52 protein-coding genes, 3 pseudogenes and 1 riboswitch (1 of these 56 running past the window's edge) are annotated in these 57476 nt (G+C 62.4%); of the genes and pseudogenes, 33 read left to right on the forward strand and 22 right to left on the reverse strand.

Annotation, left to right across the window (positions count from 1 at the left end; all coding sequences use genetic code 11):
- From M3484_RS10450 to M3484_RS10460, 4 genes and pseudogenes are all read right to left on the reverse strand, one after another.
- Positions 1–1349: hypothetical protein (locus M3484_RS10450; protein ID WP_249496815.1), on the reverse strand; the 1349-nt coding region annotated here is incomplete at its 3' end.
- Entirely contained in the window at positions 1349–2206 is an 858-nt protein-coding gene (locus M3484_RS10455; RefSeq protein WP_249496816.1) for a hypothetical protein, read from the reverse strand. The genes M3484_RS10450 and M3484_RS10455, both read right to left, overlap by 1 nt.
- Positions 2207–2393: 187 nt before the next feature.
- Positions 2394–2528 (reverse strand): hypothetical protein, encoded by a 135-nt coding sequence (locus M3484_RS23640; protein WP_283258394.1) that lies wholly within the window; start codon positions 2526–2528, stop codon positions 2394–2396.
- 101 nt (positions 2529–2629) lie between these two features.
- Positions 2630–3061 (reverse strand): annotated as a pseudogene (locus tag M3484_RS10460) (transposase); the annotation flags it as partial.
- 658 nt (positions 3062–3719) lie between these two features.
- Between M3484_RS10460 and M3484_RS10465 the strand changes: the two are divergent.
- Complete coding sequence (locus M3484_RS10465; RefSeq protein WP_249496817.1) at positions 3720–3944, forward strand: hypothetical protein; 225 nt, start codon at positions 3720–3722, stop codon at positions 3942–3944.
- Between the two features lie 22 nt (positions 3945–3966).
- Positions 3967–4833, forward strand: coding sequence for an aldose epimerase family protein (locus tag M3484_RS10470; protein ID WP_249496818.1), 867 nt, complete (start codon positions 3967–3969; stop codon positions 4831–4833).
- Positions 4834–4841: 8 nt separating this feature from the next.
- Here M3484_RS10470 and M3484_RS10475 read toward each other — a convergent pair whose 3' ends face one another.
- From M3484_RS10475 to M3484_RS10490, 4 genes are all read right to left on the reverse strand, one after another.
- Complete coding sequence (locus tag M3484_RS10475; RefSeq protein ID WP_249496819.1) at positions 4842–5768, reverse strand: putative B6 ABC transporter permease subunit 1; 927 nt, start codon at positions 5766–5768, stop codon at positions 4842–4844.
- A 7-nt stretch (positions 5769–5775) separates the two neighbouring features.
- Positions 5776–6846, reverse strand: coding sequence for a putative B6 ABC transporter permease subunit 2 (locus M3484_RS10480; RefSeq protein WP_249496820.1), 1071 nt, complete (start codon positions 6844–6846; stop codon positions 5776–5778).
- Complete coding sequence (locus M3484_RS10485) at positions 6843–8411, reverse strand: putative B6 ABC transporter ATP-binding protein (RefSeq protein ID WP_249496821.1); 1569 nt, start codon at positions 8409–8411, stop codon at positions 6843–6845. The genes M3484_RS10480 and M3484_RS10485 overlap by 4 nt, the downstream gene beginning before the upstream one ends.
- Before the next feature lie 98 nt (positions 8412–8509).
- On the reverse strand, positions 8510–9544 hold the full coding sequence (locus M3484_RS10490; protein WP_249496822.1) for a putative B6 ABC transporter substrate-binding protein: 1035 nt from the start codon (positions 9542–9544) through the stop codon (positions 8510–8512).
- A 159-nt stretch (positions 9545–9703) separates the two neighbouring features.
- Here M3484_RS10490 and M3484_RS10495 point away from each other — a divergent pair, with 159 nt between their 5' ends.
- Positions 9704–10072 carry a hypothetical protein gene (locus M3484_RS10495; RefSeq protein WP_249496823.1) on the forward strand — a complete coding sequence of 123 codons (369 nt, stop codon included), beginning with the start codon at positions 9704–9706 and terminating at the stop codon, positions 10070–10072.
- Positions 10073–10392: 320 nt separating this feature from the next.
- Entirely contained in the window at positions 10393–11160 is a 768-nt protein-coding gene (locus M3484_RS10500) for an SDR family oxidoreductase (protein WP_249496824.1), read from the forward strand.
- Between the two features lie 20 nt (positions 11161–11180).
- On the opposite strand, the gene M3484_RS10505 is transcribed toward M3484_RS10500, so the two are convergent.
- From M3484_RS10505 to M3484_RS10530, 6 genes are all read right to left on the reverse strand, one after another.
- Positions 11181–11888 carry a GntR family transcriptional regulator gene (locus M3484_RS10505; RefSeq protein ID WP_249496825.1) on the reverse strand — a complete coding sequence of 236 codons (708 nt, stop codon included), beginning with the start codon at positions 11886–11888 and terminating at the stop codon, positions 11181–11183.
- A 61-nt stretch (positions 11889–11949) separates the two neighbouring features.
- Positions 11950–13164 (reverse strand): pyridoxamine--pyruvate transaminase, encoded by a 1215-nt coding sequence (gene ppaT, locus M3484_RS10510; protein ID WP_249496826.1) that lies wholly within the window; start codon positions 13162–13164, stop codon positions 11950–11952.
- A gap of 1 nt (position 13165) precedes the next feature.
- Positions 13166–14512 carry an MmgE/PrpD family protein gene (locus tag M3484_RS10515; protein ID WP_249496827.1) on the reverse strand — a complete coding sequence of 449 codons (1347 nt, stop codon included), beginning with the start codon at positions 14510–14512 and terminating at the stop codon, positions 13166–13168.
- Positions 14512–15420: an NAD(P)-dependent oxidoreductase gene (locus M3484_RS10520; protein ID WP_249496828.1), complete on the reverse strand. Its 909-nt coding sequence runs from the start codon at positions 15418–15420 to the stop codon at positions 14512–14514. Before M3484_RS10520 ends, M3484_RS10515 begins: the two co-directional genes overlap by 1 nt.
- Positions 15421–15447: 27 nt before the next feature.
- Positions 15448–16200, reverse strand: coding sequence for an SDR family oxidoreductase (locus M3484_RS10525; protein ID WP_249496829.1), 753 nt, complete (start codon positions 16198–16200; stop codon positions 15448–15450).
- The gene (locus M3484_RS10530; protein WP_249496830.1) at positions 16197–17057 is read right to left on the reverse strand and encodes an N-acyl homoserine lactonase family protein; all 861 of its coding nucleotides are present in this window, start codon (positions 17055–17057) and stop codon (positions 16197–16199) included. Before M3484_RS10530 ends, M3484_RS10525 begins: the two co-directional genes overlap by 4 nt.
- A gap of 188 nt (positions 17058–17245) precedes the next feature.
- Here M3484_RS10530 and M3484_RS10535 point away from each other — a divergent pair, with 188 nt between their 5' ends.
- From M3484_RS10535 to M3484_RS10570, 8 genes are all read left to right on the forward strand, one after another.
- Positions 17246–17662 carry a carboxymuconolactone decarboxylase family protein gene (locus tag M3484_RS10535; protein ID WP_092902376.1) on the forward strand — a complete coding sequence of 139 codons (417 nt, stop codon included), beginning with the start codon at positions 17246–17248 and terminating at the stop codon, positions 17660–17662.
- Positions 17663–17727: 65 nt separating this feature from the next.
- Positions 17728–19215, forward strand: coding sequence for a 4-hydroxyphenylacetate 3-hydroxylase N-terminal domain-containing protein (locus M3484_RS10540; protein ID WP_249496831.1), 1488 nt, complete (start codon positions 17728–17730; stop codon positions 19213–19215).
- 65 nt (positions 19216–19280) lie between these two features.
- Positions 19281–19664, forward strand: a complete 384-nt coding sequence (locus M3484_RS10545) for a nuclear transport factor 2 family protein (protein ID WP_249496832.1) — start codon at positions 19281–19283, stop codon at positions 19662–19664.
- 4 nt (positions 19665–19668) lie between these two features.
- Positions 19669–21102 (forward strand): amidase, encoded by a 1434-nt coding sequence (locus M3484_RS10550; RefSeq protein ID WP_249496833.1) that lies wholly within the window; start codon positions 19669–19671, stop codon positions 21100–21102.
- Positions 21103–21107: 5 nt separating this feature from the next.
- Positions 21108–22397, forward strand: coding sequence for an amidase (locus M3484_RS10555; RefSeq protein WP_249496834.1), 1290 nt, complete (start codon positions 21108–21110; stop codon positions 22395–22397).
- Positions 22394–22924, forward strand: coding sequence for a flavin reductase family protein (locus M3484_RS10560; protein WP_249496835.1), 531 nt, complete (start codon positions 22394–22396; stop codon positions 22922–22924). Before M3484_RS10555 ends, M3484_RS10560 begins: the two co-directional genes overlap by 4 nt.
- Before the next feature lie 27 nt (positions 22925–22951).
- Complete coding sequence (locus tag M3484_RS10565; RefSeq protein ID WP_249496836.1) at positions 22952–23995, forward strand: 2,5-dihydroxypyridine 5,6-dioxygenase NicX family protein; 1044 nt, start codon at positions 22952–22954, stop codon at positions 23993–23995.
- Between the two features lie 16 nt (positions 23996–24011).
- On the forward strand, positions 24012–25523 hold the full coding sequence (locus tag M3484_RS10570) for a GMC family oxidoreductase (protein WP_249496837.1): 1512 nt from the start codon (positions 24012–24014) through the stop codon (positions 25521–25523).
- Positions 25524–26444: 921 nt separating this feature from the next.
- Here M3484_RS10570 and M3484_RS10575 read toward each other — a convergent pair.
- Genes M3484_RS10575 through aldA form a run of 3 tightly spaced genes read right to left on the reverse strand, consistent with a single transcriptional unit; the run spans position 26445 to position 30731 of the window.
- Positions 26445–28052 (reverse strand): GMC family oxidoreductase, encoded by a 1608-nt coding sequence (locus M3484_RS10575; protein ID WP_249496838.1) that lies wholly within the window; start codon positions 28050–28052, stop codon positions 26445–26447.
- Positions 28053–28057: 5 nt separating this feature from the next.
- Entirely contained in the window at positions 28058–29296 is a 1239-nt protein-coding gene (locus M3484_RS10580; protein ID WP_092902356.1) for a mandelate racemase/muconate lactonizing enzyme family protein, read from the reverse strand.
- Positions 29297–29306: 10 nt separating this feature from the next.
- Positions 29307–30731, reverse strand: a complete 1425-nt coding sequence (aldA, locus tag M3484_RS10585) for an aldehyde dehydrogenase (RefSeq protein WP_249496986.1) — start codon at positions 30729–30731, stop codon at positions 29307–29309.
- A 137-nt stretch (positions 30732–30868) separates the two neighbouring features.
- On the opposite strand from aldA, the gene M3484_RS10590 reads away from it, so the two are divergent.
- The 9 genes from M3484_RS10590 to M3484_RS10630 all read left to right on the forward strand — a co-directional run bounded on the left by M3484_RS10590 (position 30869) and on the right by M3484_RS10630 (position 41906).
- Complete coding sequence (locus M3484_RS10590) at positions 30869–31645, forward strand: IclR family transcriptional regulator (protein WP_249496839.1); 777 nt, start codon at positions 30869–30871, stop codon at positions 31643–31645.
- Between the two features lie 120 nt (positions 31646–31765).
- On the forward strand, positions 31766–33136 hold the full coding sequence (locus M3484_RS10595; protein ID WP_249496840.1) for a lyase family protein: 1371 nt from the start codon (positions 31766–31768) through the stop codon (positions 33134–33136).
- A 57-nt stretch (positions 33137–33193) separates the two neighbouring features.
- The gene (locus M3484_RS10600; protein ID WP_249496841.1) at positions 33194–34699 is read left to right on the forward strand and encodes an aldehyde dehydrogenase family protein; all 1506 of its coding nucleotides are present in this window, start codon (positions 33194–33196) and stop codon (positions 34697–34699) included.
- A 41-nt stretch (positions 34700–34740) separates the two neighbouring features.
- On the forward strand, positions 34741–35772 hold the full coding sequence (locus M3484_RS10605; protein WP_249496842.1) for an aldo/keto reductase: 1032 nt from the start codon (positions 34741–34743) through the stop codon (positions 35770–35772).
- A 70-nt stretch (positions 35773–35842) separates the two neighbouring features.
- Positions 35843–37444 carry an ABC transporter substrate-binding protein gene (locus tag M3484_RS10610; RefSeq protein ID WP_249496843.1) on the forward strand — a complete coding sequence of 534 codons (1602 nt, stop codon included), beginning with the start codon at positions 35843–35845 and terminating at the stop codon, positions 37442–37444.
- An 89-nt stretch (positions 37445–37533) separates the two neighbouring features.
- A complete protein-coding gene (locus M3484_RS10615) occupies positions 37534–38475 on the forward strand; it encodes an ABC transporter permease (RefSeq protein ID WP_283258401.1) in 942 nt (313 codons plus the stop codon).
- Positions 38472–39314: an ABC transporter permease gene (locus M3484_RS10620; RefSeq protein ID WP_092902342.1), complete on the forward strand. Its 843-nt coding sequence runs from the start codon at positions 38472–38474 to the stop codon at positions 39312–39314. The genes M3484_RS10615 and M3484_RS10620 overlap by 4 nt, the downstream gene beginning before the upstream one ends.
- Positions 39311–40885, forward strand: a complete 1575-nt coding sequence (locus M3484_RS10625) for a dipeptide ABC transporter ATP-binding protein (protein WP_249496845.1) — start codon at positions 39311–39313, stop codon at positions 40883–40885. Before M3484_RS10620 ends, M3484_RS10625 begins: the two co-directional genes overlap by 4 nt.
- A 130-nt stretch (positions 40886–41015) precedes the next feature.
- Positions 41016–41906, forward strand: coding sequence for a LysR substrate-binding domain-containing protein (locus tag M3484_RS10630; protein ID WP_171909619.1), 891 nt, complete (start codon positions 41016–41018; stop codon positions 41904–41906).
- A 696-nt stretch (positions 41907–42602) separates the two neighbouring features.
- On the opposite strand, the gene M3484_RS10635 is transcribed toward M3484_RS10630, so the two are convergent.
- Positions 42603–44210 (reverse strand): isocitrate lyase, encoded by a 1608-nt coding sequence (locus tag M3484_RS10635; protein WP_249496846.1) that lies wholly within the window; start codon positions 44208–44210, stop codon positions 42603–42605.
- Between the two features lie 77 nt (positions 44211–44287).
- Positions 44288–45910, reverse strand: coding sequence for a malate synthase A (aceB, locus tag M3484_RS10640; RefSeq protein ID WP_249496847.1), 1623 nt, complete (start codon positions 45908–45910; stop codon positions 44288–44290).
- A gap of 157 nt (positions 45911–46067) precedes the next feature.
- On the opposite strand from aceB, the gene M3484_RS10645 reads away from it, so the two are divergent.
- A complete protein-coding gene (locus M3484_RS10645) occupies positions 46068–47513 on the forward strand; it encodes a helix-turn-helix domain-containing protein (RefSeq protein ID WP_249496848.1) in 1446 nt (481 codons plus the stop codon).
- 43 nt (positions 47514–47556) lie between these two features.
- On the opposite strand, the gene M3484_RS10650 is transcribed toward M3484_RS10645, so the two are convergent.
- Complete coding sequence (locus M3484_RS10650; RefSeq protein WP_249496849.1) at positions 47557–48585, reverse strand: methionine synthase; 1029 nt, start codon at positions 48583–48585, stop codon at positions 47557–47559.
- A 23-nt stretch (positions 48586–48608) separates the two neighbouring features.
- On the reverse strand, positions 48609–49592 hold the full coding sequence (locus M3484_RS10655; RefSeq protein WP_249496850.1) for a DUF1852 domain-containing protein: 984 nt from the start codon (positions 49590–49592) through the stop codon (positions 48609–48611).
- 157 nt (positions 49593–49749) lie between these two features.
- A riboswitch (cobalamin riboswitch) is annotated at positions 49750–49949 on the reverse strand.
- 560 nt (positions 49950–50509) lie between these two features.
- Between M3484_RS10655 and M3484_RS10660 the strand changes: the two genes are divergently transcribed.
- Together M3484_RS10660 and M3484_RS10665 are read left to right on the forward strand one after the other, a co-directional pair.
- Complete coding sequence (locus tag M3484_RS10660) at positions 50510–52297, forward strand: monovalent cation:proton antiporter-2 (CPA2) family protein (protein WP_249496851.1); 1788 nt, start codon at positions 50510–50512, stop codon at positions 52295–52297.
- A 120-nt stretch (positions 52298–52417) separates the two neighbouring features.
- Positions 52418–52708 (forward strand): hypothetical protein, encoded by a 291-nt coding sequence (locus M3484_RS10665; RefSeq protein ID WP_092902324.1) that lies wholly within the window; start codon positions 52418–52420, stop codon positions 52706–52708.
- Positions 52709–52712: 4 nt separating this feature from the next.
- On the opposite strand, the pseudogene M3484_RS10670 reads toward M3484_RS10665, so the two are convergent.
- A pseudogene (locus M3484_RS10670) lies at positions 52713–53617 on the reverse strand (LysR family transcriptional regulator).
- A 123-nt stretch (positions 53618–53740) separates the two neighbouring features.
- On the opposite strand from M3484_RS10670, the gene M3484_RS10675 reads away from it, so the two are divergent.
- From M3484_RS10675 to M3484_RS10715, 9 genes and pseudogenes are all read left to right on the forward strand, one after another.
- Positions 53741–53992: a LamB/YcsF family protein gene (locus M3484_RS10675; protein WP_249496852.1), complete on the forward strand. Its 252-nt coding sequence runs from the start codon at positions 53741–53743 to the stop codon at positions 53990–53992.
- Positions 53993–54235, forward strand: coding sequence for an acetyl-CoA carboxylase (locus M3484_RS10680; RefSeq protein WP_249496853.1), 243 nt, complete (start codon positions 53993–53995; stop codon positions 54233–54235). It abuts the gene before it with no gap.
- Positions 54235–54461 (forward strand): annotated as a pseudogene (locus M3484_RS10685) (biotin carboxylase N-terminal domain-containing protein); the annotation flags it as partial. The gene M3484_RS10680 and the pseudogene M3484_RS10685, both read left to right, overlap by 1 nt.
- Before the next feature lie 15 nt (positions 54462–54476).
- Positions 54477–54635 carry a hypothetical protein gene (locus tag M3484_RS10690; protein WP_249496989.1) on the forward strand — a complete coding sequence of 53 codons (159 nt, stop codon included), beginning with the start codon at positions 54477–54479 and terminating at the stop codon, positions 54633–54635.
- A gap of 13 nt (positions 54636–54648) precedes the next feature.
- The gene (locus tag M3484_RS10695) at positions 54649–55719 is read left to right on the forward strand and encodes a hydantoinase/oxoprolinase N-terminal domain-containing protein (RefSeq protein WP_249496854.1); all 1071 of its coding nucleotides are present in this window, start codon (positions 54649–54651) and stop codon (positions 55717–55719) included.
- A 26-nt stretch (positions 55720–55745) separates the two neighbouring features.
- Positions 55746–55997 carry a hydantoinase/oxoprolinase family protein gene (locus M3484_RS10700; RefSeq protein WP_249496855.1) on the forward strand — a complete coding sequence of 84 codons (252 nt, stop codon included), beginning with the start codon at positions 55746–55748 and terminating at the stop codon, positions 55995–55997.
- A complete protein-coding gene (locus M3484_RS10705) occupies positions 55998–56531 on the forward strand; it encodes a hydantoinase/oxoprolinase family protein (protein WP_249496856.1) in 534 nt (177 codons plus the stop codon). It abuts the gene before it with no gap.
- Positions 56532–56687: 156 nt separating this feature from the next.
- The gene (locus M3484_RS10710; protein WP_502942454.1) at positions 56688–57350 is read left to right on the forward strand and encodes an ABC transporter ATP-binding protein; all 663 of its coding nucleotides are present in this window, start codon (positions 56688–56690) and stop codon (positions 57348–57350) included.
- Positions 57347–57476, forward strand: partial view of an ABC transporter ATP-binding protein gene (locus tag M3484_RS10715; protein ID WP_249496858.1) — the 5' portion only. The gene runs 608 nt beyond the window's last position; only the first 130 of its 738 coding nucleotides appear in the window; it begins with the start codon at positions 57347–57349; the stop codon falls past the right edge of the window. Before M3484_RS10710 ends, M3484_RS10715 begins: the two co-directional genes overlap by 4 nt.

Below are 57476 nucleotides of genomic sequence, written 5' to 3' on the forward strand. Positions count from 1 at the left end.
CGCTGCACATCGCGCAGCGGGTTAGGAAGGTGGTCAACAGAGGTTGCCAACATCCATTCGTCGGACATGCGCTCGTCAATACGCTCCGGAAGAACCTCCACAGTGATAATAATGACGCCCGAAACGTCCTGTTTCGGGACGTTAAGAGCGACCACCGCCGAGGCGCGACCCCGCGTCAGAGACGCTTCGAGATTGCCGCTGTCAGTGGCGAACCGTTCGGCCATGCCGAACGCTACGCGCTTGCTATCAAGCAGCCACGGGCGCGAGAACGCCTCGTCAGGGACGTTAAGGCCCTGCATAAGGTGCGCAACGATTGTATTGTCGTTACGCATCCCCGTACTGTCATTGCCAGCGTAAGCCGTACGAAGCTTGGCAAATGCCTGGGTGGTGCGGGCCTTGTCGATATCCGCAAGGGTGACAGAGATACTGTCACCCGCGAAGTTGCCCTGAACACCGGCAATGAGCGCATGAAGCGACGTGCCGGGGTCAAGGTAAAGGTTCTGCGCCGTAGCCCCAACAGCATGAAGATTGCCCGGGTTGCCTTGAGCAGCCGGGGCGCTAACCTCATTTGAACCAAGGGCCTTGGACGACGAACCCGGAAGTGCCGCACCAGTTGACGCTTGCTTAATACGTTGCGAAGCCCGGTCAACCGTCGTGGTTTTCGCTTCCACGGGAATATTGCCGGAAAAATTGATTGTCCCGGCGATAACGTCGAGGTCGAAGGATCCGACAACAAGAGCGCGCTCATAGTCGGGAACGACCCGAGAAAAGCGCGAAGAGGGCCAGAAGGCCGGAGGCAGCTTTGTCGCTTCCGTCATATTTTCGACCGCATACTTGCGGAGCGGAAGCTTGGAGGAATGCGCGGCGAGCCTGAAATTGTAGATCAGATTGAACGCGTCAATCAGATCACCATTGATTGGCGTATTGGGATTAACATGGATACCGAGCGCTTTAAACAACTCGGAATTGATCGCCGCTGTCAGATTTGCCCCGCTGATCGTCTGAAAGAACCCCGGCGGGGTGCGCTGTTGAACGCCAGAAGCACCGAGCGATTTGATCGGTTCACCGGTACGAGCGTGAAGCAATTCGTCCATTCCGGAGAATTGCGGGTGAGCCGACTTAGGCACGAACCACGCCTGAACGTTGGCAGTAACGCCATTAAGGAGCGGTTTCGGCATTTCACGCAGTTCGAGGTCAATACCGGCCTGACCGCCGCAGCTGTCACCAGCAAGCAGCGGGATATAGCCGACAGGAACGACCTTACCGGCACGGCCGGAGGTCATAGTAACCGATTGATCCGGGCGGACAGTACGATTGAAGGTAACGGGAGTTGTCGATTGACGTGCCATCAGGGCGCCTTTCGTTTATTTGGGGGAGTTGTAGAAATGCCGTTTCCGACTTTCCAGAAGGGGCGGTTATCATCAGTGTAACCATCAGGCGCGGCACCGAATTCTTGCCGCAGCCTATGAGCAGACCACTCGCGCGGATTGTCGGATGCATTATCCGCAACGCCAATAGCGCGACCAAGACCTCCCCACGTTTTACGAGGAACGCCCGCCGCCTCAGATTTAAGCGCCCGACGTTCAGCGTGAGTTGCAAACGTGTTCCATGCATCAGCACCTATGACGCCGAGGCCATAAACCCACGAAGCAACATCGCCGCCGCGCTTTTCGATCTCTTCCGCATCAGACCAACCGGTATCCGGAATTGAATCAATTCCGGCAATGCGCACCGACGTTCTTTCGGGATTGCTGGAAATGCGCGGTGGAGCAGATGCAACATTTGATTGCACCTGCATAGAGGCGTTTCTACCAAGTGGTGAAACGCCGCCAACAGCGTCCGCAGCCTTACCGGCCTTGAGACGCTCGATTTCAAGCTTTGCGAGATCAAGCTTGAGATTTTCTTGCTGGCGGCGACGATCAGCGTCACCCGAGGTAATGTCTCCGATTTCCCGGAAGCCATCAGAGAGCATGTCGAAGGACGCAAGCGGAGGGCCACTTGCACCAAGGCCAGTACCGGCGGTTTGACCATGCTGCAGAAGAGTAAGACGGTTGTAACCGTACTTTTCTGCGCCCTCCTCAATGCCTTGTAGCTGAGAGAGGAGATTATCGCGAGGCGTCGGGTTCTTGGGCTTCTTACCGAAAAGGCCCTTGAGGCCCCCAAGAACCTCAACGACGCCAGAGGCAATCGAAAAGGGATCAGCCATCAGGCAGGCCCCCTTGTGATCAGTTCCAGAAGAACGTCAAAAACCTCCGCATCCGAGACTTCGGGCGGGTAGATTTCATTGCGCAACTTGCGCCATGTAGAGGTTTGTTTCAGGCGGCGAGGATCGAATACGATCGTCGCACTGTAGGTATCAATCGATACCACAACGCCCGGAGGCCTGACGCCCATTAGACAGAGGCGACCGAGAAGGGCAGCACCGCGCCAAGACCACAGGCGATGGGCTTGGCATCGGGGAAGATATAGAGGATACCGGCGATCAGAACGCCGAAGGCGTAAGGCAACAAGGGTTGCAGTTTCTGCATGACAGAAGCCTATTTGTGATAGGTTGTCGCATAAGCCTAATTATGTAACAAAACTGCCAAAGGCCGTCCCGCGTTCGCTAGGGTCAGGCCTCGTTCTCGGTTCATAACCGGAAGATGACGGTTGCGGCGAGAGCTATGGCGGACAGGAAGACCTTCGGACATCTGTCGTAGCGTGTTGCAACGTATGAGGACGATCAGAAAACAGTCCGGTGGACTGCTTTCCCGACGATTGCCAATCTTTGAGCCTGCTGAAACATGGCCTCGATGCGGTTACGGCGCGTGTCGTCCCTGATCGGCTTGCCACGTGACTTACGGCCGGGAATGCAGGGCTTTATGCCCTTATTTTTCAGTGCATCCCTGAGCCAGTCGGCATCATAACCCCTGTCGCCGAGCAGCCATTCCGCCTGCGGCAAACTACCGGGGAGCGCAGCTGCCCCCGTATAATCACTGACCTGACCAGCAGTCAGGAAGAGGCAGACCGGGAGTCCATCCGCATCGGCAACGGCGTGCAGTTTGGTGGCAGCGCATCCTCGAAGGCTGTTTCCACTGAAAATACGCCGAAAGCACCGATCTCTGCGAGAAGTTTTATGCGATTGGCAGCCTTGTGCTCCTTAACGGGGCAAAGGTGCTGATCGGCACGCACTGTCTGTCACTGCAACTGTCGGTGTCTCTACTATGCGCCACCCGCCGGATGCGGAATGCGCAACAAGGAGTTTAAATACACGCATCTGATCACGACCAATGGCAACGTCTGGATCGGGGCCGGTGCCACCCTTGTATCGCTCATAATGAGTGCTGCGGGTTCTTTGGTGCGGAGGCGCTACCGGTAGATGTGATCTGTGGAGGCAGTACCACTCAGGTGATGAAGGCGATTGCCGCGGCCGCTCCCCTTGGTTTTGTGCCGTGACCAACCTCACTGAGGCTGCTTTCGGGAAGGGATGCGGTCCGCCTGAGCGGGCGGGCGGCTTTTGTCGCCGGGGCCCGGCCCGTCACCTGACCGGCGCGCGACCGTTACAAGGCCTTTCGCCGACAGCGCGGACTGAGGCCTCTGTTCACCTTTCGCGAAGTTCGCGAACGCGGCCCGCTCGCTCATCTTCCCCGACCAGCATAGCGCGCTGCCCCCCCGGCGCCGCGGATATCGGGCTGAGCCGCCGATTGGGTGCGGTATTGGCCCGGAGCGGGGCGGAGGGTATGATCCGTTGCAGTGGCGTTAAATCCTTTTGCGAGGCGCAGTTGCATGGCGCAGCCATTCTGATCGTGTGCTGGTGCCGGGACGGTCACGACGATGCGCGCCGCGCGGCCGATATTGGCTGCAAGGTGACGATGCATCCCCGTGATTTTGCGCCGGCGATGCTGGCCGAAGTGACAAAGGGCGGCTGGAACATACGCCAATGCAGGCGGCATAAGCGGTCATGACCGCTGATCGGGAGAATACAGAATGACTGAGAGGATCAGGCTTGAAAATGGATCTCTGACGGCGGAAATCGCTGTTATGGGGGCAGAGTTGCGGTCATTGAAACACGGCCCGCGCGAGGTCCTGTGGCTGGCCGACCCGGCGTTCTGGGGCCAGTCGAGCCCGCTTCTCTTCCCGATCTGTGGCCGGGCCATCGACAACCGCGTCAGCGTTGACGGGGTCGATTATCCGATGACCATCCATGGCTTCGCGATGGCAAGCCGGTTCACGCTGGTGGAAACCACTCCTGACAGCTGCATTTTCAGGCTTGAGGCCGATGAAACCAGCCGCCGCCTGTATCCTTTCGCATTCCGGCTGGAACAGATCTACCGGCTGGAAGCTGACCAGCTTGACTGCCGGACACGGGTTGAAAATACCGGCACCCGGCCGATGCCCTTCAGCTTTGGCTATCACCCGGGCTTTGCCCTGCCCTTGCCGGGTGTGACTGGCGCGCATGAGGTGCGGCTCCTGAACGGTGCCGCACCTGCGCCTGCGGAACAGCGCGAGAATTTCCTGACCGGCGGGCAGATCCCATCACCATTTGACGCCGGGCGGCTCGCGATCCGGGACGAGACCTTCTTCCCGTCATCTTCGATCATCCTCGCCGAAGGCGCGGGGGACGGACTGTTTTACGGATCGGGCAACCGGGGTCTGGTGATCCGCTGGCAGGGGCTGGAAAACCTGGTCCTCTGGCGCCCGCAGCAGGCCGGGTTCCTGTGTGTCGAACCCTGGCAGGGCCTGCCTGGACTGATCGGCGCCGGGCCAGAACTGGCGGCACGCCCCTACAGCCTGACCCTCGCCCCGGGTGAGGCGCGGGAATTCGGGCTTTCGGTCGATATGGCGGCGCTTTAACCCCGGTCTTACCTGGAGCCCCGCTCGAAGCTTTCGCCAAGGGCTGCAGGCAGGCTCGCCTTGCGGCCGGCGACCAGCAGAACCAGCATGACCATGGCGAAGGGCAGCATCTGGATCACATCGACCGGCACATTGACGCCCGCGACCTGAAGCGCGGTTGTCATCGAAAGGCTTGCACCAAACAAAAGCGCGCCGCCCAGCACCCAGAGCGGGCGGCCCCGCGCCAGCATCGCAAGCACGATGGCGATGAACCCGTTACCATGGCTCATAAAGGGGATGAAGACACCCGCCACCGCGACCGACATGAAGGCGCCGCCAAGACCGGCGAGCGCGCCGGTGGTCAGCACCGCCAGGGCGCGGGTGCGGATCACATCGACGCCAGCCGCATCCAGCGCGGCCGGCTTGTCGCCCGCCGCCTGCAGGGCCGATCCGAGATGGGTCATGCGGTAGATCCAGGCAAAGATCGCCACCAGGATCACCGCAAGATAGACCACCGGATTATGATTGAAAAACATCGGCCCGAGGATCGGGATATCGGCGAGGCCCGAGATGCGCCAACTCTGCATCCCGTCAAGCCTCGGATAGGATCTCGAGAATTGCACGAAATGGAGCAAAGCCGTGAGGCCCTGGACCAGCAGCGTCAGCGCGATGCCGATCACGATCTGGTTCAGCCCCAGGATGACGCAGAACACCACCATCAGGCTTGCCACCAGCGCCCCCGCCCCCGCGCCTCCGACAAAGCCGAGGGCGGAACTGCCGCTTGCCCAGGCGGTCAGGAAACCGGCATAGGCCCCGGCGAGGATCATGCCCTCAAGGCCGATATTCAGCACCCCCGCCTTTTCCGAAAGCTGCTCGCCCAGACCCGCCAGCAAAAGCGGAATTCCCGCCATGACGGCGCCAAGGAAGAGCGTGATGAGGAAGGTTTCCGTGAACATCGGGGCCTCAGTCTCTGGCGCGCGCGCGGCGGCGCTTGTCGGCATATTCGGCAAGGCCGAGGGTGATCAGCAACAGCGCCACGATGACAAGCGAGAAGAAGCTCGGAACACCGAGGCGGCGCGCGGCACTTTCGCCACCGATGGTCAGGGCGGAAAACAGGAAGACATAGGCGATGGATCCGAACCCGTTCAGCCGCGCCAGAAACACCAGCGGCACCACGGTCAGGCTATAGGCCGGGTTCCAGTCGGCGCGCACATTGCCCTGAGTGCCGAGAATATCGACCGCACCCGACAGCCCCGCAAGGGCCGCCGAGATCGCAAAGACCGCGATGGTCAGCTTCGGCACCGACAGCCCGGCATGGATTGCCGCGCGTGGGTTCGCCCCCACGACCCGCAACCGCATACCGAATGCCGTCCGCGTCATCATCAGATGCACAAGGATCACCACCACGAGCCCGATGATCAGCCCCGAAGAAACCGTCGTGTCGAAAAGACGCGGCAGCCGTGCCTCGACCGGCAGTGTCCTGGTCTGCGGCGTCGTGGTGGCGGGGTCGAGGAATGCGAGCTTTACCAGCACATTGGCGAAGGAAACGCCGAGAAAACTCATCATCAGCGTGGTGATGATTTCATTGATGCCCTGATACGCCTTGAGGATCGCAGGCAAGACCGACCAGACCGCACCCAGCACCGCTCCGATCACCAGACCCAGCACCAGCACCAGCCAGACCGGCATCCCGGCCGCATAGATCAGCGGCGTCAGCGCAGCGACCAGCACGGCGGCCAAAAGAAACTGCCCGTCGCCGCCGAGGTTCCAGATCCCGGCACGAAACGCCACGATCAGGCTCGCCGCAATCAGAAGCAGCGGCCCCATTCGGGTCAGCGTCGCCTCGAGGCCCGAGGGCCTCAGGATCGAGCGTTCGACCACGAAAGCGTAATAATCCAGTGGGTTGACCCTCATCGCAATCAGGATCAGCCCGCCAAGCGCCAGCGCCGCAAACAAAGGCCCGATCAAAAGCGCCAGCATCCGGAGCCAGTCGCGGCCCGCGCGCGGCGGCGCAGTCACACTCGTGTCACTCATAGGCTGTCTCCCGCGCTCATCAGCCGGCCAATGGCGTCGCGCGCGCCGGGTCCGTTCTCCACTATGCCGCAGATCCGGCCCCGGTCGATCACCGCGATACGGTCGGCAAGTTCCAGCAGTTCATCCAGATCGGTCGAGATCAGCAGCACGGCCTTCCCCGCCGATGCCGCCTCGCGGATGCGGGCCCGGGTCGCGCGGATATTCTGCACGTCAAGGCCATAGGTCGGCTTGGCGAAGATCACCGCCTCGGCCGCACCGGTCAGTTCGCGCGCCAGAAGAACTTTCTGGATATTGCCGCCCGAAAGCTTGCCGACCGGGGTCTGCACCCCCGGGGTGCGGATGTCGAATTTCGTCACATGATCTTCGGCCTGGGCTCGGATCGCCTGCGGGTTCTCGACCCCTTTCTGCCAGAAAGGCGAAGACCCGATCTCTTTCAGAAGGAAATTCACCGAAACCGGGAAAGTGCCAACCGTGCCCTCGCCCAGCCGGTCATCGGTCACATAGCGCAGCCCTGCCGCGCGGCGCCCGCCGACAGTCAGCGCGCCGATCTCGCGCCCGTTCAGCCGCACAGATCCCCCCGACGGCACCTGCCCCGAAAGCGCCTCGGCCAGTTCCTTCTGGCCGTTGCCATCGATGCCGGCAAAACCGAGGATCTCGCCCTGATGCACTGCGAAAGTCGCGTCCTGCAGCGGGACACGGCCAGAGCCCGCGGTCAGGCCCCGGACTTCCAGCACCACCGGCCCCAGGGCGCGCGGCTCGCGTGCCGCCGCCTCGCTTTGCCCCGCGCCGCTGCCGAACATCAGCGCGATGATCCGGGCCGTGTTTTCCGCATCGGTATGGGCGCGCAATTCCTCCGGCCCGATCTCGCCCGCATTCTTGCCGAGGCGCAGCACCGAAATCCGGTCACCATAAGCCAGCGCTTCGTTGAGCTTATGGGTGATGAAGATGATCGCCAGCCCCTCCCCCACCAGGCGCCGCATGAGTTCCCCCAGCGAGACCGCCTCCTGCGGCGTCAGCATTGCCGTCGCCTCATCCAGGATCAGACAGCGCGACCCCCGCATCAGCGCGCGCAGGATCTCGACCTGCTGGCGCTCGCCCAGCGACAGCGTCGCGACCAGCGCGAAAGGATCGACCCGGAGGCCAAGCCGCGCGGCGGTCTCAAGGATGCGCGCCGCCTGGCCCTCGCGGTCGGGGCGTTTCCACCAGCGGCCGCCAAGGGTGAAATTATCGACGACCGACAGCGACGGCACCAGCATCGAATGCTGAAACACCGTGCCGATGCCCAAAGACAATGCATGACGCGGCGAGGTCACGGTAACGCGCTTCGCCCCGATCTCGATATGCCCCTCATCGGGCTGTTGCAGCCCGGAAAGCATCCCCACCAGGGTCGATTTCCCTGCCCCGTTTTCGCCCAGGAGAACATGGACCTCGCCCGCGTAAATCCCGGCACTGACATTGTTATTTGCGATCACGCCCGGATATCTTTTCGTCACGCCTTTCAGCGCAACAACCGGGCCGGGGGTTGCGGATGGCGCATCCGCCATCGCCCCGACAGGTGCCTGCATGGAGTGGTCCTTATGGAATACCCGCAGCTCTTTCGGCCTTGCGGGGCGCATGTCACTGGCGGGCGGGGCCTGATCGACCCCGCCCCTGCAGTCGCAGCTTACTCGACAGTTTTCACCAGGGCATGCACGCTTTCGGCGTCATATTTGGCCTCGACCCTGATCGCGCCGGAAATCACCTCGCCTTTCAGCGCCTCGATCTCGGCCCAGACATCATCGGGGATATTCGCGGTCTTCAGAAGACGCAGACTGTTATCCGAGAGTTTGATGTCATAGTTCTTCTCGCCATAGGTGCCCGCCTTCAGATCGGCGATCATCGCGGAATAGACCGGGGTCAGATCCCAGACCACGGAAGACAAGAGATGACCCTTGTCGATCGAAGTCTTGTCGCCGATCACGTCGATGAAATAGGCTTTGCCGCCATCGGTTGCGGGTGTGGTTTCCACGGCCTGGAGCATCCCGAAAGACGATCCGTTGCCCTGGCCGAAGATAATATCCGCGCCCGAGGCGATCACGGTTTCCGTCACGCGCTTGCCGCCTGCCGCATCGGCATATGCTGCCGGGCCGATCACCGCATAGCGGACCTCGACCCCGGGCTTCTCGGCCTTGACGCCTTCGGCGAAGGCGATGGACATATTGTTCCAGGACGGCGGCTCACCTGATACCACGATACCGACCACGCCGGTGCGGGTCATCTTGGCGGCCAGACGGCCCGCAAGATAGGCGCCATCCGAGCCGGTCGCGGTGTAATCGGCAACTTTGCCCTTCGAGAGCTTGTCGGGCATATCGACAATGGCCACCGGCACGCCCAGCTCTTCGCCGATCTCGGGCGCAGAGGTGTTATAGCCCGAAGCATGGCCGATCAGGAGACCGGCACCGTCTTCGGCCAGTTCACGCAACGTAGGGCGCACATCGCCATAGCCGAGGTTTTCGGCCACGATGACCTCGATCCCCGCCGCAGCAGCCGCGGCTTTGGCCGCATCGACGCCTTGCTGATTCCAGCCCATGTCGGTGCCCATCTCGGGCGCCAGAATTGCAATGGAATCAATCTCATCCGCGGAAGCAACAGCCCCCCAGCCCACAAGGGCGAGTGTAAGAACTGCGCGGCTGACACTGCCGGTAATCGTCTTTTTCATCTCATCTTTCCTTGTTGTCGTTTTACAGTTGACAGTCAGCCGCCGCCCGGATGCCATCCGGTCAGTTGAAACCCGAACACACGGCTTATGATGCAGTTGACCCGCATACGCTCTGTTACGACCCCTGCTCTGGCGTTCGTCACCAGTCTGGCCGGAGCGATGACTGCACCGGCATTTGCCGCGCAGCATAGTGTGGAAATCGCAATAACCAATACCGGAGATGCGGGCCTCGCCTGTGGTGCCGCGATTGCGCATTGGTTCTCGGAAGACCTGGGCCATGCGGCGCCGGGCGAGACCCTGGAATTCAGGTTTGGATATGACCTTGCAACCGGAACGGTGTTTCGGCTGAATGATGTTGGCGATGAAATGGCGGTGCAACGGGTCTGGTGCGGTCTTGCGGGCAATGCCTGGCCCACCCGCGCCGAGATCCCGCTGGAGCGGCGGGCGGGCGAGGCCCCTGCGCCGGTCGCGCTGGATTGCGCGGCGGCGGAAGGCACCACCCGCTGCACGGCCAAAGCGGCTGAATGACCGCCCGAACCTGCATCTCTCGCCGCAAAGCTGAACATCAGACCCCTTCCGTTTGAGGGACATCATGGCAGGTATCGTTCGGGAAAACCCCTCTGCCGCCTGCCTGACTTCAGGGAACTTCCCCTGCGGCGGCATAAGAAACCAGGTCCCCGATTGACAGCACAAGAATACGATAACATTATCATACCGTAATACAATGTGAAAAAATCCTTCACCCGCAGCCTGGCTGAAATTTCCGTCACATGGCTGAAATTTCATCATATTTCCGGGGCGAGTGCCGGAATTTTATCCGGCCATGCCGGAAGAAACAGGAGAATATCATGCGCAGCGCCATCGTCACCGGGGCAAGCCGCGGCCTCGGAAAAGCCTTCGCCATTGGCCTCGCCCGGGATGGATTCGCGCTCTCCCTCGCGGCGCGCGACGCGAATGCGCTTGAGGAAACGGCGCGCGAGGCACGTGCCGCCGGGGCGCCGCAGGTGATCATCACCGCGACCGACCTCTCACGGCCCGAGGCAGCGGGCGAGGTCGTGCAGGCCACGCTTGATCAGCTGGGCCGGATCGACGCGCTGATCAACAATGCCGGCGCCACCAAACGCGGCGATTTCCTCGCGCTGACGGATGAAGATTTCCTCGAAGGCTTCGCGCTGAAATATCACGCAACCGTCCGGTTCTGCCGCGCCGCATGGGAGGCACTGGCCGTCTCAAAAGGCGTGATCGTCAATATTTCCGGCGTCGGCGCCCATACGCCCGAACCCGATTTCACCATCGGCGGATCGGTCAATTCGGCGCTGATCAATTTCACCAAGGCGATCTCGAAACGGGCGCAGGGCTCGGGCATCCGCATCAACACGCTCTGCCCCGGCCATATCGTCACCGACCGTCTCGCCCGCCGGATCGAAACCCGGGCGGCGGAACGCGGCATCAGTTTCGCTGCCGCGCAGGAAGAGATGCGTCTCGAACATGGCATTGCCACTTACGGCCAGCCGGACGAGGTCACCAATGTGCTGCGCTTTCTGTGCAGCCCGGCGGCAAGTTATGTCCACGGCACCGTGATCAATGTCGATGGTGGGGCGACGCCCGGACTCTGACCGGGCGGGCTGATGGGCATTCAGCCCTCAGCGGCTTCCTCGGCGATGCGCTTCTTCAGGATCCCGATCGCAACCTTGCCGGCATTCATCACGTGGCGCGCCGCGAGTTTACGCGCCTCTTTCCCGCGTCGCGCCGCAAGATGGTCGACCAGCTCTGCCAGTTCCAACAGGCTTTCTGCGGTGCGGCCGGGAGCCGCCAGAGAGGTCGCGCGCAAGACCATCACCCGCGCGTTCAGCGCAGAGAGGGTATGTCCAAGCGCCTCATTATGGGCTCCGAAAATAAGGCTCTCGTAAAAGGCGTTTTTCGCGGTCAGCCGCTCCAGCGGGTCGGTCATATTGCCGATGCCCTTGAGGACCTCGAACGAGGCTTTCAGCGCGGCGATATCTGCATCGGTCGCATTGCGGGTGAAAAGCTCGCAGGCGAGCCCCTCCAGTTCGATCCGGACCTGGTAGATGCCCTCGGCCTGTTCCGGCGTCAGGACCGCCACAATCGGCCCGCGATGCGGCACGACCTGAACAAGGCCTTCGCTTTCCAGCTGGCGCAGGGCTTCACGCACGGCGGTCCTGGACACGCCGGTCATCTCGCAGAGGTCGCGCTCGGTGATACGCTGCCCGGCGGTGAAATAGCCAAGCGCGATCGAATTACGGATGCTCTCGGTTACCGAATGGCGCACCGGCGCGGCGGCCTTGGTCACACGAAATTCCAGCGGAAGGGCTTTGCCGTTCATTCCATACCATCATGATCGGGGCAGCAGCGCAGTGGGCACTGGCGGCCATATGACAATGTTACTATACGACAATCGCCCCTGGTGAAAGGACCGTCTCTCCGGCGGCGTCGATCACCGAAAGCGCGGCCGCAACTCCGGCGCCCGGGTCGATGCCTTTGACCCCCATCGCGCGCATCCCCCCGGCCATCGCGGCCACCGCGACCAGCGCATAGGTCGGCTTCGCGGTCGGCCCCATATGGCCGATCCGGGTCAGCCGGCCCAGCGTCTCGCCGCGCCCCGAAGACAGCATCACCCCGTAACGCGCCCGGATCAGCGCGCGCAGCGCCGCTTCATCGACGCCCTCAGGCGTGGCCACGGCGGTGCAGGTTGGCGAGGCGATCTCTTCGCGCGCCGGCCAGAGCCGCATACCGGCGGCGATAATCCCGGCGCGACAGGCTTTCGCGGTCAGCGCATGGCGGGCCCAGACGGCCTCTTCGCCCTCGGCCAGATAGACATTCAGCGCGGCATCCAGCGCGTTGATCTCGGAGACGGACGGCGTGAAGGGAAAGCCCTGCCCCGCCAGATGCGCCTGCCGCCAGTCGGCAATCGAGAGGATCGAGTCTTTCGGTGCATCGGGATTGGCAGCGATCTTCGCCCAGCCGCGATCTGACACATGCAAAAGCGACAGGCCCGGCGGGCAGCCGAGGCATTTATTCGGCCCGGTGATGAAAATATCCGCGCCGCAATCTTCGGGCAGCACCTTAACGCCGCCAAAGGCCGAAACCGAATCGACGATAAAGATCTTGCCCCCCGCCCGCACCACCGCGCCGATCTCATCAACCGGGTTCAGCGTGCCCGACGGCGTGTCGTGATGGCACAGTGACACCACCGCCACGTCGGGCCTGGCCGCCAGGGCATCCGCCACGGCCCCCGCCGTCAACGCCTCGTTATAAGGCACCTCCAGCTCGATCACCTCACCGGCATAGCGCGCCGCCCAATAGCCAAAGCCCTTGCCATAGACCCCTGAGACCAGGTTCAGCACCACATCGCCCCTGGCGATGACCGAGGCAGCGGCAGCCTCCAGCCCCAGCACCGGCTCGCCCTGCAGGATCACCGGCGGCGTGTCGGTATGGAAGGCGCGCTGAACCTTCGCATTGACGCTTTCATAGAAGTCCAGAAACGCCGGATCGTAATCATAAAGCACCGGGCGCGAGAGCGCGCGCAGCACCTCGGGATAGGCATCGACCGGGCCGGTGGTCAGGGTCATAACCGGCGGGGCAATCGGTTTTCTGGTCATTTCAGGCTCCTTTCGGCGGGCGCGTCATGGCGAGGAAGGCCGCGGCATTGTCAGTCTCTTCGATCCCGGTCAGCGCAGCGACCAGCGCGCCGGCATCCGGCACGGCTCCGTTATGGCGAATCTGACCGGCGAGTTTCGCGGCAAGATCTTCGTCGGACAACGGATATTCAAGCCCGCCTTTCGCAGCATCGACGCGGCGGGTGAGACTGCTGCCATCCGCAAGGTCCAGTCTGACCTCCGCCGTCTCCAGTGAAAAGCCCGGATCATCACAAAAGGCCAGCTTCGCGCCAAAGGCACGCAAGACCGGGTCCGCGGCTGCCGCATCGGAAAAGGCTGAAAGCCCGGCCTCGCCGCGGATAAGGCTTACCGCCACCGCATGTTGCGCCGAGACCTGGGCGAGCCGCCCCGAAGTCACGCCGGGCCGATCGGTGCGCTGTCTGAGCAGCGGGTGGCCGGTCAGGATGACACGCGTGATCTGCGCCGCTTTCAGCTCGTGATGCAGCGCCAGACAGGTCTCGATCACCGGGTTCAGCACCACACCACAGGGATAGGGTTTAAACGTGTTGTGCAAAACCTCCCACCGCTGGCCCAGATCTTCAAAAGCGGTCAGATCGGGGGCATCTGAATGCAGCTCCAAAAACCCCCGCCTGCCCTCCAGCGGCGCCTCCGGGCCGGTAAACCCCCGCTGCGCCAGCAGCGCCCCCATCAGCCCCGCCCGCGCCGCCTGGCCGACCGACAGGCTTTTCGACATCGTTCCCAGCGTTTCCACCGAGCCGGCATTCTGCGCCAGCGCGTGCCCCATGGCATCGACCATCTGCGCCCCGGTCAGCCCGAGGATCTGCCCCGCAGCCAGCGCCGCCCCAAAGGTCCCGCAGGTCGATGTGATATGCCAGCCACGCGCGTAATGCACAGGATGCAGCGCAAGGCCGAGGCGACAGGTCACCTCCATCCCCGTCACAAAGGCCCCGATCAGCGCCTTGCCCGAAACCGGACGCCCCTGCCCCGCCAGGGTTTCCGCCAGCGCCAGCACTGCCGGGCCGACCGGCGCGGCAGGATGGATCACGGTCGGGATATGGGTGTCGTCATAGTCGAAAATATTCGCAGCCGCCGCGTTGATATACGCAGCCCAGAGCATATCGGCGCGCTCCTCCCGCCCGATCAGGCTGGCGGTGGTGGGGCCGGAAAATGCCGGCAGCAGCGCGGCCAGCCGGTCAATCGCGCCCTCGCGCGCGCCGCCGATTGCGCAACCGGTCATGTTCAGGAAAGCCCGCCGTCCCGCCACCCGTACCGTAACTGGCAGCGGGCCGGGATCAGTGGCAAAGGCAGCGATCCGGCGGCTGAGGGACATCAGCCGGCGGCCTTGCCGCGCAGCTCGGTGCCGGCCCAGGCCTCCAGCGGGCGGATGATCTCGGTCATATCGGCATCGGGGCCAAGCTGGGCTCTGGTGATGGAAAACAGCGTCCTGACCGCATTCCCCACCAGCATCTGACAGCCAAGGCGCTCCGCTTCCTCCAGCGCGAGCCGGATATCCTTCAGCGACAGCGCAATCGCAAAACCGAAATCAAACCCGCGCGACAGCACGAAACGCGGGATCTTGTCCGTACTGGCCGAGGTCCGCCCCGATCCCGCATTCAGCACCTCGATCATCACATCGGCATCGAGCCCCGCCCTGGCGCCCATCACCATCGCCTCGGAGGTGATCGCAAGCGAAGCGGCCGAGCAGATATTGTTGATCAGCTTCATCACCTGGGCCTTACCGGGCTCATTGGCCACGCGAATGACCTTGCCCAAAGCCAGCAGCAGGGGTTCGACCCGTTCGAAATGCGGCGACGGCCCGGCGGCCATCAGCGCGAGCGTCCCTTTCTTCGCGCCCGCCACGCCGCCCGAAACCGGGCTGTCGATCAGCGCGATGCCGGACGCCGCCAGCACATCGGCCAGATCCATCTCGGCCTTGGGGCCAGTGGTGGAAAGATCAACCACCCGCGCGACCATGCCGGGATGCGAAGCGATCTCGCGGCCGACCGCCAGCACCACTTCGGGCGTCGGGAGCGAGAGGAAGACCGTCTCTGCGCGGGCGCAAAGTGCCTTCAGGGAACCGGCATCCTCTGCGCCCTGCGCAACCAGCGCAGCCACCGCGCCTGCATCGCGGTCATTCACCAGCAGCGATGCACCGGCGGCGATGATATTCGCGGCCATTGGCCGCCCCATATTGCCCAGACCTACAAATCCAAGGCCCGCAAAACACGTCTCAGCCATCTCGCTCTCCTGTTGCCGCCCCGCCCCTCAGGCAAAGGACCAGCCATTATCCACCGGGATCGCCGCCCCGTTGATCCCCGCGCTCGCCTCACCGCACAGGAAGACCGCCAGCGCCGTCACCGTCTCCATCGGGATGAATTTACCCCCCGGCTGGCGGGTCGCGAGAAACGCGCGTTCCGCCTCCGCCGTGCTGATACCACGCGCCTCGGCCAGTGCCCTGATCCGTGCCAGCGCCGAATCCGTCGCCATCAGCCCGGGGCAGATCGCGTTGCAGGTGATCCGGGTCTCTGCAAGCTCCAGGGCGACAGTCCGGGTCAGCCCGGTGATCGCATGTTTCGTGGTGACGTAATCGGCCCGGCCCGCCAGCGCGATCAGGCTATAGACCGACCCCATATTGATGATCCGCCCCCAGCCCTTCGCCTTCATTCCCGGCAGGCAGGCTTTGATCAGCCGGAAGGGTGCCGAAAGATTGACCTCCAGCGCGCAGTCCCAGTCTGCATCGGGCAGATCCTCGACCGCAGCCATCCGTCGGATCACGGCATTATTGATCAGGATATCTACCCCGCCGAGATGATCTGCGGCCCGCGCGGCCAGGTCCGCCGCTGCCCCGGTACGCGCCAGATCCGTGACGAGACTGCCAGACCCCAGCTCTGCCGCCGCCCCGGCAACCACAGGCGAAACATCGGACAGAAACACCCGGTCGCCCGCAGCGGCAAAGGCCTTCGCCAGCCCCAGCCCAAGGCCTGACGCCGCGCCGGTGATCAGCACACCCCGGCTCATGCGCAAAGCTCCGCGAAGGGGATCAGCGGCGCCACATCAAGGCGCACTGCAACGCCCTCGGGCAGCTCTGGCACGGGGGGATAGACCCGCATCACCAGGGGATCATGGCCCGGTATGATGTGATCCATCGAGGGCGCGAGCGTCGCCAGCCGCTCAAACCCCACGCGCAGCTGCGCCTCATCCCAGAGGATAGGGAAAGGATTGCGCCGCGCGAGATTGGCATAGAGATGCGTCGCATCCGAGGCGATCAGCACCCGCCCCCGCGCGGTCGGGACCGACACCGCCTGCAGCCCGGCGCTGTGGCCCGGAATTTCGTGCAGGGTGATGCCATTGCCGAGATCGTGATCACCACGATAAAACCGGATGCGCCCTGCGTAAAGGCTGCGGATGTAATCGACGATGTTTTCCACATCGAACACGCCCCGCGCGGCCGGATCACAGATACAGGGGCCGGTGGCATAGGCCGCTTCGGCCTCTTGCAGATGGAAGGTCGCGGCCGGGAAATCGCCAAAGCCGCCCGCGTGATCGTAATGCAGATGCGTCAGGATCACCGTCTTCACCTGATGCGAATCGATACCTGTCAGCGCCAGCGCCTCGCGCGCGGTCCGGTGCAGCTGCCGCCCCCGCCGGAGTGCGGCATCCGGCCCGAATCCGGTATCGATCACGACGACCTCATGCCCGCGCCGCGCCAGCCAGATGAAGTAATCCAGGTTCGATCCCGCCTCATGCGGATCGGCGGAAACAGCGGCGGCATCCAGGAAATTCTCGCCCGCCTGGCGGCCCGCATGTTCGGCATATCGCAGTGCAAAAAGCTCGAAAACCGCCGCCTCGGCCGGAGGTAAGTGCTGATCCTGCATCGCGGCCCCGCCTCCTCTTTGCGGCTGCCTCATTTGCGGGCAGCGGTGTTTTGTCTATCAGTATGACCGTAATCCTGTCATACAATCTGTTGACAGGTCAAGCACGCCATGCCTAACCTGAGCGCAGTTCAGCAGGCCCGTCCAACCCGACTGTTTTGGCCCGCGCCCCATCCCCAGCGGAGAATGACATGACCCGTCCCGAATTCGAGGGTGAGCAGTTTCAAAAAGGGCTGCAGGTCCGCCGTGAGGTGCTGGGCGACGCCTATGTCGCGCCCTCCCTTGCCAATGCCGATGAGCTGACCGCGCCCTTGCAGAAACTCGTGACCGAATGGTGCTGGGGAGAAATCTGGACCCGTCCGGGGCTGGAGCGCAAGACCAGATCCTTTCTGAACCTTGGAATGCTGATCGCGCTGAACCGCCCGCATGAGGTCAGGCTGCATGTCCGCGGCGCGCTGAACAATGGCGTGACGGAAGCCGAGATCATCGAAGTGATCCTGCAGGCCGCGATCTATTGCGGCGTGCCGGCGGCGCTCGATGCGATGCGGTCGGCAACCGAGGTGATCCGCCAGATGCGCGATGAGAAATCCGCCGCCGAAAAGACCTGACCTGCTTTCGCCACAGCCCCCGGCACGAGGGGCGCGGCATGTCATCCCAACAGGAGAACACCCCCGTGACACAGGGAAAACCAGATACGATCAACGGCAGGCCGCATCGGCTGAAGACCGGTGCGGAATATAAGGACTCGCTGAAAGACAACCGGCAGATCTGGGTCGGCGGTCGCAAGCTGGCCTCGGTCTATGACGAACCGGCGCTGGCGAAAGGCATCGATACGCTGGCCTCGATGTTCGACGATCAGTTCGACCCGGAATACCAGGACGCGACCACCTATTATGACGACAGGATCGGCGCCGTGATTTCCCGCGCCTGGCAGGTGCCGCGCTCGAAAGAAGACCTCGCCGCGCGGCGCAGGATGATCGAATATACCTCGCTGAAAACCGCTGGCACCTTTGGCCGCCCGCCGGATCTGTCGCCGGCGATTGTGGCCGGGCTTTACGCTTACCTCCCGACCTTCCGGCAGAAGAAGTCGATGATCGATGGCATCGACCCCGATTTCGGCGCCAATATCGAATCCTATATGGAATATGGTCAGAACAACAATCTGACCGCCTCGGAAAGCCTTGCCGGGCCACAGGCCGACCGCTCCTCGCCGAAAGCGTCCGAAGCCTCGATGCTCAAGGTGAAAAAGGTCACGAAAGACGGCGTCTATATCTACGGCGCCAAGACCGTGGGCTCGATCGCCGCCCAGGCCAATGACATCTTCTTCACCAATCTCGGCGGGCTGATGGAGACGCCACCTGAGGCCTGTATCTGGGGGTCCGTCCCGATTGACACGGATGGGATCAAGATGATCTCGCGCGAGATGGTCTCGCAGCCGGAGGCGTCGAAATTCGACCATCCGGTGTCATCCCTGGGCGAAGAAGCCGACCAGTTCATCGTCTTCGACAATGTGTTCGTGCCGAAAGAGCGTCTTTTCAACCTTGGCGACCCGACCGGCATGTCATGGTATGGCCCGGTCTGCGTCTACGCCCATTGGCATGTGCTGACCCGCCTCGCCGTTAAGGCCGAGCTCTTCGTCGGCGCAGGGCAGATGGTGCTCGACTATCTCGGCACCGGCAAGATCCCGGCAGTGCAGATGATGCTCGGGCAGCTGATCGAATACGCCCAGACCCTGCGGGCATTCGTGACCGCAGCCGAGGCGCTGGCGGTGGAGTTGGAAGGAGGCGTCGTGCGCCCCGATGTCGGAATGCTGACCGCAGGGCGGCTTTATTCCATCGAAAACTACCCCAAGATCATCCATATCCTGCAGGAGATGTGCGGCCAGGGTCTCGTCATGCGCTTTGGCAAGAACGCGTTTGATAATCCCGATGTAGGCCATTTCCTGCATGAGCTGCTGCCCGGCCATGGTGTCTCTGCCATGGTCAAGGAACAGCTGATGAACTTCATCTGGGATATGACCTCCGGCTCGCTGGCCGGCCGCGTGGCGCTGTTTGAGAACGTCAATGCGACACCGGCACCGGCGCTGCGCGCCCGCCTCTATAACGAAGTCAAGCGCGATGCCTATGTCGCCCAGGTGAAGAAGATCGCCGGGATCGAATGACCCCCGCCTTCCCCGCCCGGTTCAGTCTCGGGCGGGCCATTGCGGATTCTGGCCCGGGTGCTGCCATGGAATATGAAGACCTGATCAACCGTTTCTACGCCGCCTATGTCGCGCGCGACGCGCAGGGTGCTGCCGCGCTTTATGCGGCTGATGGCCGCCATGACGAGATCGCCATGGGCAAATCACGGCTGGGGCGCGAGGCGCTGGCCGAGGGGCTGGAAGGCTTCTGGCGCATGCTCCCCGATGTCACCTGGTCCCGCCAGGGCTATATCCGCGCAGGGGATCACGTCGCGGTGCCCTATCATATGACCGGCACCTTCACCCGCAAGGATGGCAGCAAACGCCCCATTGCGCTGGACGGGCTGCATCTGTTTGAAATCCGGGATGGGGTGTTCGCGGTCACCAGGGACCTCTGGGATCTCGACCTTTTCAAAGCGCAGATGGGCTGAGACAATGCAGGAACTCGCCACACTTGACGGCATTGCCACCACAAAGCTGCTTGATGATTTCGAGATCACCCCCTCCGAGGTGCTGGAGGCCGCGATTGAACGGATCGAGCGGCTGAACCCAAAGCTGAATGCGGTCGTGCACAAGCATTTCGACCTCGCCCGCAGTCAGGTCGCTGAATATGCATCCGCCAGAGGCTTCCTGCCCTTCAGCCCGCTGGCCGGGGTACCGATGCTGTTGAAGAACACCGGGTTCGAATCGGAGGGGATGCTTCTCTCCTCTGGCTCGGAGCTGTTGCGCGGCGTGGTCAGCCAGCGCGATTCCACCATCACCGCGCGCTACAAGGCCGCCGGGATGGTGATCCTCGGCAAATCCAACACACCGGAATTTGCGCTTTCCTTCACTTCGGAACCCGAGGCCTTCGGCCCGACCCGCAACCCCTGGGATCTGTCCCGCACCGCAGGCGGATCATCGGGCGGGTCCGCCGCTGCCGTCGCCTCCGGCATGGTGCCGCTCGCGAACGCGTCCGATGGCGCCGGATCAACCCGCCTGCCCGCCAGCCATTGCGGGCTTTTCGGTTTCAAACCCTCGCGCCTCGTGAACCCGGTCGGTCCCATCGCCGCCGAAGCCATCGGCGGCATGTCGACACCCCACGCCGTCACCTGGTCGGTCCGCGACAGCGCGGCGATGCTCGACATCACCGCCGGGGCCGATGTCGGCGATCCCTGGGCCTCACCCGCGAAACCAGGCTACCTGGCTGCGCTCGACCAGCCGACCGGCCATATGGTGATTGCAGTGGTGACCAAATCGCCACTTGGCGAGACCATCGATCCTGAGATGACCCGCGTCACCAATGAGGCCGCACGTTTCCTGAAAGACTGCAACCATACCATCATCCCGGTCCCCGATATGGGCTATGACGCGGCCGCGCTGAAGACAGCCTGGCGCCAGGTCGTCGGCACCAATGTCGCGCTTGGTGTGACCGGTGGAGATCCCAACTCGCCCCGCCTCGCACAGCTGGAAGAGGTTAATCGCGAATGGGTGCGCGAGGCGCTGTCGCTCTCCGCCACCACCTACCTCGCGGCAGTGCAGACCCTTCATGCCACCGCCCGCGCACTTGGCCGTTTCTTCTCGCGTTTCGACGCCGTGCTGACCCCGGCCGCGTCTGAACCCGCGCCGCCCATTGGCAAACTCGCAGGTCACGGCCAGAGCCTCGACGCCTTCTATGACCAGTTCTGGTCCCATTCCCCCTTCACCGCCGTCTTCAACGCCTCGGGCTGCCCCGCCATGTCGGTGCCCTTTGGCACCAGCGCGGACGGGTTGCCCATCGGCATCCATATCGGTGCCGGTTTCGGCAATGACACGATGCTGCTGCAACTGGCGCGCGACATCGAATACGCGCTGCCCTGGGCCAATCGCCGCCCGGCGATTTTCGGGTGAGCGGGATGAAATCAGAGGTCATCCTTGCCTTTTCCGCCCGTGAAACCGCTTCGCGGGTTGCATCGGGCGATCTCACCGCCCGTCAGGTGCTTGAGGCGCATCTGGAACATATCGCCGCCACCGATGGCCCGATCATGGCCTGGCAATATCTCGATCCCGCTCAGGCCCGGGCCGCCGCCGATGCGCTGGACCGGCACGGCGCGAAAGGCCTGCTTGCGGGGGTGCCGGTCGGCGTCAAGGATGTGATCGACACCAGAGACATGCCCACCGGTTACGGCACAAAGATCTATGACGGCTTCCGACCACCCTGGGATGCGGCGGCGGTCTCGCTGGCCCGGTCTGCCGACGGGCTGATCCTCGGCAAAACCGTCTCGACCGAGCTTGCCATGGCCAGCCCCAACAAGACCCGAAACCCGCATAATCCGGCCCATACGCCGGGCGGGTCTTCCTCGGGGTCCTGCGCTGCCGTGGCCGCCGGCCATGTGCCACTGGCTTTTGGCACGCAAACTTCCGGCTCGGTGATCCGACCGGCGAGCTATTGCGGCGTCACTGCGCTGAAACCCTCTTTCGGGCTGATCAATACGGTCGGGATCAAGGTGCTCTGCCACAGCCTCGACACGCTGGGGGTCCTTGCGCGCGGCATTGAAGACGCCGCCCATGCAGCCTCGGTGCTTTCGGGGTATAAGGCCCTCGCGACCCTTACCCCCCCTGCCCGCCCGCGCCTCGCGGTGCTGCCTGGCACGCGGCTTGAAAAGGCCGATCCGGCAAGCACAGAGGCGGTCTTACGCCTGAAGGCCCAAGCGGAACAGGTCGGCGCCGAGGTCACCCTTCTCGATCCGCCGGACTGGTATGACGGTATCTTCGACCTGCATGAGGCGGTGATGGGCTGGGAAGTGACGAACTCGCTCGCCCCCGAGATCCGTGATCACTGGCAAGACCTCACCCCCGTCACCCGCGCCATGCTGGAGGACCAGGGTCGTGTGACGGAACCGCGCTACCGCGCCGCACGGGAACGGCTCCCCGCCCTTCGCGCCCGGATGGATGATCTGCTGTCGCGGTTCGACGCGACCCTCACCCTCTCTGCGCCCGGCGAGGCGCCGGAAGGCACCGCCACGGGTGATCCGATCTTCAACCGGCTCTGGAGCGTCTTGCAGGTGCCGCTGATAAACCTGCCCGGCGCCACCGGCCCCGGGGGCCTGCCGATCGGCGTGCAGCTGGTCGGCGCGCGCGGGGCCGATCACCGGCTGGCCTCTGCAGCGCTTTGGCTGGAACAGATGCAAAAGGCGCTTCCATGACCCATGGCCCAACCCGGCCCCATGAGCCAGATCCGCTGACAGATGATTTCCGCGCCGCAATGCGGCTCCTTGCGGCGACTGTGAACATCATCACCGCGGGCGAGGGCCCTGCCCGGCGCGGCCTCACCGCCACTGCCGTCTGTTCGATGTCGGTCACCCCGCCTTCGATGCTGGTTTGCGTTAACCGGGGCGGGGCGGCGCATCGTGCCATTTCAGACACTGGCAGTTTCTGCGTCAATATCCTCGCCGATCACCAGCGCGAGGTGGCACAGCGCTTCGCCGGCCAGACGGGCGATCTCGGCGAGGACAAATTCGCCCCGCATGGCTGGACCACCCTCGCCACAGGCGCCCCGGCGCTGGACGGCGCGCTGGTCAATCTCGACTGCGAGATCGCAAGCGCAACCGAAACAGGCAGCCATTCGATTTTTATCGGTGAGGTCCGGGCGATCCGCTTTGCACCCGCGCCGTCGCCTTTGCTGCATTTCAACCGCAGCTTCTTCACCCTCGCCCATACGACCGCGCTCTGACAGCGCCCCATCAGGAAAGATCTCCCCATGGCCATCAGTGACGCGCATTTTCTCAGGGGCTGGAAAGAGGTGCTGACCGCGTGCAAGCTGAAACCCGGCGAGCAGGTGACGGTTCTTACCGGCGACGACTCGAACCGCCAGATCGCCTATATCGCCAAGCTCGCGGCCTCGGATCTCGGCGCGGTGGTGACGGAACTGAACCTGCCGGTGATGAATGGCGAAAAGGCGCTTTCCCCGGATAAATCCGGCTATGTCGGCAAGACCGCGCTGGAGCTGAACTCGGCCGCCCTCGCCTGCCTGAAAGCGTCCGACCTGGTGATCGACACGCTGCAACTCTTGTTCTCAAAGGAGCAGGAAGAGGTGCTGAAAGGCGGCACCCGCATGCTGCTGGCGGTGGAGCCGCCCGAGATCATGATGCGCCAGATCCCGCGCCCGGAAGACAAGCTCCGCGTGCTGGCGGCGGCAAAGAAAATCGGTGCTGCGAAAGAAATGCATGTGACCTCCGCTGCGGGCACCGATTTCCGCTGCAGGCTGGGGCAATACCCGGTGCTGACGCAATATGGCCTCGCCGATGAGCCGGGCCGCTGGGATCACTGGCCGTCCTGTTTCTCGGCCCGCTGGCCCGATGAGGGTTCTGCCGAGGGCACCATCGTGATCGATGAGGGCGACATCATCCTGCCCTTCAAACATTACGCCCGCGAACAGGTCTTCGTGACCATCGAGAAAGGCATGATCGTCGATATCAAAGGCCGGACTGAGGCGGAGTTCATGCGCAAATTCATGGAAAGCTTCAACGACCCGCGTGCCTATGCCATGGCACATGTCGGCTGGGGGCTGGAAAACCGCGCACATTGGACGGTGCTGGGCCTTTACAACCCGCAATCGCAGCTCGGCATGGATGCGCGCAGCTTTGCCGGCAATTTCCTGTGGTCTTCCGGCCCGAATACCGAGGCCGGCGGCGACCGCGACACGCCCTGCCATCTCGATATTCCGCTCAGGAACTGCTCGGTCTCGCTGGATGGTGAGGCGATGACCATTGACGGCGTCGTGCAGCCCGCCGACCAGAAATAGGGACCAGAAATAAGCCATGCGCTTTGATCTTGCGATTGTCGGTGGCGGCTCTGCCGGCGCCCTGCTGGCGGCACGGCTGTCGGAAGACCCCGCACGGCAGGTGGTGCTGATCGAGGCCGGGGGCGAGCCGACAGATCCCGACATCCTCAATCCACAGATGTGGCCCCTGATCCAGCATCGCGACTATGACTGGGATTACCGCACCACGCCGCAGCCGGGGCTTGCCGGGCGCTCGCTCTCCTGGGCGCGCGGGCGGGGGCTTGGCGGCTCGTCAATGCTGCATGCGCTTGGCCATTTCCGGGGCTGTCGCGAGGATTTCGCCATCTGGGAGGAGGCGACCGGCGATCCCCGCTGGTCCTGGGAGGGTCTTTTGCCCGCGTTTCTCGCCATCGAGGATCATACGCTTGGCGGCGATGGTATCCATGGCAAAGACGGCCCGATGCCGGTCTGGCTGCCCGGCGACGAGGTCTCTCCCCTCGCCCGCGCCTTTATCGAGGCCGGGGCCGGGCTGGGGCTGAAACGTCTGAACGGCCATAATACCGGCGAGATGATCGGGGTCACAGCCAATTCGCTGATGATCCGCCATGGCCGCCGCGTTACCACAGCCGAGGCCTGGCTGACGCCTGCAGTGCGGGCGCGCGTGAACCTGAAGATCCTCACCGGCACGCTGGTGACCAGCCTCAGCTTGCGCGGATCACGCGTCACGGGACTGGAGACCTCTTCGGGTCGAATTGAGGCCGATCAGATCATCCTCTCTGCCGGCGCTCTGGAAAGCCCGGCCCTCCTGATGCGCTCCGGCATCGGGCGGGAAGAGGTGCTGGCAGCTGCCGGGGTCCCCTGCCATCTTGCAGTGCCGGAGCTGGGGCAGAACCTGATGGACCACCTTCTCGGCGCCGGCAATCTCTATGCGGCAAAGCGGATGGTGGCGCCCTCAAGGCTCCAGCATTCCGAAAGCATGACCTATATGCGGGCGGAAGGTTTCACCGCCACCGGCCAGCCGGAGATCGTGGTCGGTTGCGGCGTGGCGCCGATCACTTCCGAGATGTTTGATCGCCCTGCGCCGGGCACCGCTTACAGCTTGCTGTTCGGCGTGACACATCCGACCAGCCGGGGCGAGATCCGCATAACCGGCCCCTCGCCCGCCGATCCGCTGGTGATCGAGCCGCGCTATCTTTCAACCGGCAATGACCGCCGCCTTTTCCGCGAGGCGCTGAAAGCCGCCCGCGAGATCGGCGCCAGGCCCGAACTCGACGCCTGGCGCGATCATGAAATCCTGCCGGGTCCGCTCTGTCCGGACCCGGATGCCTTTATCGCGCGGGCCGCGATCACCCATCACCACCCGTCCGGCACCTGCCGCATGGGACGCGATGCGGGGGCAGTGACCACGCCCGATCTGAGGCTGAACGGCATCGACAATCTTGCAGTGATCGATGCCTCGGTGCTGCCCGTCCTGACCGCCGGCCCGATCCATGCTGCGGTCCTGGCCATTGCCGAGACCTTTGCACGGGGCGTCATTGAGACAGGCTGAGCACGCGACCGACCATGCGCCTTTTCACGACAATGGTGACCATTCCCCCATACGCCCTGAATTTACAAAAGCGCGCCATCGTCGGCGCCTCGCGTGGACCGGCGAACCTGGCATGGCGCACACGCGGGGCAAACCCGAGCCGGTCCCGGCACCAGCACCATGCAAGCATTCTGCCTTCCTGGTATCTGTGTTTATTCCCTAGTTTACGGCAGCCATGGGGCGCGGAATAGGAGTAAGGCCGGCCATCACCGCAGTTTCACCGGATTTCTTCCGCCCGGTTCCGGCACTGCCAGGAGGCTGGATCCATACCCTCGGGATCGGCAGATGAGTTCGGCCAGGAATGTCTGCTTTGCCTCGCGCGCCGCTATCTGCACAGAAAACTGTCCAGCCAATCGCGTGAACATCTGTGCCGATACGGCTGCTGCGGGTATCATATCGCTCTCTTCCTCATGCGTCCCGGACCCGCAAGACGGGCCGCCATCAACAATTCGAGACAGGGACGAGAGGCGGGATCCGCCCATAAGGTGTTCTGCGCTTTATCCTGCCGCATCGCGACACCTTGCCGGGAGCGGCGACGCGGCTGATGCAGCAGTTCCGGGACACATGAGCTGTTCCGTCCCGGCATCTGGTGGACCTGATTGACGATGGATCTGTCTGGCGCTGAGGTCCGGATCTTGCAGATATCGTCACAGGGCATGAGGCGCTTGCGCCCCTTAACCTATCACGCGTTGGTCAGCAGCTGCCCCACCCCTGCCGCCGATAAGGCTGCTTTACCGCAAGGGGCTTTCGGCGTCGGCCGGGGGGCCGATTTGCGGGCGCGGCACAATCCAGGTCCGGCGGTGGAGGCGGTCTCCGGACCCGGACAGATCGCGATGATGGCCCGGACCAGGAGCGCGCCCTGGCCCGGTTTGCGCGAATGCCTTACCGCCCGGTGATCATCGCAGCGGCTTTCTCGGCCACCATCATCACCGGCGCATTGATATTGCCCGAGGTGATATTGGGGAAGACCGAGGCATCGACGACCCGAAGCCCGCGAATGCCATGCACGCGAAGATCGGCATCGACCACCGATGTCGCCGGATCCGGCCCCATCGCGCAGCTGCCGCAAAGATGGTAGATGGATCCCCCCTCTTCACGCAGATGGGTCAGCATCGCCTCATCACTGTCGCATCCGGGGCCGGGCGTCACTTCTTCCACCGTGATCGCCCGCAGCGCCGGGGCCTGCATGAACTGACGGATGAGCCGGCTGGCCTCGATCACCTCCTGGCAATCGCGCCCGGTTGACAGATAATTCGGCCGGATCAGCGGTGCGGCCAGCGGATCGGCAGAGGCCAGTGAGATGCGCCCCCGGCTGTCTGGGCGGCAGGAATTGAAGGCGAGCAGAAAGCCCGGATAGGGCTCCGGCTCAAGCTTTGCCTTCGTGCTGGCCGGAATGCGGTAGGACATCGGGTTGAAATAAAGCTGGATATTCGGCGCATCTCCCGCAGAGGCGGTGCGAAAGAACCCGCCCGCCTGATTGACGCTGAGCGCAAGCGGGCCTTTGCGGGTCAGCACATAGCGCATCCCCGCCCAGAGCTTGCCCCACCAGGGCCGCAGCTCGTCATTCAGGGTCGGCACATTCGCGCGGTAATAGTAACTTGCGCAAAGATGGTCCTGGAGACCTCCGCCCACCGCCGGCAGCGCCGCTTTGACCTGGATCCCGTGCTGCGCCAGCTCTGCCGGATCGCCGATCCCCGACAGCATCAGGAGTTTCGGAGACCCGACCGCACCGGCCGAGAGGATCACCTCGCGCGCAGCGCTCAGCGTTTCGGGCACGCCATTCGTGCGGATCTCGACCCCGGTCGCGCGCCCGCTGTCATCGATCACAATGCGGGTGACATCCACCTTCAGGCGCAGCGTCAGATTGGCCCGTTTCAGAGCCGGTGTCAGATAGGTTTTCGAACTGGATTGCCGCCTGCCCCTGCCGATATTCGTCTCATAGATCCCGGCGCCTTCAAACTCTGCGCCATTGAAATCGTCGCTGACCGGCAGCTGCATTTCCCGCGCGGCCTCGATAAACCGGTCACAGATCGGATGGGTCTGCCCCTTCATCGGCGTGATGCCGACCGGGCCGCTGGCGCCATGCCATTCAGTCTCGCCGAGCGGATGGCTTTCCAGCTTTCTGAACCAGGGCAGCACATCATCATAGCCCCAGCCCGGATTGCCCGCATCGCGCCAGTCGTCGAAATCACGCCTTTGCCCGCGCACCCAGATCATCGCATTGATGGAACCCGATCCGCCCTGGACCTTTCCGCGCGGCGTATAGATCCGGCGCCCGGCCATTCCTGGTTCGGGCTCAGACGAATACATCCAGTTGGTTTCGGGGTTGAAATAGTTCCGCGCATAGCCCGCCGGCATGTCGAACCAGAAAGAGCGGTCAGAGCCGCCCGCTTCCAGAAGCAGCACACGGGTGGCCGGGTCTTCGCTCAGCCGCGCGGCCAGGATCGATCCCGCCGAACCGGCACCAATGATGATGTAATCGTAGGACATGAGCGTCAGGCCTTTGCGGGCGGTTCTTTCCAGGATGTGTCGGATTGCGCTTTGAAATCATGCGGGGCGTCCCACATCGACAGGTGCAGGCGCTTGTCGGTATAGGGGGAATGCGCCTCGATCACCTCACGGTTCAGGGTGATGCCAAGGCCGGGCTTCTCCGACGGGATGATCCAGCCGTCAGACCAGGTCAGCCCTTCCTCAAGCACCTCGGCATGGAAGCCGTCCCAGCGACGGATGCTTTCCTGCACAAGGAAATTCGGCGTAGCGGTGGCAAGCTGCACAGAGGCCGCGGCGCCGACCGGGCCGTTATAGAGATGCGGTGCGATCTGGGCGTAATGGACCTCGGCCAGTGCCGCGACCTTCTTGCCTTCCAGAATGCCGCCGACACGACCCAGATTCATCTGCAGGATCGACGCGCCATTGTTGCGCAAAAGATCGTGGAATTCGTATTTCGTGGTCAGTCGCTCACCGGCGGCAATCGGGATCGTGGTCTGACCGGCGACCCGGCCCATGGCCTCGCTCTGCCCTGGCGGCACCGGTTCTTCGAACCACAGGGGATCATATTGCTCCAGCCGCCGCGCCAGCCGGATCGCGCCGGAAACCGTCATCTGGCCATGCGTGCCGAACAACAGATCACAACGGTTCCCCACCGCCTCGCGGATACGCCGGCAGAAGGTTTCCGAACGGTCCATGTCTTCCAGAGACAGCTGATGCCCGCCCATCACCGTATACGGCCCGGCGGGATCGAATTTCAGCGCCGTGAAGCCCTGTTCCATATATTCCAGCGCGCAATCGACGCTGAGTTCGATATTGCTGTAATCGTGATCGCCCTTTGCGTTTTTCGGGTAAAGATAGCTGTAAGAGCGCAGCTTTTCATGCACCCGCCCGCCGATCAGCTCATAGACCGGCTTGCCCGCCGCCTTGCCGATAATATCCCAGCAGGCCATTTCCAGCCCCGAGACAATGCCCATCATCGTCAGATCGGGGCGCTGCGTGAACCCGCTGGAATAGGCCCGGCGGAAGAATTTCTCGACATGATGCGGATCTTCTCCATCGAGCAGCCGGTCAAACACGTCCTGGATCGCGGGCACCATCACCTTGGGGTGGAAGGTCGCGGCATAAACCTCGCCCACGCCTTCGATCCCGTCATCGGTCTTCAGCGTGACGAAAATCCAGTACATGCCGCCGATATGGGGCGGCGGTACGGCGACGATATCGGTTTTAACGGATACGAGTTTCATAAGCCGCTCCTCACCAGCTCTGGATCACAAGGCGGGTCTGGGTGAAATCCAGCATCCCGTGTTTGCCGTCATCCCCGCCAAGGCCCGAGCGTTTCCAGCCCGAATGGTAGCCCTGATAGGGGTCTGCGGGCGTGCGGTTGATATAGACCTCGCCCGCTTCGATATTGTTCGCAACCATCATCGCCTTGCGGTAATTCTCGGTATAAATGACCGAGGACAGGCCGAACTGGTGGTCATTGGCCATCGCGAGCGCATCTTCGGTCGTCTGATAGCGCAGCACCGGCAGGACAGGGCCGAAGACCTCTTCCTGCACGATCTCCATCTCCTGGCGGCAATTTGTCAGCAGCGTGGGCGGGTAGAACCAGCCGGGGCCGTCGGGGATGAAGCCGCCGCATTCCAGTTGCGCCCCGTCATCAATGGCGCGGCTGACCATCTGATGGATGTTCACACGCGAATTCTGGTTGATCAGCGGGCCCATCACCGAAGGCTCGCGCATCCGGTCGCCGAATTTGCGAGCCGCCATATGGCTGCGCAGCAGATCAACAAACTGATCATGCACGCTGTCCTGCACATAGACCCGCTCGATCGCGGTGCAGAGCTGGCCGCAATGGGTGGTGCGCGACGCGACCACCGCCGCAGCCGCCTTCTCCAGGTCGGCATCTGCCTCGATGATCGCGGGCGTCTTGCCGCCCAGCTCCAGCGAGGATTTCGCGATATTGACCTGGCTGTATTCCAGCACCTTGCGGCCCGCACCGACGCTGCCGGTCAGCGTGATCATGCCGACCCGAGGATGGGTGCAGACCGTCTGCGCCACCTGATGCGTCATCGCGATGATATTGATTGCGCCCGCCGGAAAGCCGCAATCTTTCACCGCCCGCGCCACTTCCAGCGCCGAAGAGGGCGTGTTGTTCGAAGGCCGCGCCACCACGGTATTTCCCGCAATCAGCGCCGGGGCGATTTTGCGCATCAGCGTATAAATCGGGTAGTTGAACGGGATCAGCGCCGCGACGACACCAATCGGTTCGCGCTGCAAAAGCAGGTTCTCATCAGGGCTGTCCGAAGGGATGATTTCCCCCTCGATCCGCCGCGCCCATTCGGCATGGTAGCGCGTCAGCTCGGCCGCGTAAAAGACCTCACCCGTCGCATCCTCAAGGCTTTTTCCGGATTCCAACGCCAGCACTGCGCCGATCCGGTCCTTGCGTGCCACCAACATATCGGCCAGCGCCCGCAAATGCCCGGCCCGCTCGACCGAGGTCAGGCGCCGCCAGCCGCGCTGCGCATGGGCCGCCGCCTCTACGCCTGCCCGCGCTTCGGCGGCGGTGGCGGCGGTGACATGCGCGATCTGCTGACCGGTGGCCGGGTTCAGCACTGCGATCAGCTCTTCGCCATCCGATGTCAGGAAGTCATTATTGACGAAGTTGCGGTCGATCCGCATGGCGTCCTCCGGTGCGATTTCGGCCAGGACCAGAGGGCAGACACGTCTTGCTGTCAATTATTTTCCATATTGGGAATTAATATTCCACATATGGAAAATAATATGGCATCTCCTCAGCACCCTTGCAGGAGCAGCGCATGTCCGGCACAGCCAGACCCGATCCCACCAAAACCGCCGCCCCGGCGATTGATGGCGCGGTTGAGATCCTAGAAGTGCTTTCGGCCTCGCCCTGGCCTCTGCAGCTTTCCGATATCTGCGAAAGAACCGGGCTGGCCCAGGCCACGGTGCACCGCATCCTCAATTCCATGCTCAGCCACCGGATGGTCGCGCTCGCCCCCGGGCGGCGCAAAACCTATGTCCCCGGCTCGCGGCTGTTCCAGCTTGCCTCGGCAGTATTCGCCCGCCAGCCTTTCGTGCCGCATTTCTACCCCATCGCCGAGATCCTGAAGAACGAGATCCACCGCTCAATCTTTCTCAGCCTGCCGATCGGCAATCAGGTGGTGATCCTTGCGCGGCTGGATGCGCCGGCCAGCACGGCCTTCAATGCCTATGTCGGGCGCACCATGTCGATGCATCTTTCGGCCTCGGGTAAGGCGATCCTTGCCGCGCGCCCGCTGGAAGATCAGCTCACCTATCTGCGCGACGAGGGCCTTGCCGCGCCCGACATGGCGGCCGGACTGCCGGCGCTGGCCCAGGACCTGCAACGTTCGGCCCGCCTCGGCTATGCCGTCAGCCTCAACGAGATCCAGCTTGATGTCGGCTGTGTCGCCGCACCCGTGGTGAACGGGCGCGGTGAGCCGGTTGCCGCGATCAGCGCCTGCTTCACCGGCGAGGCATTGTCGCTGCAAAGCGCACGGGTCTATTCGAAAAACGTCGTCCAGGCGGCGCGCCAGCTTTCCTCGCATATCCTCTGAGCTGAAATCCCGCTTTTTCTCCAAGTCATGACTTTTTGGAATGACCCCGGCGGAATAGTCGTTTGTTCACTGTCGCGAAATCGACTTTCCTGAGCGCCATCGTGGGGGAGAGCCCGATTCATGGTCAGCGGACGGAATACACGCGTCGAGCGTGACAGTATTGGTATGCTTGATGTCAGCCTGGACGCCGTTTTCGGCATCCAGACCGAACGCGCTGTGCGGCTTTACCCACTGGAAGGGCAAAAGCGCTTTGCTGATTACCCTGCCCTTCTGAACGCGATGCTGATGGTCAAAAAGGCCGCAGCGCGGGTCAATATCGACACAGGCGCGATTGAGCCCGCAATGGGTGAGGCGCTGATCGATGCAGCGTCGGACCTGTTGACCACCCCACGCCCCGAGGCGTTTCCGATCCATGCCTTCCATGGCGGCGGCGGGATTTCCTCTAATATGAACCTCAATGAGGTACTCGCCAATCTGGCGAACAAGGCCGGGTTTGGCGCGGAATATGGCTCTTACGCGCCGATCCACCCGAATGATCACGCCAATCTCAACCATTCGACGGCAGATTGCCTGTCCACCGGCTGCCACATCGCGGCGCGGGTGGCTTTTGCGGGCCTGGCGGCTGAGGTCGAGGGGCTGGCGACGGATCTCGACCGGCTGGGCGCCGACTGGGCGCCTTTGCGCAAACTGGCGCGGACCTGCCTGCAGGATGCGGTTGATATCGGTTTTGCCGATTACCTTGGCGGCGTCTCCGCCTCGCTGCGCTTTAATATCGAGCGCGCCACCCGTGACGCAGATGCGCTGCGCGAGGTTTCCATCGGTGGCAATATCATCGGGAGGTCGGAAGATTGCGAACCCGCCTTTTTTGCCGCAATCCTGCTCGCCCTTAATGCCGCACTTGAGGCGGCGGGTCTGCCCGCAGGTCTCACCCGCACCGACAATCTTTTCGCCGCAAGCCAGGCACATGACCGGCTGCTGGCGCTTGGTGCATCGCTTGATCAGCTGGCACGGACCCTGATCCGGTTCGCAAAAGACCTGCGGCTGATGGGTTCCGGCCCGCATGGCGGCCTTGGCGAAATCCGGCTGCCGGCGATGCAGCCGGGATCCTCTGCAATCCCCGGCAAGGTCAATCCGACCATCCCGGAATTCATGGTGCAATGCGGCATGATCGCGGTCGGTCATGCGGCGGCGATGGCGATGACCCAGGATCATGGCGAAATGGATTACAACCCCTGGGAAGCGGTGGTGATCGTGAGCCTTCTCGAAATGATCGGGGTGCTGGAAAGCGGTGTCGCGACGCTGCGGCGCAACTGCGTGCAGGGCCTGCAGCCCGATGCAGCCCGCAACCAGGACCTCTCGACCAGCCTGCTGCCCTCGCTGATCCGGCTGAAACAGCTGAAAGGCTACAGCTATTCGGCCCAGGTCGCGAAAGATGCCGCCGGTGACGTTGATTTCGTGCGCCGTAAGGTGGCCGAAGCCGAACCCCGCTGAGCGCGCCCCGTACACCCGACAGTTTCCCCAAACAGACCTCCTCTGTGGAAGACGACAATGACAGATGAATTGCTCGATACCGATCTTGACTGGGCCAAATCCTGGCTCAAAGAGAGCAAGAAACAGTATATAAATGGTGAATGGGTTGCCGGAAACGGTGCCGCCTGGGGGGTGAAGAACCCGGCGACCGGGGAAACCCTCTGCCAGATCGCACTGGCCGATGCCGGTCAGATCGAGACCGCCGCCGAGGCCGCCAACCGCTGCCACCAGTCGGATGTCTGGAGCCGCAAGACCTCGCGCAAGGCGCGCGCCGATCAGCTTATCGCGATTGCGCGGCTGATCCGCGAGAATGTGAAACATCTGGCGCTGCTGGAGAGCCTTGCCAATGGCAAGACCTACCTGGAAGCGGTGAACGACGACATCTATACCTGCGCCGAGATCTTTGAATATTACGCCGGCTGGACAGATAAATTCTACGGCGAGGTCTCGCCGGTCGAAGATGGCTTCCTGAATTTCACCACCAAAGAACCGGTTGGTGTCTGCGCCCTGATCGCGCCCTGGAATTACCCGCTCTACCAGGCCAGCCTGAAGATCGCCCCCGCGCTGGCGATGGGCAATACGGTGGTGATGAAGCCTTCGGAATATACGCCGCTCGCGACGCTGCATCTCTTCGAGCTGATCGACCGGGAGCTGGATCTTCCCAAAGGCCTTCTGAACCTGGTGCTCTGCGATGGCGCGGCCGCCAATCAGCTGACGCTGAGCCGCAATGTCCATAAAGTGTCCTTCACCGGCTCGACCGGCGTCGGTCGCCGCATCGTGGCGAATTCGGGGGCGTCAAACCTCAAGGGCGTCACGCTGGAACTGGGTGGCAAATCGCCCTGTATCTTCTTTGAGGATACGCTGAATCTGGATGCCGCAATTGACCGCGCCTTCTATGTGATGTTCTCGCAAAAAGGCGAGAAATGTTCCGAGCCGACCCGCTTCCTGATCCAGAAGGGCATCTATGACTATGTGCTCGAAAAGCTGATCGCAAAGGCCGAAGCGGTCAAATGCGGCGACCCGCTGCTGGCTTTGACCGAACAGGGCGCGCAGTGCAACGAGGCGCAGTTCAAACGCATCATGGATTATATCGAGATCGGCAAGACCGAGGCCGAGCTGGTCGCGGGCGGCACCGCCGATACCACCGGCAGCAACGCCAAAGGTCTGTTTGTCCGTCCGACGATCTTCTCGAATGTGCCCGATACCGCCCGTATCGCGCAGGAAGAAATCTTCGGCCCGGTCCTGTCCTGCACCCCGTTCGAGACCGCCGACGAGGCCGTTCATATCGCCAATGGCACCAGCTATGGCCTCGCGGCCGGCGTCTATACCGGCAATGTAAACCTCGCCCACCGCATGGCCGAGCGTCTCGATGCTGGCATGGTCTTTGTGAACCGCTACGGCTGCTACGGCCTCTCGGCCCCCTTCGGCGGCTTCAAGGAAAGCGGCTGGGGCAAGGAAATGGCGATCCATTCGCTGTCTTCCTACACGAAAACCAAAGGCACCTGGATCCATTTCGGCGGCTGACCCCGCCTGCAAGCAACACCCTCTTCGAGAGACTGAAGACCATGCAATATACCCGTCTTGGCCAATCCGGCCTGAAAGTATCGCGCCTCTGCCTCGGCACGATGAATATGGGCTCGAAATCCTGGAAGCCCTGGATTTTTGATGAGACCGAATCCGAGCCGATCATCGGCCATGCGCTCGACAATGGCGTTAACTTCATCGACCTCGCCGATTTCTATTCGGCAGGCGCGGGCGAGGAAGTCGTCTGCAATGTGCTGCGCAAACTGGCGAAGCGCGATGAGCTGGTGATCACCACCAAGCTTGGCTATCAGATCGGTGCCGGCGCGAACAATGGCGGCCATTCCCGCAAGCATGTGTTCGATGCGCTGCATGGCTCGCTCACCCGGATGAAGACTGATTATGTCGACATCTATATGTTGCATTACTTCGATACCGAGACCCCGATCGAAGAAACCATGGAAGCGATGAACGACATCGTGCGTGCCGGCAAAGCCCGCTATATCGGCGTCTCGACGATGTTCACCTGGCAATTCGCCAAAATCCTCGCAGTCTGCGAAAAACATGGCTGGGCGAAGCCGATCAATATGCAACTGCAACTGAACGCCGCCTATCGCGAGGAAGAACGCGAGATGCTGCCCTTCTGCATGGATCAGGGCGTGGGCGTCTCGGTCTTCAGCCCGCTCGCGCGGGGCATCCTTTCCAGCGATATGAATTCGGTCCGCAACAAGACCGACTTCTTCACCGCCGAGATGTATAACGATGCCACCTCGCGCGATGTCGCGATGTCGGTCGCGCGTGTGGCCGAGGCGCGCGGCCTCAGCCCGGCGCAGATCGCCCAGGCATGGGTGCTCAGGAAACCCGAGGTCTCCTCGATGCTGGTCGGCGCCGATACAAGGGCGCAGTTCGATTCAGCTCTGGCGGCGCTGACCACCGAGCTTGATGCCGATGAAGTTTATGAGATTGAGCGCAATTACACGCCCTGTGACGTGATTAACGATTACACCGCTGGCAAACGCATTCCGCGTGCGCCGCGCCCGGCCGCCGGTCGCTTCGCGCTGGAGGCTGTGGCCTGAGCCCCTTGCCGGAGCGGCGGCAACGCCGCTCCGGCGCTAAAATACATTACTTCTGACAGGGAGAATAAGGATGAATGAATTCAGAACGCTGAACGGCAAGCCGCTGCACCCGGAAGCCCGCGCCATGCAAAGCCGTTTTGCGGCGGGGCAGATCGACCGTCGCGGCTTCCTGCGTGGCATGGCCTGGCTGGGTGTCGCTGTCGGGGCCGCAGGTGCAGCACCCGGGATGCTGCGCGCTGAAGAAACGCCGAAAGCCGGCGGCACGCTGCGCTTTGCCTGTCAGATCCAGGAAATCACCGATCCGATGATGGCCACCTGGATCGAATCCTCGAACCTTTTGCGCAACTGCCTCGAATTCCTGACCTTTGTCGACGCAGACAACATCACCCATCCCTATCTCGCGAAAAGCTGGTCGGCCTCGGACGATCTGACCGTCTGGGATTTCGATCTCGACGAGCGCGCCAAATGGTCGAATGGCGATCAGTTCGGCCCGGAAGACGTGATCTTCAACATCGAACGCTGGATCGCGCCGGATTCGCAGAGCTCGAACAAGAGCGCATTTGAGGCGATCACAAAGGTCGAAAAGACCGGCGATCATTCGGTGCGCATCACGCTGTCGCGCCCCATCGCCTCGCTGCCGGAACAGCTTTACTCCCATACCTGCGCCATCGCGCATCGTGGTTTCACCGGCAACTGGCCGGCTGATCCGGTCGGAACCGGCCCCTTCTCCCTGGTCAGCCATGAGGTCGGCCGTCAGGCGATCTTCAAAAAGCGCGAAGATTACTGGGGCACGCCGGCCTATCTGGACGAGGTGCATTACATCGACCTCGGCGCGGATATCACCACCCATCTGGCCGCGCTGTCCAGCGGTCAGGTCGACGTGCTCTACCGCGCGACGATTGCCGAATATGACCTGATGCAATCGCTGCCGAATATCCAGATCCTGGCCGGCAAAGCGGCCCATACTCTGGCGATCCGGATGCAGGTGGACCAGAAGCCCTTCGACGATATCCGCGTGCGCAAAGCCGTGCAGCTGGCGGCCGACAATGGCCAGATGCTGGCGATTGCCTATCGGGGCGAGGGTGATCTGGGGGCGAATTACCATGTCTCGCCGGTTCAGGCCGATTACGCACCTGTCGACCCCATCGCCCGCGATGTGGCGGCGGCAAAGGCGCTGCTGGCCGAGGCCGGCTATCCGGATGGCATCGATATCGAGCTGACGCTTGGCAATACCCAGGGCAAATGGGAGCAGGACACCGCTCAGGTCTTGCAACAGAACCTCGCCGAGGCCGGCATCCGGCTGAAGCTGAACGTTCTGCCCGCCTCGCAATACTGGCCGATCTGGGACAAGGTGCCCTTCGGCGTCACTTATTGGGCGCATCGCCCGCTGGGCACGATGACGCTGGATCTGGCCTATCGTTCGGGCGGGGCCTGGAATGAAAGCCATTACGCCAACCCGGCCTTTGACGAGGCGCTGAACAAGGCGATGTCGCTGGTTGACCCGGACGCCCGCCGCGAGGCGATGGCCGTGGTCGAAACCATCCTGCGCGATGACGCGGTGATGGTGCAGCCCTATTGGCCGAACCGTTTCTCGGCTGCGGCGCAGAATGTGCGCGGCTTCGTGCTGCATCCGTCGGACTTTTTCCGTATGGATGGCGTCTGGCTGGCCTGATCGCCAGGCAAAACCGGGGTCGGGCCATCGCGCCCGGCCCCCTTTCGCGCTTCGGCGCGGTTCAACCAAAAGGGGGGTGTCTGGTGTCACTGGGCAGATTTCTGATCCGAAAGACCGCGATCGCGATCGCCACCATGGTGGCGGTCTCGTTCCTGATCTTTCTCGCACTCGAAGTGAATATCGAGGAAGTCGCCGTCAAGGTGCTGGGGCAGTATTCCACCGCCGAACAGCGCGCGGCCTGGCTGTTGCAAAACGGCTATAACGACCCGTTCCTGATCCGCTATCTCCGCTGGCTGGCGAATTTTGTCACCGGCGACTGGGGGCAGTCGACCTATTACCGCGCACCGGTGATGGATATGGTGATGCCGCGCCTTGGCGCCTCGGCACTTCTCGCCGGCGGCGCGCTTCTTGTGATCATCGTATTCGGGCTTGGCCTTGGAATCCTCGCGGGGATGCGGCCCGGCACCGTGCTCGACCGGGTGATTTCGGTGTTCTCCGTCATCACCACCTCGATCCCGGATTTCGCCTCGGCGGTGTTTCTGTCGGGGATCTTCGTCTTCTGGCTGGGACTGCTCCCGGGGGCCAGCACGATGATTACCGGATTCTCCTTCCGCGAGCTGATCCTGCCGGTCTCGGTTCTGGGACTGTATTCGATGGGTTATCTGGCCCGCGTCACCCGCGCCTCGATGGTTGATGTGATGTCGACCCATTATATCCGCACCGCGCGGCTCAAGGGTGCAAGCCTGTCGCGCATCGTGCTGCGCCATGCGCTCCGCAATGCGCTGATCACGCCCGTGACCGTCATCATGCTGCAACTTCCCTGGCTCCTTTCCGGCGTGATCGTTGTCGAGGTGTTCTACGCCTATAAGGGCTTTGGCACCCTCCTCTATGACGCCGCGCTGAACCAGGACATCTATCTGATCGAAGCCTGCGCGATGATTTCGGTCCTCGTCGTCGTTCTGAGCCAGATCCTTTCCGACCTGCTCTATGGCTGGCTGAACCCCCGTATCGAGCTGGGAGCAAAAGCATGAAGGCGCTGACCCCTTACCTGCAAAAGCCGCTGGTTCTGATCGGTGGATTCCTCGCATTCGGCTGGCTGCTGGTCGCCATCCTGGCGCCGGTCCTCGCGCCCTATAACCCTCTGCAAACACTGCAGCCGCTGGTCAAACCGCTGAGCACCGGCACCAATGGCGAATATTTCCTTCTGGGCACCGACATGCTCGGCCGTGATATTCTTTCGCGACTGATCTGGGGCGCACAGACGGTGGTGATCTATGCCACGCTTGCCACCCTGACCGCCTATATTCTGGGCCTGAGCTTTGGCCTGATCGCGGGCTATGTCGGCGGGCGCACCGATGCGGTGCTGTGTTTCCTCGCCAATGTGATCCTCAGCTTCCCGGTGCTGGTCCTTTACATCGTGATCATCGTGGTGATCGGCGCCTCTCCGGTGAATATCGTAATTGCGGTGACCTTCAGCTCGGCCCCGGCGATCTTCCGCATCGTGCGCGCCATCACCATTGACGTCGCCAGCCGCGATTTCGTCAAAGCCGCGATCACGCAGGGTGAAAGCACCTGGCGCATCCTGTTTGTCGATATCCTGCCGAATACGACCGGGCCCCTCGCGGTCGATTTCTGCCTGCGACTTGGCTATACCGCCATCACCATCGGCACGCTCGGCTTCCTCGGTCTCGGCCTGCCGCCCCCCACCCCTGACTGGGGCGGTATGGTGAATGAGGGCCGCGCCATGGCCATCGCCTTCCCGCATCTGGTGGTCTTCCCCTGTATCGCGATCTCGACCCTGACACTGGGCCTCAGCCTGCTGGCCGACGGGCTGCGCGAAGTGAATGATGCGAAGGAGCGCCAGGCATGAGCGACGCATTGCTTGATATCCGCAATCTCTCGGTCGCACTGCCGAAAGGTGCCGACCGGCCTTTCGCGGTCCAGGGCGTCACGCTGGATGTGAAACCGCGCGAGATCCTTTGCATCGTCGGCGAATCCGGCTCGGGAAAATCGGTGCTGACCGCAACCCTTATGGGGGCCGCGCCAAAGGGTCTTTCGGTCGCCGGCGGCGAGGCCCTGATGGCGGGCCAGGATCTGCTGACGCTATCGGAACGGCAATGGCAGAAGATCCGCGGCAAAGAGATCGGCATGATCTTTCAGGAGCCGATGGCGTCGCTGAACCCGGCCCTCACGGTGGCGAGCCAGATCGAAGAAGTCTTTATCCTCCATTCAGATATGTCAAAGGCGGATCGCGCCCGCGAGGCGCGGCGCCTGGTCGAGGCGATGCATCTGCCCGAACCCGACCGCATCCTGAAAAGCTACCCGCATCAGCTTTCGGGCGGGCAATGCCAGCGCGTGGTGATCGCGATGGCGCTGGCGATGAGCCCGAAACTGCTGATCGCCGATGAGCCGACCACAGCGCTGGATGTGACCACCCAGGCCCAGGTGCTGAAACTGATCCGCGAGCTGCGCGACGTGCATGGTCATGGCATCATCTTCATCACCCATGACCTTGGCGTGGTGGCCGATATTGCCGACCGTATCGCGGTGATGCGGCGGGGCGAGGTGGTGGAACTTGGCACCGCCGAGCAGGTGCTGAAAAACCCGCAGCATGACTATACCAAAACCCTGATCGCGGCAGTCCCAAGCCTTGTGCCCCATGACCGCCCTGCGCCCGAGGCCGCCAAACCGGCGCTGGAGGTCACGCAGCTGAACCACTCTTACGGCGCGAAACAGGTGCTGCATGACATTCAAATTTCCGTCGCCCCTGGCCGGGTGCTGTCGATCGTCGGTGAAAGCGGGTCGGGCAAATCGACCATCGCCAAGAACCTGATCCGGCTGATCGACCCGACTTCCGGCAAGATCGTGGTTGCGGGCGAGGATATTCTGGGAGCAAGCGGCCCCGCCCTGCGCGGAATGCGCAAGCGGATCCAGATGATTTTCCAGGACCCGTTCGGGTCTTTGAACCCGCGCCGCCGGGTCGGGCCGATGATCGCCCGCGCCGCCGTGCTCTCGGGCGCCAGCCGCGCCGAAGCCGTCACCCGCGCGAAAGAACTGCTGGAGCTGGTAGGTCTGGAGCGCAGCGCCTATACCCGCAGACCGGCCGCCTTTTCCGGCGGGCAGCGGCAGCGGATCGGGATTGCCCGCGCGCTTGCGATGCAGCCCGATGTGCTGATCGCCGATGAAAGCGTCTCGGCGCTGGATGTCTCGGTCCAGGCCCAGGTGCTGGATCTGCTGGCCGAACTCCAAAAACGGCTGAAGCTTGCCGTGGTGTTCATCACCCATGACCTGCGTGTCGCCGCCCAGATCAGCGACGAGATCGTGGTCTTGAGCAAGGGCCATGTGGTCGAGCGCGGCCCGGCAAGCGAGGTCCTGACCCGACCACAGCATCCCTATACCCGCGAGCTGATCGCCGCCGCCCCCGGGCGCGACGCATTCTGAGGCCGGTGGGCAAATGCCCCGCATTCCTGCATCAGACGGGGCCTTGACGCGCGGCAGGCAGAAGCACAAGGTTCGGGGCGCGCCCGGTCGGCGCGCCCCCGTTTCCTGTGCCGGGAGCCCTGCCCTTCCGATGTCATCCGCCCCCTCCCTGACTTCACTGCGCGCTTTCGCGACCGTTGGCCAATGCCTCAGCTTCACCGAAGGCGCGCATCGCCTTGGCGTCACGCAAAGCGCGGTCAGCCGGCAGATCCGCCAGCTGGAAAGCACGCTCGACATCGCGCTTTTTCGCCGCATCGGCAATGCGGTTGAACTGACCGAGGCCGGGGCGATCCTGCATGAGCGCCTTGCCGGAGCCTTCGATCTGATCGACGATGCCGTGCAGGAAGCGCGCAAGTCTGTGCCGCGCCAGAAGCTGACCCTGCTGGCCCCGCCAACCTTTGCCGCGCGCTGGCTCTCGCGCCGGCTGGTCTCGTTCCGGCAGCGCTTCCCCGATCTCGATCTCTCGCTGCATCTGAGCCCCGATGACAATGTGCGGTTTGACTGTGTGATCCGGTTCGGCACGGACCCGCGCGATCGCCAGTCATCGACCCGCCTGATGGTCGAGCAGCATATTGCGGTCTGCGCGCCCGATCTCTGGGCCGATCCCGAACGGCTGCGCGCAAGCTGCCTGCTTTACGTGCTGGACCGCGCGCTCCGGCTGCCCACCTGGGATAACTGGTTTGCCTCGGCCCAGCATGATCGCCGCGATCTGCCGGAAAACGCGATGGAATTCGCGACGCTGGACATGGTGACACAGGCTGCAGTCTCGGGGGCGGGTCTGGCGGTGATCGACCGCAATATGATCGAATCCGAGCTGGATTCCGGCGCGCTGATCCAGATCGATCCGGTGGTGGTGACGGGCCCTTACGGCTATTGGCTGGACATCCCGACCGAGCGGCTGGCCCGCAGCAGGGTGGTGCATTTCGCCCGCTGGATGCAGCAGCTGGCGCTGCAGGGAACGCGTGCCCCGGCCGGCGACTGACCAGACGGGCAGGCAAATGCGTGCTGATGTCTGAGATTAGAGTGGACGCCGCAGAAGGGCGTGTCGCGGAACCGCTGATCAATCCCCTGCATCAGCCCGCGGCTCTGCTCCGTTTCACCCGCAGGCTCGTGGAAAACAGATGAGCGCCAGACCAACAGAAGGCGGCACTGCACGCCGATCCACAATGCTGGATGGTGCCGTCCTATCGTCCCGTTCGGCATTGAATCTCGGCCCAATGGCGCCGATGGCTTCGATCCCCAAACCTGGCATTGAGGACAGTATCCGTTTCCTCATGCGCCTCGGCTGCGGGCCTCTTGCGGCCCCGCTAGAAACATCCGCCGCCCTGTCGAAAGCCCTTCTTCCACTGGTGGATCAACGTCGGACGCATGACGTATTCGGCCGCAAACTCCGACACAATGCGCGCCCTTGACCGCTTCCGGCCCCACGCGCGCCTTAAAGCCCGCGTCATGGTTCCTGCGTATCCGCATTCCTGATCTGCATGCCACTGGAGACCAGCAATCGTCAGGTCGCAGCCTCCGTCACTGTTCAATCCTGGAAGAGCAGCTCACCCAGCGGAAGGTGAAAATGGTGCTGACCCCCATCGCCGCCGGACTGCATCAGCGGCATGACGGACGGCGCCGCCCCTTTGACAGGACGGCGCCAATTGCCGGGAGAGCACCGGCAATGATCGCGGGATTACTCGGCCGCGAACTGGTTCATGGTATTGGCGTGCCCGCCGGCTTTCAGCGCACGTTCGCCCGAGACCATTTCCTTGAAGGTATCACCAAGATCCGAGCCGACCTCATGCTGGTGCTTCACCGCCGAGACGCCGCGACGGATTTCCTCGCGCTGCACGGTTTTGACATAGGCGAGCATCTTCTCCTCACCGAAATAGCCCCGGCTGAGTTCATCGACCGATTTCGCAGTCAGGTGGAAGGTCGGCAGCGTGATCAGGTTGTGGAACACACCCGCCCGCGCCGAGATATCGGTCTGGAAGCGCTGAAGTCGCTGATCGGCCTCGCGGCCCAGATCGGTCGCGTCGAAATCGGCCTTCATCAGCTCATTGCCATCGGGGTAGTCGGCGGCTTTGATCCGGCCCGCTGCGAGCCATTCGTCGCGCACCTGTTTCCGAAGGTTCAGCGTCCAGTTGAAGCTGGGCGAATTGTTATAGGTCAGTTTCGCATTCGGCACCGCCCTGCGGATCTCGGCGACCATGCCGGCGATCTCATCCACATTCGGGGTGTCGGTTTCGATCCAGAGCAGATCGGCGCCGCCCTCGGTCAGGTTCGCGATGCAATCCTCGATCACCCGGGCGCGGCCGGTGCCTTCGCGGAAGGGGAAGAGGCCATTGGGCAGGCGCTGCGGGCGCACGAATTCACCGCCCTGGTAAAGCGCAAGCTCGCCTTCCTGGATCGGATTCTCGTCGGTGATCGGCTCCACCTTCAGCCATTTGATATATTGGCTGGCCAGATCGCCCGGGCGGGCGGAGACCGGCACTTTCTGCGTCAGCCCCGCACCAAGACTGTCTGTGCGCGCGACGATCACGCCCTGATCGATGCCGAGTTCCTCGAATGCGAGGCGGCAGGCGCGGAGTTTCTCGATGAAATCCTCGCGCGGGACAGTAACCTTGCCATCCTGATGGCCGCATTGCTTGGCGTCTGACACCTGGTTTTCGATCTGGAGGCAGCAGGCCCCAGCCTTGATCAGCTCTTTCGCCAGCAGATAGGTTGCATGTTCATTGCCGAAACCGGCATCAATATCGGCAATAATCGGTACGACATGGGTTTCAAAACTGTCGATGGCGGCAATCGCGGCGTCGCGCTCGGCGTCCGTTTTCGCGGCTTTCAGGCTGCGGAACAGATCATTCAGCGCCACCTCATCGGCCTGGCGCAGCGAGGTGTAAATCTCCTGGATCAGATCGGCGACTGCGGTTTTCTCATGCATCGACTGGTCGGGCAGATGGCCCCAGCGGTTGCGCAGCCCGGCAACCATCCAGCCGGAAAGATAGACGTAAGTGCCTTTCGCGGTGCCGCGCATCCGCTTGACCGCCTTGATCATCTGCTGAGCATGAAAGCCCGACCAGCAGCCCAGCGATTGCGTGAATTTCGATGCATCCTGGTCATAGGCCGCCATATCGGCGCGCATCACTACCGCCATCTCGCGCGCGATCTCAAGATGGCTCTCCCAGGAGTTCTGCAGCCTCAGCTGCACAATATCGTCCACCGAGACACCGGCCGCCGTCTGGCCGGTCGGGTAACGCTGCGCAACCTCGCGGCGCAGTTCTGCATAGGTCTTGCGGGTCATGGGAGATCCTTTCGTAACAGAGGAAATGCTGGCAGGCACAGGCCCGCCAAAGGGGGAAAGCGTGGTCAGCCGGTCCATCAGTCGAGCGCGTTCAGCACGTCATAGCCCGGCAATGTGATGAAATCGGGCGGCGTCGCGGCGAGGATCGCCTCATGCACGATCCGGGAGGCCGAGGCGTAATGGCCCCGGTGGAAGCCGGTCGGCCCAAGGCGGCCCAGGATCGCGACGATCTCTTCCTGGATCAGCGAGGCGAGCCATTCGGCGGTCAGCTTCGTGTGGTCGCCATCGGACAGCGTCACTTCGGCCCCGTGGCGCAGCCATTGCCAGAGCTGCATCCGCGCGATCTCGGCCGTGGCGGCATCTTCCAGCATCCCGTTGATCGCCACAGCGCCACGGCCCTGCAGCCATTGCGCCAGATATTCGATCGCGACCGCGATATTGCCACGCAGGCCGGCCTCACTCACCCGTCCGTCATGCGGTTTCAGCAGCATTGCGGGGTCGATCCGGTAATCCTGCCGTGGGCGGCGGATCTGGTTCGGGCCAGGCATCGCGGCGTCGAACACCTCCAGCGCAACCGGCACGAGATCCGGATGCGCCACCCAGGTGCCGTCATGACCCAGGTTCACCTCGCGCTCTTTATCGGCACGGACACGGGCAAGCGCGGCCTCTGTCACCTCCCGGTTGTCGCGCCCTGGCACCATGGCGGACATGCCGCCCATCGCATGGATGCCGCGCCGATGGCAGATCTTGACCAGCCGCGCCGCATAGGTCGCAAGGAAAGCGCGGTCCATCGTCACCTCGGCCCGATCAGGCAAGACATAGTCGGGATGCGCGCGCAATGTCTTGATATAGCTGAATATATAATCCCAACGGCCGCAGTTCAGCCCGGCGATATGGTCGCGCAGTTCCCAGATAATCTCATCCATCTCAAAGGCGGCGCGCAGCGTCTCGATCAGCACGGTCGCCTTGATGGTGCCAGGCGCCAGATCGATTGCTTCCTGCGCGTGAAGGAAGATCGCATTCCAAAGCCGCGCCTCGCGGTGGTTTTCCAGTTTTGGCAGGTAATAGAACGGACCGCGCCCGTCAGCGGCGAGTGCCTTGCCGGAATGGAAGATATGCAGCCCGAAATCGAACAGCGCCGCCGGGATCGGCCGCCCGTCGATCAGCAGATTTGCCTCGATGAGATGCAGCCCGCGCGGCCGCAGGATCAACAGCGCCGGATCATCTTTGACTTCGCGGGTCTCGCCGGATTTCGGATCGGTGCCGCGAAGCGCGTGATCGCGGTAATCGAGCAGGTTCACCTGCCCCTGGATCATGGTGTCGAAGCGCGGCGCGCTTGCATCTTCCAGATCGGCCATAAAGACCTTCGCACCGGAATTCAGCGCGGTGATCATCGTCATGCGATCCGCCGGGCCGGTGATCTCGACCCGGCGGTCCATCAGTTCCCGGGGCACCGGAGCCGCCTCCCAGATCCCCTGACGAATGTCTTTCGTCTCGGTCAGGTATTCCGGCAGCATACCCAGATCATAACTGTGCTGACGCGCGCGCCGCGCGGCCAGAAGTGCGTCGATCTGACCAGAAAATGCGCGATGCAGCCCGGCGAGGAATGCCAGCGCGTCAGGCGTCAGAACCCGGTCGGCGCCAGGAACTTCCCGCAGGATCACGGGCGGCAGGCTATGGGGCGGACGGTCGAGCGGCATAACGATTCTCCGATGTGACTCTGGCGTAAAGTCACTATGGTAATGTTATGCCGCATGTGCATTATCTACCTGAAATAAAAGGGTAATGATGTAAGTCTTGTCACATTACCCTTGCGAGATCTGTAAGGTTTGTCACAAGCGGGATGCGAGGAATGACATGACAGGCGAGGGCAAACGGGGCGAAAAGCTGATCATCGGACAGCGTCTGAAGGTGCTGCGGCAATCGCTGGGGCTGACCCAGGCGCAGATGGCAACCGAGCTTGGCGTTTCTGCTAGCTACATCACCCTGATCGAGGCCGATCAGCGTCCCGCATCGGCACAGTTTCTGATGAAGCTCGCGGCAATCTACGATCTGAACATCTCGGAACTTGCCCCGGCCAGTGACGCGCAGCTGGCCGCAGATTTCAACGCGGCGCTGAAAGATCCGCTGCTTGGGGCCGGGCAGATCCCGAAGGTCGAGATCGAGGCCATTCTCCAGGCCTCACCCCGGCTCGCGCGCGCCTTTGTGCAGTTGCATGACCGTCACCGCGAAGCCGTCCTGCGCCCGATGGCGGATGACAACCCGCTGACCGATCGCGATAAGGTCGAGGTCCTTTCGGAAAGCTCGCGCCCGGCCGAGGCGGTGCGGGCCTGGTTCTACGCCCGCGGCAATCATGTCGATGCGCTCGACCGCGCCGCCGAGACGCTGGCGGCGGAATTGCAGCTCCATCGCAGCGAGCCGCATGTGGCCCTCTCGGCCCGGCTTGCGGCGCATGGCATCCGGACGCGCATCCTGCCGGCAGATGTGATGGGGGGGCATCTCAGGCGCTTTGATCTGCATCGCAAGGAGCTGATGCTCTCTGAGCTGTTGCGCCAGTCGAGCCGGCGCTTTCAGATCGGCGTTCTGCTGGCGCGCCTGGAGCAGGAGCCGCTGATCGCGCGGCTGGTGGAGGAGGCCGGACTGACCGCTCCGTCGGCTTTCACCCTGATGCGCGTCAGCCTTGCCAATTACTTCGCCGCAGCGCTGGTGATGCCCTATGGGCGTTTCCTCGGCGCCTGTGAAACAACGCGCTATGATGTCGAATTGCTGTCCCACCGCTTTGGCACCAGTTTCGAGCAGACCGCGCATCGTATGTCGACGCTGCAACGCGAGGGTGCGCGGGGCATCCCGTTCTTCTTCGTGCGGGTGGACCGGGCGGGAAATATCTCTAAGCGCTTTTCGGCGGGGCGGTTCCCCTTCTCGCGCTTTGGTGGCACCTGCCCCCTCTGGAACATCCATGGCGCTTTCGAGACGCCCGATCAGGTACAGACACAGCTGATCCGCATGCCCGAAGGCGCGAGTTATTTTTCGGTTGCGCGCACCGTGACCCGCGCGGGCGGCATGCAGGGGCAACCGGCGCAGCGGCTTGCGATCGGGCTTGGCTGCGATACCGCCTATGCGCCGCGCCTGATCTATGCGGACGGAATCGACCTTGTCAGATCGAAACCGGTCAAGATCGGGCTGAACTGCTATCTTTGCGAACGTCGCGATTGCGCCGCCCGCGCTCATGCGCCGATCAACCGGCCGCTTGCGGTGAATGAACGCGAAAGAAGCCTCGCGATCTACCGCTTTGGGGAAGAGTAACATGCCGCCGGCGCTTCTCCGGCGGCATGGCGATGCGATCTGATTATGCCTGCAGTTCTTTGCGGATAATCTCGGCACCGGCACCCAGAGCCTGCAACTTTGCCCTTGCGATATGGCGCGGCAGCGGTGCCATGCCGCAATTGGTGCAGGGACAAAGGTTCTCGGCATCTACGAATTTCAGCGCTTTGCGCAGCGTATTGGCCACTTCCTCCGGCGTCTCGACCCGTTCGGAAGCCACATCGATGGCACCAACCATCACCTTTTTGCCCCGGATCAGTTCAATCAGATCCATCGGCACATGCGAATTATGGCATTCAAGCGAAATCATATCAATGCTTGACGCCTGCAGCTTCGGGAAGATCTTTTCATATTGGCGCCATTCGGTGCCGAGTGTCTTCTTCCAGTCCGTATTGGCTTTGATGCCGTAACCATAGCAGATATGAACTGCGGTCTGGCATTTCAGACCTTCAACTGCCCGCTCCAATGCGGCAATCCCCCAGTCATTGACTTCATCGAAAAACACATTAAAGGCGGGCTCATCAAACTGGATGATATCGACGCCTGCGGCTTCCAGTTCACGCGCCTCCTGATTCAGGATCGTTGCAAATTCCCAGGCCAGCTTTTCCCGGCTTTTGTAATGCGCATCATAGAGCGTGTCGATCATGGTCATGGGGCCGGGCAGCGCCCATTTGATCGGCTGTTTTGTCTGCCGCCGCAGGAATTTTGCATCCTCGACAAAGACCGGTCTGCTGCGCGCCACGGCACCGGTGACGGTCGGCACGCTGGCATCATAACGATCCCTGATCCTGACGGTTTCTCGTTTCTCAAAGTCAACGCCTTCAAGATGTTCGATGAACGTGGTGACGAAATGCTGGCGGGTCTGTTCGCCGTCGCTCACAATGTCGATGCCCGACTGCTGCTGATCGTCCAGCGCAAGGCGCAACGCATCCTGCCTGCCTTCGGCAAGTGTTTCCCCTTCCAGTTTCCAGGGCGACCAGAGTTTCTCGGGCTCGGCCAGCCAGGACGGTTTGGGAAGACTTCCGGCGGTGGCGGTGGGAAGAAGTTTATTCATAGTGGGGGACCTTTTTTATTCTGTCAAAGCGCGAAACTGGCTGACCATTGCGAAAGCCTGGCCTGATGCGGCCTGATAAAATGCTCTTCCGCGAACCTGGCCTGCTCCAGCGCCAGACGGCTGCGCTCTTCGCGGTCATAGACAATCCGCGTCAGAGAATAGTCCTGATGTTTCAGGCTTGGGTGATAGCAGCTGCCCGCGGCGGCATTGGCGTTGTAGATTTCCGGGCGATAGATCTTCTGGAATGTCTCCATCGTGCTGATGGCACTGATCATTTCCAGATTTGTATAATCAGCCAGAAGATCCCCCATGAAGTAAAAAGCCAGGGGGGCTACGGCGCCCGGCGGCATGAAACAGCGAACCTTCATGCCCATTTTTGCAAAATATCTGTCGGTCAGAGATGCTTCATCCTGCCTGTATTCAGCACCAAGAATAGGATGAGTGATATCGGTTCGAATATAGGTTCTGTTGCTTGACACACTGAGACATATCACAGGTGTTTTGCTGAAATTCTGACGATAGACCTCAGATCTAACGAAACTCCTGAACAGATTTCCATGCAGGTTTCCAAAGCCTTCTGGCTCGGCGAACACGGATTTCCCTTTATTATACTCGGGGAGCGCTATGCTGAAATCATAGTCCCGTACATATGAAGAGAAATTATTCCCCGCGGCCCCATCAATGACCTTACGGCTCTTGTGATCAAGGATTTTTGTCTTCAAAATCTCAATAATCGGGAAAACGCCCGCAGTTTCGGCATCCCCCATATCCATGTCGACAGATATGATCTCAACCCCGACGGAATACCGGTCACCTTCAGGGTTGTCCCAACCCGCCAGAGAATTGAACCGGTTAGTGATCATCGCCAGAGTGTTTCGCAAATTCTCCCGGCGATGTTCCCCTCTGGCAAGATTGGCAAAATTGGTGGTGATGCGCGTATTTTCGGCGGGAATGTAATTCTCGTCGAAGCCAATCTTCGTAACCCTGAAAGTGAAACCTTCTGTCATTGTGACATGCCTTCTGAGCGGCCTGAAAAGACAGGCCGTAAAACCACAGACACTCCGCGACGGATGTCGCGAAGCCGGCCCCGGGCGACAGATGTCACACGGGCCTTTGCAGTCACCTTTGCGGAACGGCCGCTCCCGACACGCCCACCGCGGCCGGAACAGGTGATCAATCCAGGCAGGTTTCCTGACTTGCGGGTCGTAACCTTGTCCGGCCTTCCCGGCGCAGCATATGCGCCAGTGGCATTTCGGACAGGCTCGCCGCTCACAGTTGCGGGGGCAGCTCCGGATTTGGCACTGGCCTTACCGGATTCCCTTTTAACCGGGGCTTCCCCCGGCACCTGAATCAAGTGATAAAATCCTTTGGGAGCCTGGGAATGTCAACGATTTCAAAGGCAGATTATATTCATGAATATCATGAGCGAAACCGGTAGTGTAAGAGATCAGGCTCAGACGAATTTTCTCGAAATACCCCTTGCAGCTGGACCTGTGCCGGAAGGTGCTTCTGCGCGCCAGGTGAATCTGACCGAATTCATACGGATTTGCACCGTTCCGGCCTATATTTAGCCGGTCTTTTTCAAAGCTGGCGCAATCCGGTTGGCGAAATCTCGCAACGCCCCGGGTGCATCACCTGAAACAGGCAGTCTGGCCGTCCGGTTTCAGCCTATATGGCCATCGCGCCTTGCATAATCCTGCGATCTGCCTGTCACGTGGGATGGATATGCGCGGCCACGGCACCTGACGCGACAACACGACCGTTTACGGCATCTTCGGACACATTTGCCATGCTCCGCGCGGCACCGATGAAATCTTTCTCGCCGTGTCACTGGAATACAGCTAACATTTCTCAGGTCACGGGTATGTGATCCGTTGCCCGAATGGTTGTGGCACGGCTTACGATTGCAACAGGAGAACCGCAGATGGCGGAACAGGGCGCGGGGGCGGCCGAAGTGGCTGCGCTTCACGGCGGCGGGGTCGATCTGACCACCATTGTCATTCTTCTGGCCGCAGCGGTGATCGCCGTGCCCTTGTTCAGGCGGCTCGGGCTTGGCTCGGTCCTGGGTTTTCTCGCAGCGGGCCTTCTGATCGGACCATTCGGTCTGAAGGTGATCGAGGATGCCGAGGCGGTCATCCATGTCGCCGAACTCGGTGTTGTGCTCTTTCTGTTTGTGATCGGGCTCGAAATGCAGCCGTCGCGGCTCTGGTCGATGCGCGGCGAGATTTTCGGGCTGGGGCTGATCCAGGTGGTCGGGGCTATCGCGGTGCTGACTTGCGTCGGGCTGGCGCTTGGCTATCCGGCCTCAGCAAGTTTTGTCGCGGGCACCGGCTTTGTGCTGACCTCAACCGCGGTCGTCATGCAGATGCTGTCGGAGCGGCGGCAGATGGAGACCCCGGCCGGGCGGCGGATCATTTCGATCCTCCTGCTCGAGGATCTCGCCATCGTGCCGCTCCTGGCAATCGTCGCCTTTATTGCACCTGGCGCCGAGGAAGCCACGATGATGGACCGGGTGCAAGACATCGGGGCCGGGCTTGGCTGTATCGTGGTGCTGGTTGTGGCCGGGCGCTATCTCCTTGATCCGATGTTCGGATTTCTGGCACGGTTTGGCGGGCGGGATGTGATGACGGCGGCCGCGCTGCTTGTCGTGCTGGCGGCGGCGCTTTTGATGCAGGCGGGCGGGCTTTCGATGGCAATGGGCGCCTTCCTCGCAGGCGTACTCCTGTCGGAATCGAGCTATCGCCACCAGCTGGAAACCGATGTCGAGCCCTTCCGGGGCCTTTTGCTCGGCCTCTTTTTCATGGGGGTTGGCATGGCGCTGAACCTCACCGTGATCCGCGAGAATGCGGCACTGATCGCCTTTTGCGTGCCGGTCTATATCATCCTGAAAATGCTGGTGATCTACAGCGTGGCGCGGCTTCTGAAAACGCCGAGAGCCGAGGCGCGGGAGCGCGCGGTGGTCATGGCCCAGGGCGGGGAATTCGCCTTCGTGCTTTACGCCACCGCCACCCAGGTCGGAGTGCTGACGGCGGAATGGAATGCGACCCTGACCGCCATCGTGATCTGCTCCATGGCGCTCACGCCCCTGATGATGATCCTTTTTGACCGCTTCTCGCCAAAGGCCGAGGTTTCGCTGGAGGGGGTCGAAGAGGCGAGCGGCCTGAACGCCAATATCCTGCTGATCGGCTTTGGCCGCTTTGGCCAGATGGTTAGCCAGCCGCTGCTGAAACGCGGCTATACGGTCTCGATCATCGATTCCGATGCGCAGGTGATCCGCGATGCGGCTGATTTCGGCTTCCGCGTCTGGTATGGCGATGGCACGCGCCTGGATATCCTCAGGAATGCCGGCGCGGCAGAGGCGAGCCTGATCGTCGCCGCCACCGATGACCCCGAAGCCACGCTGAAAATCGTCGGGCTGGTGAAACACGAATTCCCGCTGGTGCCGGTCTTCGCCCGCGCCTGGGACCGGGAACATGCGGTTGCGCTGATGAAGGCAGATGCCGATTTCCAGATCCGGGAGACCCGCGATTCAGCGCTGGCGCTTGGCCACGCGGCGCTGGTGCGGCTGGGCGACACCCCGGAAGAGGCCGATGATCTGATGCAGGATGTGCGGGCCAATGACGTTCAGCGCCTTGCCATCGACTTTACCGAAGGTCTCGCGGCGGGTGCGGGCCTGATCCAGGGCAACAAGGATGCGCCCTCGCATCACTGACGCCCCGATTTACCCCTCGCGCAGTGTTGATCGGGCCCTCAGAGGGCCCGATCAGGGTCTCACTTGAAAATGTTCCCCTTATGTTCTATGTTCATCTTTATGAACAGAAGGGAGACCGCTATGGAAGCTGCCAGTTTCATCATGCCGGTGACACCGCGCCAGATTGCCTATGCCCGCTCGCTGGCATTGCGCAACAAGACCCTCCTGCCATGGGAGGTTCAGCAGGATCGCCGCAGTCTCAGCGCCTGGATCGAGGCGCAGGCGGGGCTGAAACCAGTGCAGGACAATCAGCCGACCTCGAAACAGGTCGCGTTCGCCGAAAAGCTTGCCCGGATCAAACATCGCGCGGTGCCGGATGAATGCTTCCGCGACCGTCAGCTCCTGTCGCGCTGGATCGACAGCAACCGCTGAGAGCTCAGCCGCCTCCCCCGGTGGCCAGCCCGAGAAAGGCGCGAAACACCCGGGCGGGGGGCGAAAGCACCCTGCCCTTTGACCAGCTCAGCCCGACATCCATGCTGGGCACCCCTTCAGCGACCGGGCGCTGTTCGATCCGCTGCCCTTCAGGCGACCAGGGCCAGTAGACCATATCGCTCAGGATGGTGACGCCCATGCCGCTCGCCACCATCGAGCGCACCGCTTCGACCGATGAGGTTTCGAAGATCACCCGGGGCCGGATGCCGAAACCTTGCCAGAACTTCGCCTGGGTGCGGTCGGCCTCATCCACCGTCAGCATGATATAGGGTTCGCGGATCACCGCCTCGACCGGCACCAGCGGCTCGGTCAGCAATGGGTGTTCGGTCGCAAGCCAGAGCCTTCGGCGCGAGCGGAAGAGGGTCTCGAAATCCAGCTCCTCCTTATTGTCGAGGTTAGAGGTCAGCATCACCGCGATATCCAGATCGCCCGCCACAAGGGCGACCTCGATGGCCGGGCGTGGCATCTCATGCAATCCCAGCGTGATACCGGGGTAAGACCGCCGGAACGCCGCCGCATGGCGCGCCATGAAATAACCAGCCACCGTGCAGGACATGCCAAGACGAAGCAGCCCCGTCGCCCCGACCTCATCGCCAAGCGGGCTGCGCACCGCGTCTTCGACCGTGGCAAGGATTGTGCGGGCCCGCGAGAGGAACCACGCCCCTTCAGGCGTCAGCACCATCCCCTTCGGGCTGCGCGACAAAAGCTTGACCCAAGCCCGGCCTGCAATTCCTGGATCGCCGCGGTCACTGCCGATTGCGAGATATTCATCTCGATCGCTGCATGACTGATCTGCCCCGTCTCGGCGGCGGTGGCGAAATATCTCAGCTGTTTCAGGGTCAGAGACATATACGAATTCTGTATCAATTTTTCAGATAAAAAATCGCATAATTTCGTATTTGCCACAAAGGCCCGCGTCGCGCCACCATCCCTGAAAACCAATAGCAATACTATCCGGCGCGCGGCCATCGCATGATTGCCGAATTTTACGGCGATCTCGATTACCGCCCCGATGGCAGCCTGATCGTGACCCGCGAACCTGACGCGAAAGACCCCGATGAGATGGCAGAACGCTGCCTGCGGGCCATCACCGAAGGCCGGGGTATCGCCACGGATGGCTCGCTCTTTCCGACCCGCTGCGAGACCATCTGCATCCATTCCGACACGCCCAATGCGGTCGATATCGCCCGCGCGGTGCGCGCCGTCCTCCAATCCTTTGTCTGAGTGGCAAACCATGGCCCAAATCCTGTTCCCCTGCCCGGCACCTTTTACCGCTCTGCCTCGCCCGATCAGCCGCCCTTCAAGGCCGATGGCGATGATGTGGCCGTGGGCGAGGTGATCGGGCTGATCGAGGTGATGAAGAGCTTTCACGAGGTGAAATCCGATGTCGCCGGCAGGAATGTGCAATTCGTGACCTATAACGAAGAGCCCGTGATGGCCGGAGCCATGCTCGCGGAATTGTCCTGATGATCCGCAAACTGCTGGTCGCCAACCGGGGTGAAATTGCCGTGCGGATCATCCGTGCGGCCCGGGATCTCGGCATCGCGACGGTTGCGGTGCATTCCGAGGCCGACCGCGACAGCCTCCCTGTGCAGCTGGCCGATGAGGCGGTGAGTCTCGGGCCGCCCGCGGCAAAAAGAGCTACCTTTCGGTACAGGCCATTCTGAACGCGGCAGCCAGAACCGGCGCCGACCCGATGGAGCGGGCCGTGGCGAGCGTGGTCACTGATGTGAAAAACGGCCTCGTCTCGATCCGGGGCGCGAAGGAAGATTACGGCGTCATCATCTCCGACCCTGACACGCTGAGCGTGGATAGCGGTGCAACCGAAGCCCTGCGCGCGACCCGTCGTGCGCAGGCTGCGAAATAAGGAGGGTGACACTATGAAATCTCAATACAGACTTGGCATCGACGCCGGCGACACCTTCACCGACTTCGTGCTGGCCGACAGGTCCGGGCAGGTGCGGCTTTTCAAGGCGCTCTCGACGCCGCAGGATCCGACGCTCGCCATCAAAAACGGCCTCGCGATCATCGCGGAGGAGCCCGGCGTGCCCGCCGATCAGATTATCCCGAACTGCGATCTCTGCATCAACGGGACGACCGTCGGGCTTAACGCGCTGATCCAGCATCAGGGCGCAAAAACCGGGCTGATCTGCACTGCCGGCCATGAAGACAGCCTGGAAATCCGGCTGGGCCATAAGGAAGACGGCTACCGCTACGACCCGGAATATCCGCCCGCGACGATGCTCGTGCCGCGCTATCTGCGGCGCGGCGTGCGTGAACGCGTCCTTTCGACCGATGAGGTGCGCGAGGCGCTGAACGAGGCTGATATCCGCGCCGCCTGCGAATTATTCCTGGCCGAAGGCATCGTCACGGTGGCAATCAGCTTCGTCTGGTCGGTGCTGCATCCGGGTCAAGAGGCGCGCGCAGCTGAAATCGTGCGCGAGATGATGCCCGATGTGATCCTGACCCTTGGGTCAGGCCTCTATCCCCAGGTGCGCGAATATACCCGCACCTCGACCGCTGTCGTGAACGCCTATCTCGCGCCGATCATGAAACGGTATGTCGAGGCGGTGGACGGCTATTTCCGCTCGCTCGGCGCGAAACAACCGGTGCGCTGTTACCAGTCGAATGGCGGCCTCGCGGTGGGTCAGGTGATCACCGACAGCTCGGTCTATGCGATCAATTCCGGCCCCGCCTCGGCACCGGTCGCGGGGCAATATGTCTGCGCGCCATTCGGCAAAAGAGATGTGATCACCGTCGATATGGGCGGCACCTCTTTCGATATCACGCTGACGAAAGACGGCTCGACCAATATCAACAAGAACATTGACTTCCTGCGCTACCGGATCGGGGTGCCGATGATCCAGGTGAAAACACTCGGCGCGGGTGGCGGCTCTATCGGCTGGATCGACGAGATGGGGCTGATGCAGATGGGGCCGCAGCGGCGGTGAAGACGCGCCTCGCCGACCCTCTGCACATGAGCCTTGAGCACGCGGCTTATGGCATGTTCACCATCGTCAACGCCAATATGGTGAATGGCATCCGCCGGGTGACGGTGGAACGTGGCTATGACCCGCGTGATTTCGTGCTGGTGGGCGCGGGCGGTGCCACGGCGGCGCATATCGCGGCGCTGGCGGATGCGATCGGGATCGACACAATCGTGGTGCCGAAACTCGCCTCCGGGCTCTGCGCCTTTGGTCAGATCATCTCGGATGGGAAATACAACTAAATGGCCACCTCGCCTTTGCGGCTGGATGCGCCGGGCGCGGCTGCAAAAATCGACGCGCTGTTCAGCCAGATCGAAGCCCAGGGTCTCGGACAACTGCGCGGGGACGGGTTCGACCAGGCGACCAGCCGCGTCAAACGCAGCCTTGATATGCGCTATGTCGGCCAGATCCATGAATGCACCGTGGAAATCGACACTTTTGTGGTCGATGACAGCAGCATCGCGCGGATCAAAGACGCTTTCCAGCGCCGCCACGAACAGCTCTACACCTATGCCGAGCCGTATTCGGTGGTCGAGGTCGTCAATATCGAAAGCACGGTTTACGGGCTGGTCCACAAACCGGCACGGATGACAATCGCGGCAGGCAACGGTGCCGACGGCGCGGTGAAAGCGCATCGCGAGTCGGTGTTCCGGGCGGACGGCACCCGGGTAAAAACCCCGATCTATGACGGCGCGAAACTGGGCGCGGGCGACCGCATCACAGGCCCAGCCGTGATCGAGGAAGTCACCACCACCATCGTCATCGAGCCGGGCTGAACTGCGCGGCTTGATGAAAGCGGATCCTATCTCATCACCAAAGGAAAAGGGGCGACATGAGCGAACTCAGCGCGGACGGGGTATGCGTCGCCTTTGCGGGGCTGAAGGCTCTGTCAGAGGTCAGACTGCAGGTCAGATCCGGCCAGATCCGGCCAGATCCTCGGGCTGATCGGGCCGAACGGAGCGGGCAAGACCACCCTCGTCAATGTGCTGACGGGGTTTCACGCCCCGACCTCGGGCGCTGTCCTTCTGGACGGCGCCAGCCTCAAGGGGCTTGCGGCACATGAGATGCGGCGGCGTGGTATTGCCCGCACTTTTCAGGGCAGCCGGCTGTTTCGTGACCTGCCGGTGATCGACAATCTGGAAGTCACCGGGCTTGGTCTCGGCCTGTCGCGCTCTGCCGCAATCCAGGAGGCGGAAGAGATGCTCGCCTGGATCGGCATATCAGCCCTGGCCGACCCCATCGCCCGCACCCTGCCCTATACAGACGAACGTCGCGTGGCCATTGGCCGCGCTTTGATGCGGGCGCCGGATTTCCTGTTGCTGGATGAACCTGCGGCCGGGATGAGTGCCCAGGAGGCGCGTGACCTCTCTGACCTGATACGCCGCATCGCGCGGGAAAGGGACTGCGGCGTTCTGCTGATCGAGCATAATGTCGGCCTCGTTCTGGGGGTTTGTGACCATATCGTAGTGCTCGACTCCGGCGCCGTGATCGAGACCGGCCCACCCGCCGCCATCCGCGCGAGCGAAAGGGTGCGTCACGCCTATATGGGCACCGCCGCCGAAACCGGTCTGCCGGTTCAGGAGGCCCTCATATGAGCCTGTTGACGGTCTCGGATATCGGGGTGCGCTATTCCCGCCTGACCGCTGTCAGGAATGTCAGCTTCTCTCTGTATGAAGGCGAAGTGCTCTTCATTACCGGCCCGAACGGGGCGGGCAAAAGCT

Source organism: Pseudomonas sp. GX19020 (assembly GCF_023371075.1).
Classification (GTDB): Bacteria; Pseudomonadota; Alphaproteobacteria; order Rhodobacterales; family Rhodobacteraceae; genus Pseudogemmobacter.

Excerpts from the sequence above, each read along its gene's own strand:
- M3484_RS23640 (WP_283258394.1), bottom strand. The coding sequence starts at position 2,528 with ATGCAGAAACTGCAACCCTTGTTGCCTTACGCCTTCGGCGTTCTGATC.
- M3484_RS10595 (WP_249496840.1), top strand. The coding sequence starts at position 31,766 with ATGGTCAGCGGACGGAATACACGCGTCGAGCGTGACAGTATTGGTATG.
- M3484_RS10630 (WP_171909619.1), top strand. The coding sequence starts at position 41,016 with ATGTCATCCGCCCCCTCCCTGACTTCACTGCGCGCTTTCGCGACCGTT.
- M3484_RS10655 (WP_249496850.1), bottom strand. The coding sequence starts at position 49,592 with ATGACAGAAGGTTTCACTTTCAGGGTTACGAAGATTGGCTTCGACGAG.
- M3484_RS10620 (WP_092902342.1), top strand. The coding sequence starts at position 38,472 with ATGAAGGCGCTGACCCCTTACCTGCAAAAGCCGCTGGTTCTGATCGGT.
- M3484_RS10480 (WP_249496820.1), bottom strand. The coding sequence starts at position 6,846 with ATGAGTGACACGAGTGTGACTGCGCCGCCGCGCGCGGGCCGCGACTGG.
- M3484_RS10635 (WP_249496846.1), bottom strand. The coding sequence starts at position 44,210 with ATGACCCGCAAGACCTATGCAGAACTGCGCCGCGAGGTTGCGCAGCGT.
- M3484_RS10565 (WP_249496836.1), top strand. The coding sequence starts at position 22,952 with ATGGCCATCAGTGACGCGCATTTTCTCAGGGGCTGGAAAGAGGTGCTG.
- M3484_RS10605 (WP_249496842.1), top strand. The coding sequence starts at position 34,741 with ATGCAATATACCCGTCTTGGCCAATCCGGCCTGAAAGTATCGCGCCTC.
- M3484_RS10610 (WP_249496843.1), top strand. The coding sequence starts at position 35,843 with ATGAATGAATTCAGAACGCTGAACGGCAAGCCGCTGCACCCGGAAGCC.
- M3484_RS10535 (WP_092902376.1), top strand. The coding sequence starts at position 17,246 with ATGACCCGTCCCGAATTCGAGGGTGAGCAGTTTCAAAAAGGGCTGCAG.
- M3484_RS10515 (WP_249496827.1), bottom strand. The coding sequence starts at position 14,512 with ATGTCCCTCAGCCGCCGGATCGCTGCCTTTGCCACTGATCCCGGCCCG.
- M3484_RS10550 (WP_249496833.1), top strand. The coding sequence starts at position 19,669 with ATGCAGGAACTCGCCACACTTGACGGCATTGCCACCACAAAGCTGCTT.
- M3484_RS10570 (WP_249496837.1), top strand. The coding sequence starts at position 24,012 with ATGCGCTTTGATCTTGCGATTGTCGGTGGCGGCTCTGCCGGCGCCCTG.
- M3484_RS10520 (WP_249496828.1), bottom strand. The coding sequence starts at position 15,420 with ATGGCTGAGACGTGTTTTGCGGGCCTTGGATTTGTAGGTCTGGGCAAT.
- M3484_RS10625 (WP_249496845.1), top strand. The coding sequence starts at position 39,311 with ATGAGCGACGCATTGCTTGATATCCGCAATCTCTCGGTCGCACTGCCG.
- M3484_RS10545 (WP_249496832.1), top strand. The coding sequence starts at position 19,281 with ATGGAATATGAAGACCTGATCAACCGTTTCTACGCCGCCTATGTCGCG.
- M3484_RS10700 (WP_249496855.1), top strand. The coding sequence starts at position 55,746 with ATGAGCCTTGAGCACGCGGCTTATGGCATGTTCACCATCGTCAACGCC.
- M3484_RS10575 (WP_249496838.1), bottom strand. The coding sequence starts at position 28,052 with ATGTCCTACGATTACATCATCATTGGTGCCGGTTCGGCGGGATCGATC.
- M3484_RS10705 (WP_249496856.1), top strand. The coding sequence starts at position 55,998 with ATGGCCACCTCGCCTTTGCGGCTGGATGCGCCGGGCGCGGCTGCAAAA.
- M3484_RS10645 (WP_249496848.1), top strand. The coding sequence starts at position 46,068 with ATGACAGGCGAGGGCAAACGGGGCGAAAAGCTGATCATCGGACAGCGT.
- M3484_RS10485 (WP_249496821.1), bottom strand. The coding sequence starts at position 8,411 with ATGCAGGCACCTGTCGGGGCGATGGCGGATGCGCCATCCGCAACCCCC.
- M3484_RS10555 (WP_249496834.1), top strand. The coding sequence starts at position 21,108 with ATGAAATCAGAGGTCATCCTTGCCTTTTCCGCCCGTGAAACCGCTTCG.
- M3484_RS10530 (WP_249496830.1), bottom strand. The coding sequence starts at position 17,057 with ATGCAGGATCAGCACTTACCTCCGGCCGAGGCGGCGGTTTTCGAGCTT.
- M3484_RS10455 (WP_249496816.1), bottom strand. The coding sequence starts at position 2,206 with ATGGCTGATCCCTTTTCGATTGCCTCTGGCGTCGTTGAGGTTCTTGGG.
- M3484_RS10580 (WP_092902356.1), bottom strand. The coding sequence starts at position 29,296 with ATGAAACTCGTATCCGTTAAAACCGATATCGTCGCCGTACCGCCGCCC.
- M3484_RS10490 (WP_249496822.1), bottom strand. The coding sequence starts at position 9,544 with ATGAAAAAGACGATTACCGGCAGTGTCAGCCGCGCAGTTCTTACACTC.
- M3484_RS10665 (WP_092902324.1), top strand. The coding sequence starts at position 52,418 with ATGGAAGCTGCCAGTTTCATCATGCCGGTGACACCGCGCCAGATTGCC.
- aceB (WP_249496847.1), bottom strand. The coding sequence starts at position 45,910 with ATGCCGCTCGACCGTCCGCCCCATAGCCTGCCGCCCGTGATCCTGCGG.
- M3484_RS10660 (WP_249496851.1), top strand. The coding sequence starts at position 50,510 with ATGGCGGAACAGGGCGCGGGGGCGGCCGAAGTGGCTGCGCTTCACGGC.
- M3484_RS10500 (WP_249496824.1), top strand. The coding sequence starts at position 10,393 with ATGCGCAGCGCCATCGTCACCGGGGCAAGCCGCGGCCTCGGAAAAGCC.
- M3484_RS10525 (WP_249496829.1), bottom strand. The coding sequence starts at position 16,200 with ATGAGCCGGGGTGTGCTGATCACCGGCGCGGCGTCAGGCCTTGGGCTG.
- M3484_RS10475 (WP_249496819.1), bottom strand. The coding sequence starts at position 5,768 with ATGTTCACGGAAACCTTCCTCATCACGCTCTTCCTTGGCGCCGTCATG.
- ppaT (WP_249496826.1), bottom strand. The coding sequence starts at position 13,164 with ATGACCAGAAAACCGATTGCCCCGCCGGTTATGACCCTGACCACCGGC.
- M3484_RS10600 (WP_249496841.1), top strand. The coding sequence starts at position 33,194 with ATGACAGATGAATTGCTCGATACCGATCTTGACTGGGCCAAATCCTGG.
- M3484_RS10470 (WP_249496818.1), top strand. The coding sequence starts at position 3,967 with ATGACTGAGAGGATCAGGCTTGAAAATGGATCTCTGACGGCGGAAATC.
- M3484_RS10650 (WP_249496849.1), bottom strand. The coding sequence starts at position 48,585 with ATGAATAAACTTCTTCCCACCGCCACCGCCGGAAGTCTTCCCAAACCG.
- M3484_RS10495 (WP_249496823.1), top strand. The coding sequence starts at position 9,704 with ATGACTGCACCGGCATTTGCCGCGCAGCATAGTGTGGAAATCGCAATA.
- M3484_RS10590 (WP_249496839.1), top strand. The coding sequence starts at position 30,869 with ATGTCCGGCACAGCCAGACCCGATCCCACCAAAACCGCCGCCCCGGCG.
- M3484_RS10465 (WP_249496817.1), top strand. The coding sequence starts at position 3,720 with ATGATCCGTTGCAGTGGCGTTAAATCCTTTTGCGAGGCGCAGTTGCAT.
- M3484_RS10695 (WP_249496854.1), top strand. The coding sequence starts at position 54,649 with ATGAAATCTCAATACAGACTTGGCATCGACGCCGGCGACACCTTCACC.
- aldA (WP_249496986.1), bottom strand. The coding sequence starts at position 30,731 with ATGCGGATCGACCGCAACTTCGTCAATAATGACTTCCTGACATCGGAT.
- M3484_RS10560 (WP_249496835.1), top strand. The coding sequence starts at position 22,394 with ATGACCCATGGCCCAACCCGGCCCCATGAGCCAGATCCGCTGACAGAT.
- M3484_RS10675 (WP_249496852.1), top strand. The coding sequence starts at position 53,741 with ATGATTGCCGAATTTTACGGCGATCTCGATTACCGCCCCGATGGCAGC.
- M3484_RS10505 (WP_249496825.1), bottom strand. The coding sequence starts at position 11,888 with ATGAACGGCAAAGCCCTTCCGCTGGAATTTCGTGTGACCAAGGCCGCC.